A 53,669-nucleotide genomic window follows, 5' to 3' on the forward strand; every position below is an offset into this window, starting at 1 on the left:
CCGGCGGCTCGCGCCCTTCGGGGGCCCGCCCCCTCCAGCAGTCCGCCCCCCCGGCGCCCGGCGGCCCGGGCCCGTGTGTGCCGGGCCCCGCGAAAGGCCGGCATGATCCACCGGACAGGCGCCCTGGCGGCCCCGGCAGGACCCTCCCCGAAACGCCGGCGTCCGAGCCGTACGGCGCTCGAAAACCGCCCGTCAGCCCGCTTGCCGGTGGAACCGGAAGTGCAGCGCGCGGATGGCCTCTGCCAGCTCGGGCACCGGGCCCTCCACGGTCACGCCGGGCGCGACCGCCTGGACCGGCAGGCTCAGTACCGGCGGGGCGGGCACCCCCAACTCGGCCAGCCAACCGGCCAGTTGCTCCGACGAGGCGACGTACACGATGCGTCCCAGGCCGACCCAGGCGTGCGCGGCCGCGCACATCGGGCAGTGCTCGCCGGAGGTGTAGACGGTGGCGACCGCCCGCTCCTCGGGTGTCATATGGGCGGCGGACCAGCGTGCCAGCTCGAACTCGGGGTGGCGGGTGCGGTCGCCCGAGGCCACCCGGTTGTGATCCTCGGCGAGCACCGCGCCGTCCGCCCCCACCAGCACCGAACCGAACGGCTCGTCCCCGGCTTCGAGCGCCTCGGCCGCGAGCTCGACGCAGCGGCGCAGGTACGGCAGTTCGGCTTCCTTCACGACCATGGCGTACGGCCCTCCTCGCGGCGCGGTTCCTCCCCGGCGCTCCCTATGATCGCCGACGGACGGCCGGAAAGGCGTGCCGGCGGCCGAGCGCCACCGTGACGAACGCGCCCGCGATCAGCGGCAGCGACGTCCAGGGCAGGGCACCGGCGCCCAGGTGCTCCAGGGCCATGCCTCCGGTGAGCGAGCCCGCCGCGATGCCCGCGTTGTAGACCGTGGTCTGCAGGGACGTCGCGACATCGGCGTGCGCGGGACCCGAGGCGTCGACCAGCGCGGTCTGGATCAGCGTCGGCGCCCCGCCGAAGGCCACGCCCCACAGGGCCACGCAGGTGAGCAGTACGGCGGGACGGCCGGCGAAGCCGCCGAGGACGAGCATGACCACTGCGCAGAGGGCGAGCGCGCCCAGCAGGGTCGGCCGAGGCCGCCGGTCGACCAGGACGCCGGTCAGCCAGATCCCGGCGACCGTGGCCGCCCCGAACACCAGCAGGACCAGGCCGGTACGCCCGAACCCGGCATGCGCCGCGAACGGGGCGACGTACGTGTACATCACCTGATGGCCCAGCAGCAGGAGCAGCGTGACGGACAGGACGGCCGGGATCCCGGGCAGCAGGGCCACCCGGCCGAGCGGCAGCCGCGCACCCGGCGGCTCGCCCGGGAATCCCGGCACCCGCCACCGCACCCAGCCCACCAGCAGCACCGCGATCCCGGCCAGGGCGCCGAACGCCGTGCGCCAGCCGAGTGCCTCGGCGAGCGCGGTCCCGGCGGGCACACCCAGCGACAGCGCCAGCGTGATCCCGGCGAGCACGATCGCGATCGCCCGCCCACGCCGCTCGGCCGGCACCATCCGCGCCGCGTAACCGACGAGCATCGCCCACAGCGTGCCGCCCGTCAGCCCGGCAACGAGCCTCGCTGTGAAGGTCAGGCCGTACGTCGACGACAGCGCGACCACCGCGTTGCTGCCCGCGAAGCCCAGCAGGGTGCTCATGAGCACCGGCCGGCGCGGCAGTCCGCGCAGCAGGACGGTGAGCGGGATCGCGCCCGCGAACGAGGCCACCGCGTACCCCGTGACCAGGAAGCCGACCTGTGCCTCGGACACTCCCAACGCGGGTGCCATGCGGGGCAGCAGTCCCGCAGGCAGCAGTTCGGTCAGGACGGCGGTGAAGGCGGCCGCCGACAGGGCCAGCAGCCCGGACCACGGGAGCGACGTGGGCAGGGCTCGGCCCTTGGCCATGGATGCGGTGGACATGCGATCATGGTCGAACCTTCACATCAGTGTGAAGGCAAGGGTGGCCTCGGAGGCCCGAGGAAGCCGGCGGTGAGGAGGCGGGCATGAAGATCGGCGAGCTCTCCCGCCGCACCGGTGTCCCCACCAGGCTGCTGCGCTACTACGAGGAACAGGACCTGCTCCACCCGGATCGCACGGACAACGGCTACCGAGATTACGCCGAGTCGGCCGTCCAGGACGTCCAGCAGGTCCGTGGGCTCCTCGACTCGGGCCTGACCACGGAGATGATCCGCGCGATCCTGCCCTACCTCTCCGGCCCCGACGAGATCCTGCTGCCCGCCGAACACCTCACCCCGCAGACCGCGGCCCTGCTCCAGGCCCACATCGACCGCATCCAGGCCCGCATCGACTGTCTGGCCCGCAACCGCGACCGGTTGAGCGCTTATCTGACGGCGGTGCGGCCCGAACATGGCGCGGACGGCGCTGACCGGTAAAGCTGTTGCCCTGGGACCCGCCCGATGCTGGAGTGACCCCATGGATCATGCCTCGATACTCGCCCTGTACGACCGGGACATGCGCGAAGGCGCACAGCCGGACAGCCCCGACGCCCGGGTCGAGCGGATCGGGCGCGTCGTCCGCCAGGTCTCCTCGGCGCGCGGCTGGAACGGCGTCGTGTGGTCCGACCTGGATGCGGCGAGCGCCGACGCGGCGATCACCGAGCAGATCGCCCACTTCACCGGTCTCGGCCACGAGTTCGAGTGGAAGCTCTACGGGCACGACCTCCCCGTGGACCTCGGACAGCGCCTCAGGGACGCCGGGTTCACGGCCCAGCCCGAAGAGACCCTGATGATCGGCGAGGTCGCCGCTCTGACCCTGGACGCCGAGCCGCCGGAGGGCATCCGCGTGCTGCCGGTGACCGACACCAAGGGCGTCGACCTCGTCGCCGAGGTGCACGAGAAGGCCTTCGGTACCGACAGCTCCCGGATGCGCCACCAACTCCTCGCCCGCCTCGCGGCCGACCCGGACACCGTGGTCGCCGTGGTCGCGCTGGCCGGGGACACACCGGTGAGCGCGGCCCGCATGGAGCTGGTGCCCGGCACCCGGTTCGCCGGACTGTGGGGCGGCGGCACCGTCGAGGCCTGGCGCGGTCGCGGCATCTACCGTGCCCTGGTCGCCCACCGTGCCAGCGCCGCCGTGGAGCGCGGCTACCGGTACCTCCAGGTCGACGCGATGAGCGCCAGCCGCCCGATCCTGGAGCGCCTCGGGTTCGCGCCGCTGACCACTACGACGCCGTACGTGTACGTGCCGTAGCGAGATTCTGCGGTCCGTGGATGTCACATCCGGACCCGCCCGATCCGTCGCACGGTCATGACGACGAACGCGAGCAACACGGGCCGCACCAGCCAGAGCATCCTCCTCGCGGGCGCCAGCGGTGTCCTCGGTGGGCACATCTCCCGCGCTCTCACCGAGGCGGGGCACAAGGTCACCGGCCTGGGCCGTGGGCCGGACAACGGCGTCCGGGCCGACCTGTTGGACCGCGACGCCCTGCTCCGCGCGGTCGACGGCCGGCACTTCGACACGGTGATCCACGCCGCGACGGCGCTGCGCAAGCCGCCGATGCGCCACCGCGACATGCACGCCACCAACGCGCTGCGCATCGACGGAACCGCCCACCTGATCGAGGCCGCGCGGGCCACCGGCGCCGGGCGCCTGGTGGCGGAGTCCATGGTCTTCGGGTACGGCTACGGCGACCACGGTGACCGGGTGATCGTCGAGGAGGACGTCTTCGGGCCGCCCGGGCGCTCCCCGGAGCTGGAACGCCATATCGCGGCGATGCGGGTGAAGGAGCAACTCACCTTCGGCGCCGAGGGGTTGGCGGGCATCGCCCTTCGCTTCGGCCTGTTCTACGGGCCCGGCGGCACCGACGCCCTTGTGCCCATGCTGCGCAAGCGGCAGCTGCCCGTGCCCGCCGACCACGGCCGGGTCCTGCCCTGGATCGACCTCACCGACGCGGCCCGGGCGATGGTCGCCGCAGTCGAACGCGGGCGCCCCGGCCAGGCGTACAACATCGCCGACCGCGCTCCGCTGGGGTTCGGGGCCCATGTCCGGTGCGTGGCCGAGGAGTTCGGGCTGCCGAAGCCGATGACCGTGCCGTTGTGGCTGACGCGGCCCATGTCGTACGCGCACACGGTGATGTCGACCTCGCTGCGGGTGTCGACGGCGAAGGCGGAGCGGGAACTGGGCTGGACGCCGGCGCACCCGGCGGTTCGCGACGGACTCGCCGCGATGCAGGCGGCTGTGGGGCGCTCATGACGTCCAGGCACTCATGACGTCGGGCGCGCGAGATGGTCGGGACACGCGCAATGTCGGGGCGCGCATCAATTCGCCTGCGCGCCCCGCGTCCGTCTCACGTCCGCGTACGACGTCAGCGCCGCGCCTTCGTCCGGTCCAGGGCGGCCACGCCCAGTGCGGCCAGGCCGATTTGGATGAGCCACTCGATCCAGTCGACGCCGTCGGTGTCGGCCACGTCGAGGCCGGCCGCGAGCGCCGAACCGAGCAGCGCGGCCACGATGCCGACGAGGATCGTCCACAGGACTCCGATGCGCTGACGGCCCGGAATCACGAGACGCCCCAGCACACCAATGATGATGCCGATGACAATGGCACTGATGATGCCCGAGATCTCCATTTCGCCCCTCTTCTTCCTGTCCCCGCATGGACACGGGTTCCCCCTGGAGGGAGGGACAGTCCGTTCCGCTTCAGCCGGCGGTCCACCCGGTGGCGGCCACCACTTCGGCGGCGATGTCGATCACGGAGCGGCCGTCGGTCGCCACGCGCAGCACGTCCGTGGGTACGCGCTCGTCCAGGAGCCGTGCCTTGCGGGCGCTGTTGCGCACCTCGTGCTCCAACTCGGAGCCGAGTTCGCGCCCGCTCAGCCGCTGTCCGGCCGTCTCGTCGGTGGCGGTGAGCAGCACTCGTACGAGCCGTACGCCGTTGCCCATGGCCCGGCGGAACATGGGCGCGGTCTCGTCGAGCACGCTGCCGGTGTTCGTGTACACGAGCCGCCGGTACCCGAGTTCGGTGTAGTTCCCCCACACGGCGGCCAGGTTCCGCTCCGTGATGCCGGCCCGGTGCGCGTCGTCGGCCGGTGCCGGGTGGACGTATCCCATGAAGTCGCCGTCGACCACGGCGTGCGCGACCTGCGCGGCCCGCAGCCGAGCCGAGACCTCCCAGCCCACCGTCGTCTTGCCGACCCCGGCCCGCCCTCCGATGAGGAGTGCTTCCGGGTGATCCGTGCGATCCGTGTGATCCATCCGGGCAGCGTGCCCGGCTGCGGTCACCCTTGGCGACTGGATTTGTTCGGGGCCTTCGCCGGAGTCTCCTGGACCCACGAGGTCAGCCGGCCGTCCGGCTTCAGAGCGACGTGCAGCCCGTTGTTCTCGCCGTACGCGGCATGGCCGTTCGCGACGAGGGTGTCGATCCGTATGCCGTCCGCGAGGACCTCGGCCTCGTAGTGGTTGAGGGCGAGCCGGTAGACCTTCGCCGTCGACACGCCGTCCGCCAGCGTCGGCGTGGCCACCAGGACGCGCTTGACGACCGGCTCGGGCTTCGGCTCGGCCCGCTCGACCGAGGACGTGACCCTGCCGTTCGGCTGGAGGGTGACGTGCAGCCCGTTGTGCTGGGCGTGCGTGGGCATGCCCTGGGTGTAGAGGGTTCCGTACTTCGCGCCCTCGGCCCAGATCTCCGCCTCATAGCGGTTCTTGCCGGTCCGGTACACCTTCGCCCGGCTGGCCTTGTCCGCGAGCTGCACCGTCTTCACGTGGACGCGCTTGGTCTTGGCGGGGTGGCCCGCGGGGGTGACGGTCGCGGTGGCGGGTGCCTGCACGGCGAAGGCGCCTGCGGCCGAGACGCCCAGCACGGCGGTGACACCGGTGGCGACGAGGGCGGTGCGCAGGGTGCGGGGAGCACGCATCAGTGAGTCGTTCCTTCGGTGGGGGTTCGTTTCGACGCGTTCGACGCTACGGACCGTCCATCAAGGGACCCCATACGTCTTGTAACAGTCATTCATCGCATATTGCGCATAAATGGATCGAAACGGGCGGGTGGCTCTGATTGACATGCAGGTAATTACCTGCATAACTTTGAGTGTGCGATCAGAGAGCGACCCCGGAATGGACAAGGTCTTCAAGGCGCTGGCCGACGACACGCGCAGACGGCTACTGGACCGGCTGCACGAGCACACCGGGCAGACGCTGGGAGAGCTGTGCGCGCGTATCGACATGGCGCGTCAGTCGGTGACCCAGCATCTGGCCGTGCTGGAGGCCGCCAACCTGATCAGCACGGTGCGGCGGGGGCGGGAGAAGCTGCACTACCTCAATCCGGTCCCGCTGCACGAGATCCAGGAGCGGTGGATCGACAAGTTCGAGCAGCCGCGTCTGCGGGTGCTGGGGGCCGTGAAACGACGAGCCGAGGAAGCCATGACCGACAAGCCCACATTCGTGTACGTCACCTACATCGAGAGCACGCCCGAGAAGGTCTGGGACGCGCTCACCGACGCCGATCTGACCGCTGCCTACTGGGGCCACAGCAACGTCTCGGACTGGCGGCGGGGTTCCCGCTGGGAACACGTCCGTACGGACGGATCGGGCATCGCCGACGTGGTCGGCACCGTCGTGGAGAGCGAGCGCCCGAGCCGCCTGGTCACCACCTGGGTGGCGCCGGACGAGGAGGGGCAGGAGGACAAGTACTCCAGGGTCACCTTCGACATCCAGCAGCACGCCGAGATCGTCCGGCTCACCGTGACCCACGAGGACCTGCCGGACGAGAGTGCGCGCGCCGATGTGTCGACCGGCTGGCCGGCCGTGCTGTCCAACCTCAAGTCGCTCCTGGAGACCGGCCACGTCCTGCCTCAGGAGCCGTGGCTGATGCCGACCCGCTGAACGGGGCGGCGGTGAGAGGGGCGCGAGAAGGCCGGCCCGCGGGTGCGGACCGGCCGGGACGGTTCCTCTCGGGTGTGCCTGTACGGCGGCGTGCCGCTACGGCCTGGTTGTGCTCTTCGCGGCCGTGCCGGCGCACACCAGCCCCAGCATCAAGGCCAGCGCGCCGATGATGATGTTGTTCACGATGACGCCCGCGTCCGGGCTGTCGCCGACGATCCACGGGGCGATGATCATCCATGCGCCCATCGCACAGAAGGCCCAGCTGAGGCCGTACATGCGCTCCGGGGCCCGGGTGAACCCGAGGGCCAGCAGGCCGATCGCGATGCCCATGATCAGGTTGTGGGTCACGAGCACGGGCTGGCTGGTCGTGTAGTGGAGGATCCAGGGGGACACCGCGCAGTACAGACCGAGCAGGAACACCGGTCCGTCCACGAGCGCCACGTCGCGACCGCCGAGCATGCGGTCGTAGCGTTCCCGCATTTCGGAAACATCAGGGTGGGCGGTTATGTCACCTCTGGTGGGCTGCACGTTGGCCATGACTCGTCTCCTTTGACTCGCAGGCCTGACCGCGTCTGGTGCGGTATGCGGTTAACGCCTCCTAGGCAACATTCTGCGCTTATTTTTTCTTTATGTGTAGAGCTGTGCGAGATCATGGTGAGGGTGTCGATCCGGGGGCGGGCCGTTCGTGTAGGTGGTGAGAGAACGCGACGAGGGTCCAGGAGGCCGTCATGAAGTACTACCTGCTCAACGTGATGCAGCCCGTCGGGGACCCGCCCGGCCCGGAGGTCCTCGGCGAGATCGAGAAGAACCTCGACGCCCTCAACCGGGAGCTGCGGGAGGCGGACGCCTGGGTGTTCGCCGGGGGACTGCACGGCCCGGAGTCCTCCACCGTGCTGCGGCCCCGGGACGGCGACGTCCTGGTCACCGACGGGCCGTACGCCGAGGGCAAGGAGATGCTCGGCGGCATCAGCCTGATCAAGGCGCCCGACCTGGACGCGGCTCTGGAGTGGGGCCGCAGGCTGGCCCTTGCGACCACCCTGCCGATCGAGGTGCGGCCGTTCATGGGCGAAGCCGAGGACTGATGGCGGCCACGGACGTCGAGGACGTCTTCCGCGCGGAGTACGGCCGGGCGGTCGCCGTCCTCGTCCGCTTCCTCGGCGACATCGATCTCGCCGAGGAAGCGGTCCAGGACGCCTTCACCACGGCGCTGCGGAGCTGGCCGGAGACCGGTGTGCCGCCGAGCCCGGCCGGGTGGATCATCACCACTGCCCGCAACAGGGCGATCGACCGCCTGCGCCGCGAGTCCAAGCGCGACGAACGCCACGCCCAGGCGACCCTGCTGCACGCCCCCGGCCCACTGCCCGAGGAGGGCCCCGTGCGCGACGAACGGCTCCGGCTCATCTTCACGTGCTGCCACCCCGCCCTCGCCGTCCAGGCGCGGGTCGCCCTCACCCTGCGGCTCCTCGGCGGGCTCACCACCGCCCAGATCGCCCGCGCCTTCCTGGTCCCCGAGCCGACCATGGCGCAGCGGCTGGTGCGGGCCAAGGCGAAGATCCGCAACGCCGGGATCCCGTACCGGGTGCCGCGCGACGCCGACCTGCCGGACCGGCTGAACGGGGTCCTGGCCGTCGTCTACCTGATCTACAACGAGGGATACGGCGGCTCGCCCGACCTCTGCGCGGAAGCCGTGCGCCTGGGCCGAGTGCTGGCCGAGCTGATGCCGGACGAGCCCGAGGTCACGGGACTGCTGGCCCTGATGCTCCTCGTCGAGTCCCGCCGGCCCGCGCGTCAGGACGCCGACGGGGCGCTCGTGCCGCTGCCCGAGCAGGACCGGGACCGCTGGGACCGCGACCTCATCGGGGAGGGGCAGGCTCTAGTACGGCGCTGCCTGCGCCGGAACCGGCCGGGGCCGTACCAGATCCAGGCCGCCCTTCAGGCCGTGCACAGCGACGCGCCCTCTGCCGAGGCCACGGACTGGGGGCAGATCCTGCGGCTGTACGACCAGCTCATGGCCCTCGCCCCCAGCCCCGTGGTGGCCCTGAACCGGGCGGTCGCCGTCGCCGAGGTCGAGGGCCCGCGCCACGCCCTCGACCTCGTGGACGCCCTGGACCTCGACGGCTACCACGTCTTCCATGCCGTCCGCGCCGACCTCCTGCGCCGGCTCGGGCGGGACGCGGAGGCGCTGCGGGCCTACGAGGCGGCCGTCGCGCTCACCCGGAGCCCGGCGGAACGCGCCTTCCTGCAGCGGCGCATGCGGACCCTCACACGCTGAGCGCCTCCCGCACCGCCCCCTCGGCCTCCGCACCGCCCTCGCCGGACGACGTCACCCGCCCCGCCTCCAGGACGTAGTACCGCTGCGCCGCCCGCATCGCGAACCCGACATGCTGCTCGACCAGCAGCACCGACAGCCCGCCCCGGGCGGCCAGCGCGAGGATCGTCTCCTCGATCTCGGCGACCACCGACGGCTGGATGCCCTCCGTCGGCTCGTCGAGGAGCAGCAGCCGAGGCTCCGTCACCAGGGCGCGGGCGATGGCGAGTTGCTGCCGCTGGCCGCCGGAGAGCAGGCCCGCCCGGCGGTTGGACAGCGTCCGCAGCGCCGGGAACAGGTCCAGTGCCTCGGCGACCGACGCCTTGCCGCGCCGGCGCCCGTCCGCGACCAGTTGGAGGTTCTCGGCGGTCGTCAGATGCGGGAACGACTGCTGGCCCTGAGGGACGTACGCCATCCCGCGCGCGACCCGTTCGTGCGGCTTGCGGCGGGTGATGTCCTCGCCGTCCAGCCGGATGGTCCCGCTGCTCGGCGTGAGCAGTCCGACGGCGGCCCGCAGCAGCGTGCTCTTGCCCGCGCCGTTGTGCCCGAGGACCGCCGCGACGCCGTCCTTCGGCACCTCGACGGACACGCCGTGCAGGACGCTGCTGCGGTGGTAGCCGACGCGTACGTCGTCGATCTGGAGCATCATGCCTCCTGTACGGCCACGTCGGCGGTGACCTCGGCGGCCGTGTGCCCGAGGTACACCTCCTGCACCTTCGGGTCCGCCTGCACCTCGGCCACCGTGCCCTCGCTGAGCACCTTGCCGGCGTGCAGCACGCTGACGCTGCGGGCGAAGGACCGCATGAAGTCCATGTCGTGCTCGATGACGACCACGGTCCGCTCCTCGCTGATGTGTTGCAGCAGCTCACCGGTGGCCTGGCGCTCGTCGTGGCTCATGCCGGCCACCGGCTCGTCGAGCAGCAGCAGCCGTACGTCCTGCACCAGCAGCATGCCGATCTCCAGCCACTGCTTCTGACCGTGCGCGAGCGTCCCGGCGGGGGAGTCGGCGAGCTCGGTGAGCCCGACCGTCTCCAGCGCCCTGGCGACCGGCTCGGGGACGTCCTTCCGGCGCCGCAGCATGGTCCACATGCTCCGGCCCGCGCCCGCCGCGATGTCCAGGTTCTGAAGGACCGTCAACTCCTCGAAGACGGTGGCGGTCTGGAAGGTCCTGCCGATTCCCGACCGGGCGATCCTGTGCACGCTCCGCCCGAGCAGTTCCTCGCCGCCGAACCGCACCGAGCCCGTCGCCTTCGCCAGACCGGTGACCGCGTCGACGAGGGTCGTCTTGCCCGCGCCGTTGGGACCGATGAGGAATCGCAGATCGCCCGGGCTGACGTCGAGGTCCACTCCGTCGACTGCGGTGAACCCGTCGAAGGACACCCGCAGTTGGCGTATCTCAAGGCCGCTCATGCTGCTTCTCCTACGGGGATGACGGCCGCCTTCTTCTCCGTGGCCGCTCGGCGCCGCCGTACCATCCCCGCCAGCGAGGCGAGACCGCCGGGCAGGAAGGCGAGCGCGACGATGAACAGCAGGCCCTGGAAGTACGTCCAGGCCGCCGGGAACTCCTCCGACAGTGCCGTCTTCGCCCAGGCCACCGCGACCGCGCCGAGCACCGCCCCGACCAGGCTGGCCCGGCCGCCCACCGCCGCGCCGATCACGAACTCGATCGACGGCACGATGCCGATCAGCGCGGGCGAGATGATGCCGACCGCCGGCACGAACAGGGCGCCCGCGAGGCCCGCCATGCCGGCAGCGACGACGTACGCGACGAGCTTGACGTTGGCAGGGTCGTAGCCGAGGAAGCGCACCCGCTCCTCCGAGTCCCGTACCGCCACGAGGAGTTCGCCGTAGCGGCTCTGGATGAGCTGGCGGGCGACGGCGATGAGCAGCAGCAGGGCCGCGGCGATGACGAAGTACACCATCCGCTGGTTCACCGGGTCGTCGAGGGCGTAACCGAAGAAGCCCTGGATGTCGGTGAGTCCGTTGGTGCCGCCGGTCGTGGCCTGCTGGCCGATCAGCCAGATGGCGAACGCGGCGGCGAGCGCCTGGCTGAGGATCGCGAAGTACGCGCCCTTGACCCGGCGCCGGAAGATGAACGAGCCGAGCAGGGCGGCCACGGCCATCGGGAGCAGCACGGTCGCCGCGAGGGCGAAGAGCGGATTCGCGAACGGCTGCCACCACCAGGGGAGTTCGGTGGCGGTGCCGTACAGCTGCATGAAGTCGGGCAGGTTGCCGGGGCCGGCGTCGGCGATCTTCAGGTGCATCGCCATCGCGTAGCCGCCGAGGCCGAAGAACACACCCTGGCCGAGCGTCAGCAGACCGCCGCGGCCCCAGGCCAGGCAGATGCCGACCGCGACCATCGCGACACACAGGTACTTGGCGAGCAGGCCCAGCCGGAAGTCGGACAGGACCAGCGGCGCGAGGGCGAACAGCAGGACGGCCGACCCCGCGAATCCGGCCGCGGCCCGGGCCGACGGGCCCTTGAACGGGTTCATACGACTGAGCTGGTTCCTACGACTGAGCGGGTTCACACGAGACTCCTCGTACGCAGCGTGTACAGCCCCTGGGGCTTCCACTGGAGGAACGCGACGATGCCGACGAGCACCAGCACCTTGGCGACGCTGACGGTGGTGGAGTACTCCAGCACCGACTGCAGCACGCCCAGCACGAAGGCGACGATCACCGTGCCCTTGAGCTGTCCGATGCCGCCGACCACGATCACCAGGAAGGCGTCGATGATCACGTTGGTGCCCATCGTCGGCCCGATCGGACCGACCAGCGTCAGCGCGACCCCGGCCACACCCGCGAGCCCCGAGCCGATGAAGAAGGCCGTACGGTCCACGGTCGAGGTCGAGATACCGGACACCTCCGCGAGGTCCCGGTTCTGCACCACGGCCCGGATACGGCGGCCCAGCGGCGTCAGCCGCAGCGTCAGCGAGAGCGCGACGACCGCCGCGACCGCCAACCCGAGGATGAACAGGCGGCTGTTGGCCACGGTGAGCGGGTCGTCGCCGCCGATCAGCCTGATGTTCCCGGTGAGCACGTCGGGCGCGCGGGTCTGTACGTTCGGCGCGCCGAAGATGTCCCGGGCGAGCTGCTGGAGCATCAGCGAGACACCCCAGGTGACGAGAAGCGTGTCAAGGGGCCGCAGATACAGGCGTCGTATCAGCAGCCATTCGAGAAGTGCGCCGAGAGCACCCGAGACGAGAAAAGCGACGGGAAGAGCGACGAGCAGCGAAATTCCGGCGCTGGAAATCGACTTCTGCAGGACATACGTCGTGTAGGCGCCGGCCATGATGAACTCGCCGTGGGCCATGTTGATGACGTTCATCTGGCCGAAGGTGAGCGAGAGACCGAGCGCGATGAGCAGCAGAACGGCACCGATGCTGATGCCGGTGAAGGTCTGACCGAGGATCACGGTCATACGGCGGCTCCGGGGAGGCGGGGGAGCGGGGACCCGGCGGACTTGTGCCGGGCCCCCACAAGGCGATCGGTCGGGTCAGGACAGGCCGGAGGCCCAGGAGTAGCCCTTGAGGTACGGGTCCGGCTTGATGGGCTTGCCGGAGTCCCACACCTGCTCGATCAGACCGTCGGAGCCGACCTTGCCGATCCGGGCCGTCTTGTAGATGTGCTGCGAGGCACCGTCGATCGTGACCTTGCCCTCGGGCGCGTCGAAGGTGATGCCGTCCGAGGCGGCCTTCACCTTCTCCGGGTCGAAGGACTTCGCCTTCTCGACCATCTCCTTCCAGAGATAGACGGAGACGTACGCCGCCTCCATCGGGTCACTGGTCGGCTTGTCCTCGCCGTACTTGGCCTTGTACGCCTTCACGAACTTCTCGTTCGCCGCGCCCTCGGTGGTCTGGTAGTAGTTCCAGGCCGTCAGCTGGCCCTCCAGGTACTGCGTACCGATCGACTTGACCTCCTCCTCGGCGATCGACACCGAGACGACCGGCATGCTCTTCGCGGTCAGGCCCGCCGACTTGTACTCCTTGAAGAAGGCCACGTTCGAGTCGCCGTTGAGAGTGTTGAACACCGCGTCCGCCTTGGACGCCTTCACCTTGTTGGCGATCGTGCTGAACTCCGTGGACCCCAGCGGCGCGTAGTCCTCACCGAGGATCGTCATGCCGTTGGCCTTGGCGTACGCCCTGATCTCCTTGTTGGCGGTGCGCGGGAAGACGTAGTCGCTGCCGACCAGGTAGAGCTTCTTGAGGCCCTTGCTCTTGAGGTAGTCGAGGGCGGGCACGATCTGCTGGTTGGTGGTCGCGCCCGTGTAGAAGATGTACGGCGACTCCTCCAGGCCCTCGTACTGCACCGGGTAGAAGAGCAGCGACTTGTTCTTCTCGAACACCGGCTTGACGGCCTTGCGGCTCGCGGAGGTCCAGCAGCCGAAGGTGGCCGCGACCCCGTCCTCCTTGATGAGCTTGGTCGCCTTCTCGGCGAACGTGGGCCAGTCGGAGGCGCCGTCCTCGCTGATCGGCTTGATCTTCTTGCCGAGCACGCCGCCGGAGGCGTTGATCTCGTCGATCGCGAGCATCAGCGAGTTGCGTACGGTCACCTCGCTGATCGCCATGGTGCCGGACAGCGAGTTGAGCAGGCCGACCTTGACCGAGTCACCACTGACGTCGATCTTCGCGGCCTTGTCGGACGAGCCGGCCGCGTCGGTCTTCGCGCCGCACGCCGAGAGGGCGACGACGGCTGCGAGCGCGGCCGTGCCGGCCAGGAAGCGGCGCCGATGGAGCGGGGGAAGGCTGGACAATTGAACCTCCTTGTCCCCATGACGAGGACACCTGAAAAGGAAGGAATCAGCAGCCCTTCAGGGTCCCTGAAGTGCGGTCCACAGCCTCAAGTCGGCCTGTTTCCACAACGTTTCGGGTTACTTACCCGGCTGTATCTTCCGGCTCTCCGCAAGGAAATAAACGGGAAACAAAAAAACCCCGGGTTGAATTCCGCACCGGAATTCACACTTCGCCCGAGGCATTCTAGTTACTTCCTGCAGGAAGTATCTGGGTGTGGTGCAGGCATGTCAAGGGCGAGCGGCGTCGAGGTCGAGTTGGGTGAGCACGTCGAAGTCCACGCCGTCCGCCTCGGCGAGGTAGATGCGCTGCCTGACATGGCTGTCCCTCAGCCGCAGCAGCCCGCGCGGTCCTTCGTAGGACACCGACTCGGCCGACGCGCCGATGGCCGTCACGTCCAGCGTCCTGGCCCGGGCGATGAGGGCGGCGAGCAACAGCACGCCCTCGTAACACGATTCGCCGAGACTGCCGGGAGCCGGTGCCTCGATGCCGTACCGCCCGGCGTACTGGCCGTGGAAGTCGAGCGTGTCCTGGTTGGCGAGTGAGGCGAAGAACCCGGCCGTGCTGTACAGGCCTGCGGTCGCCGTGGGGCCGCTGGCCATCAGCATGTTCTCGTCCATGAGCGTGCTCAGGCGCAGGCAGCGCTGGTCGAGGCCGGCCGCGGCGAACGCCCGGTTGAAGCGGACGGCGTCGTTGCCGACCAGGAGCATCAGGACGCCGTCCGCCTCCGACTGCTCGATCCTGCGCAGCACGGCGTCGAAGTCATGGGTGCCGAGCGGCAGATACGCCTGCCCGCGGACCGCGCCCCCGGACTCGCGCGCATACGCGCACGCCGCCCGCGCCGTGCGCCGCGGCCAGACGTAGTCGTTGCCGACGACGAACCACCGGCGCACCTTGCGCTCGCCCGCCAGCAGCCGCATCGCCGGCCGCAGCTGGGCGTCGGGTGTCTCACTGGTCAGGTAGACGCCGGTGGTGTGCTCCCCGCCCTCGTACAGCGCGGTGTACACATACGGCACCCGGTGCGCGATGCGCGGCGCGAGTGTCTGGCGTACGGAGGAGATGTGCCAGCCGGTGACGCCCTGCACGACGCCCAGGTCCACCAACGCCTCGACCCGGTCGGCGATCTCGCCGGGCTCGGCGCCGCCGTCCACCGGCAGCAGCCGCAGCTCCTTGCCGAGCACACCGCCCGCGTGGTTGACCTCCTGCGCGGCGAGCTGCGCGCACAGCTCGCAGGTCGGCCCGAAGATGCCCGCGGCGCCCTGCATCGGGAACACGAGGGCGACGCTGAGCACGGAGTCGTCGACGGTGAACCAGTCGAGCGGATGGGGGTCGAGCCGGAACATGCGGTCATGATTCCGGGTCCGTACGGTGAACTCCAGTGCGTCTCGGGGGCTGGGCGGTGGGGAAGTGGTGGACATCGACGCTGCTCTGGTGGCACGTCGACGATCCGTCGGTGACTCGTGGACGATCCTTTGGCGAAGCCGCACTTGTACGATGACCGAACCCCGGGACCGAGGAGCAGGATGCCTACCCCACCTCCGCGTCAGCCCCAGGACCTGCTGCAGTTGTTGACGCGCGCAGAGCGCCTGGCCGCGCGCCGGCTGCAGAGCGTCCTCGACGAGGACGGCTGCTCGCTCGACGCCTGGCGGGTGCTCTCCCTGCTCTCCGACGGCGAGGGCCACTACATGACGGCGGTGGCCGAAGCGGCCTTCCTGCCCCCGGCGACCCTGACCAAGCTGGTCGACCACCTCGTCGACCAGAACCTCGTGTACCGCCGGGTCGACCCCCTCGACCGCCGCCGCATACGCGCCCACCTCACCCCACGCGGCGAGACGTACTGGCGGCGGATCAGCCGCGAGGTGCGGGCAGGCCTGCCGGTGCTCAGCGAGGGCGACGACCATCTGCTGCGTGGTCTGCTGGAGCGACTGGTCGGCACGCTGGAGCAGACGGCGGCCGAGACCGCCGGCTGATCCCGGCCGTACTGGGCGCATAGTGGCGAAACTGTGCCGGCCTTCACGAGAACCGCAGGTCAGCGGCGTGCTAAAGGGGACTCAGGTGGCGCAATGATTCAGAAACACCACTGACCGGAAACCGTCGGTATGGTCGCCGCATGCCACCTGAACGAACCCGCGAGCACACCGCGCCGCTCGCCGCCGCCCGCCGCCGTCGGCTGCGTGCGGACCGGGCGCGGCAGCTCGCGGACCTGCTGCGGCACCTGGTCCTGACCGGGGGATTTCCCGGGGGCGCGCTGCCCCACGAGGATGTCCTCGCCGCCGACTACCAGGTGTCACGCAACACCGTCCGGCACGCACTGGACCTGCTGCGCGCCGAGCAGCTCGTCGAGCGCATGCCCGGCGTCGGCACAGTCGTCGTCGCCGAGAAGTACTCGCACGGCCTCGACCGGCTGATGGGACTCGCGGAGACCCTGCGGGAACACGGCCGGGTCACCAACGAGGTACGCACCATGGGTCCCGTCGCCGCGCCCGCACCCGTGGCCGAGCGGCTGCGCCTGCCCACCGGCACCGACGTGCTCTACATCGAGCGCCTGCGCAGGCTGAACGGGCTGCCGCTCTCCCTCGACCTCACCTACCTTCCCCTGGACATCGGCGGCGAGCTGATCGGCGCCGACCTGGAGAACACTGACGTCTTCCGGCTGCTGGAGCAGATCACCGGGCAGCCGCTCGGGCACGCGGAGATCACCCTGGAGGCCGTCAACGCCGACGCGCACTCCGCCACCGTGCTCCAGGCACCGCGCGGCACCGCCGTACTGATGCTGGAGCGCCTCACCCACCTGTGCGACGGCAGGCCCGTGGACCTGGAGTTCATCCGGTTCCGCGGGGACCGGATCGCGATGAGCGGGCTGCTGCGCCGCTCCGTCTGACCACCCGCGCTCCGCTCGACACCCGCGATCCGCGCAGCGTTTCCTTCATCCCCCGCAGCGTTCTTTCACCCCTCGCAGTACCTCACTGGAGACAGCCATGCCCTTGGTGCCCCAGCGGGCCGACGTGCCCGTGACCGTCGACGAGTCGAAGTGCATCGACGGCTGCACGCTCTGTGTCGACATGTGTCCGCTGGACTCCCTGGCGATCAACCCCGACAGCGGCAAGGCGTACATGCACGTCGACGAGTGCTGGTACTGCGGCCCTTGCGCCGCCCGCTGCCCCACCGGGGCCGTCACGGTCAACATGCCCTACCTGCTGCGGTGAAAGGCCCACTCCCGATGAAACACAAACGCACGACCCCGGCCGTCCTGCTCGCGGCCGCCCTGGTCAGCACCCTCGTCACCGGCTGCGGCGGCGGCGCCTCGGCGGACGACTCCAAGCACGTCACCATCACCGTCGGTTATCAGTCGAAGACCATCAACACCGTCACCGCCGGCACCCTGCTGCGCTCCCTCGGCTACTTCGAGCGCGAACTCGCCGCGCAGGGCAAGCGGGACGGCATCTCCTACAAGGTCGACTGGCAGGACTACGCCACGGGCGCGCCCATCACGGCACAGATGACCGCGGGGAAGATCGACATCGGGTCGATGGGCGACTTCCCGCTGCTCCTCAACGCGGCCCGCGGCAAGCAGTTGAACCGCCCCACGCGGCTCGTATCGGTCACCGGCTACAACCTGCGCGGCGCCCTCAACACCGTGGTGACGGCGCCGGACTCGAAGCTCGGCTCGCTGAAGGACCTGAAGGGCAAGAAGGTGTCCACCAGCGTCGGCTCGGCGGCCGACGGGACCCTCGTCAGGGCGTTGCAGCGCGCCGGGGTCGACGCGGAGAAGGACATCCGCAAGCTCAACCAGCAGCCGGCGGTGGGTGCTTCGGCGCTTCAGGCGGGCAGCGCCGACGCCCTGTCGCAGTTCGTGGCCTGGCCCGGACTGCTCGTCTTCCAGAACAAGGCGAAGGCCCTGTACGACGGTGCCGAACTGAACCTGCCCACCTTCCACGGGGTGACGGTCCGCGAGGACTTCGCCGAGCAGCGCCCGAAGGTGCTCGACGCCTTCCTCGCCGCGCAGATCGAGGCGACGAACTACCTGAACGACCGCCCCGTGCAGGCCGCCGAGAAGGTCGCGAAGGCCACCGGGCTGCCCCCGGAGGTCGTCTACCTCTACAACGGCAGCGGCGGCATCGCCACCTTCGACCCCGCCGTCAAGCCGCAGCTCGTCTCCGCGCTGAAGAAGGACGTGTCGGTGCTGAAGTCGGCGAAACTCGTCGGCGACGTGGACGTCGACTCCTTCGTCGACGACAGCCCGATCAAGCGCGTGTACGGCAAGGAGTACGCCGAACGGCTCGCCTCCGCCCCCGCCGCCTCCCGCAGCGAGGTGTGGCTCAAGGGCGAGGACAGCACCCGCCCCTTCGACTCGCCGGCCGCGCTGCTCAAGTTCGTAGCCGCCGGGAACGATGACAAGGTGCGCGCCGCCTACGTACCGGACGCCACCACCGGCACCCGCTGGTACGCGGACAAGGCCGTCTGGGTCCAGGACGGCAAGGAGCTGAAGCCCTTCGTCACCGCGTCCGGCGCCGGCGCCTACACCCAGGCGCACCCCGGCTCCCGTACCGTCTCCTACGCCACCGCGCTGGAGCAGGCTTCATGACCGCGGTGACCGCCCCGCCGAAGAAGGCGTCCGCGGGGCACACACCGACCCCTCGACGCACCGGCCGTCTCCGGCCCGTCGTACGCGTCCTGTCCCTGGTCGCGGCGCTCGGGCTGTGGCAGCTGCTCACCACGCTGGACGTCCAACTGTGGCTGCGTTTCGACCAGTTCCCGTCCGTCACCGACGTGGCCCGGGAGTTCGGTGAGCGGCTCGGCACCGCCGCCTACTGGCAGGACGTGACCGACAGCCTGCGCAGGATCGTCGCCGGCTTTCTGCTCGCGGCGGTGCTCGGCGTCGCCGCGGGCGTGGCCGTCGGCCGCTCCCGCTGGGCCGCGGACCTGCTCGGTCCGGTGCTGGAGGTACTGCGGCCCATCCCGGCGATCGCGCTCGTGCCCGTGGCGATCCTGCTCTTCCCCAGCAACGAGCAGGGCATCGTCTTCATCACCTTCACCGCCGCCTTCTTCCCGGTGCTGGTCGCCACCCGGCACGCGGTGCGCGCGCTGGCGCCGGTGTGGGAGGAGGCGGTGCTCACCATGGGCGGCGGACGATGGCGGGTGCTCGCCTCCGTGGTGCTGCCCGGCGCGCTGCCGGGGATCTTCGGAGGTCTTTCGGTGGGGATCGGCGTCTCGTGGATCTGTGTGATCTCCGCGGAGATGATCTCCGGCGAGTACGGGGTCGGCTACCGCACCTGGCAGGACTACACCGTCATCGACTACCCGGGCGTGTTCACCGGCATCGTGAGCATCGGCCTCCTCGGCTGGCTGACCTCCACCGTGGTGGAACTCCTGGGACGCAGGCTGACGCACTGGCTGCCGAGGCGCGAAGGGAAGGCCACCTCATGAGTACGGAAACCAACACCGTCACCGCCCCGCGGACCGACCTCCCCGCCGCCGGGGCACGGCTCGGCGTCACTGGCGCCGAACTCGGCCGCCCGGGTGCGGTCGTGCTGCGCGGGGTGGACCTCGAAGCCGCCCCCGGCGAAATCCTGACCGTCGTCGGCCCGTCCGGGTGCGGGAAGTCGACCCTGCTGCGGACCCTGGCGGGGCTGCTGCCCGCGCTCGCCGGACAGGTCGCCCAGGACGGGCGGACCGTCACGGGACCCGGCGCCGACCGGGCGCTGGTCTTCCAGGAGGACGCCCTGCTGCCGTGGCGCACGGCGCGGGCCAACGTCGAACTGCCGCTGGCCATCAGGGGAGTGGGCCGCGCCGAGCGCGGGCAACGGGCCGAGCAGTGGCTGGTCCGCGTCGGACTGGCCGGTCTGGAACGGCAGTTGCCGCACCGCCTCTCCGGCGGACAGCGCCAGCGGGTCCAGCTCGCCCGGGCGCTCGCCGGGCAGCCGCGCGCCGTGCTCATGGACGAGCCGTTCGGCGCCCTGGACGCCCAGACCCGGGCCGGTATGCAGCAGTTGCTGGTGGAGGTGTTGCAGGGGACCGGCGCCACCGTCGTCTTCGTCACCCATGACGTGGACGAGGCCTTGTTCCTCGGCGACCGTGTCGCGCTGCTCGGCGCGGGCCGCCTCGCAGGGATCCGGACCGTGCCACGCCCCCGCGACCGCGGCGCCCGCGACGACCCCGCGACCGTGGCACTGCGCCACGACATCCTGGAGTCCCTCAGCCCTCGCACGTCCTGAGCGTTCCCGGCGCGCTGCGCACGTCTCCGCGTGTGTCGGCCCCGTACGTCCTGAGCGTCCCGGCCCTGCGCACGTTCCGCATGTGCCGGCCTCGTACGTCCTGGGCGTCCGGGTCCCGCACAGGTTCCGCGCGCTTTCGACCCCAGCACGTCCTGAGCGTCCCAGGCCTCCGCACGCTCCGCGTGTCCTCGGCCCCCAGCACGTCCCGAGCATCGTCGGCCCTCACGCGTCCCGGGCCCCGCACGTACTGCGCGCCCCCCGGCCCCGCACGTCCCGAAAGGCACCCCAGCCATGACCACCCCGACCCTGACGGAGATACCCGACCTCGACTCGGCCGAGGAGCTGAGCTGCGACGTCCTGGTCATCGGCGGCGGCACCGCCGGCACCATGGCCGCGCTGACCGCCGCCGGGCGCGGGGCCTCCGTGCTGCTGCTGGAGAAGGCCCATGTACGGCACTCCGGGGCGCTGGCCATGGGCATGGACGGCGTCAACAACGCCGTCATCCCCGGCCGCGCCGAACCCGACGACTACGTCGCCGAGATCACCCGCGCCAACGACGGCATCGTCGACCAGTCGACGGTCCGTCAGACGGCCACCCGGGGTTTCGAGATGGTGCAGCGCCTGGAGTCGTACGGGGTGAAGTTCGAGAAGGACGAGCACGGCGAGTACGCGGTGCGCCAAGTGCACCGTTCGGGTTCGTACGTGCTGCCCATGCCCGAGGGCAAGGACGTCAAGAAGGTGCTCTACCGGCAGCTGCGCAGGCGGGAGGTGCGCGAGAAGGTCCGTATCGAGAACCGGCTGATGCCCGTGCGGGTCCTGACCGCGGGCGGCAGGGCCGTCGGCGCCGCCGCCTTCAACACCCGCACCGGGGCCTTCGTGGTCGTACGGGCGGGCGCCGTGATCCTCGCGACCGGTGCCTGTGGCCGACTGGGGCTGCCGTCGAGCGGGTATCTGTACGGCACGTACGAGAACCCGACCAACGCGGGCGACGGCTACGCGATGGCGTACCACGCGGGCGCCGAGCTCACCGGCATCGAGTGCTTCCAGATCAATCCGCTCATCAAGGACTACAACGGCCCGGCCTGCGCCTATGTCGCCAACCCGTTCGGCGGCTACCAGGTCAACCGGCACGGTGAGCGGTTCGTCGACTCCGACTACTGGTCGGGGCAGATGATGGCGGAGTTCGCCGCCGAGGTCGCCTCCGACCGGGGCCCGGTCTACCTCAAGCTCAGCCATCTGCCCGAGGAGTCCATCTCGGCCCTGGAGTCGATCCTGCACTCCACGGAGCGCCCCACCCGCGGCACCTTCCACTCCGGACGCGGCCACGACTACCGCACCCACGACGTGGAGATGCACATCTCCGAGATCGGTCTGTGCGGCGGCCACTCCGCCTCGGGAGTGCGGGTCGACGACCATGCCCGCACCACCGTGCCCGGCCTGTACGCGGCGGGCGACCTGGCCTGCGTGCCCCACAACTACATGATCGGGGCGTTCGTCTTCGGCGACCTGGCGGGCGAGGACGCCGCCCAGTACACGGCGTACCAGGGCGAGTTGCCGCAGGACCAGCTCGCCGAGGCGCACGAGCTGATCTACCGGCCGCTGCGCAATCCCGACGGCCCGGCCCAGCCCCAGGTCGAGTACAAGCTGCGCCGCTTCGTCAACGACTACGTCGCCCCGCCCAAGAGCGGCGCCCGGCTCTCCCTGGCGCTGGAGCACTTCGAGCGGATGCGGGACGAGATCGCCGAGATGGGTGCGCGGACGGCGCACGAGCTGATGCGCTGCGCCGAGGTCTCCTTCATCCGCGACTGCGCGGAGATGGCGGCCCGGTCCTCCCTCGCCCGCACCGAGTCCCGCTGGGGCCTCTACCACGAACGCCTCGACCACCCCCAGCGCGACGACACGGACTGGCTGCACCACCTCGACCTGCGCAAGGGCGAGACCGGGGCCATGGAGTTCACGGCGCGCCCCGTCGAGCCCTACCTCGTGCCCGTCGACGAGTTCACCCCCACCGGCGGCCCCGCCCGCCACCTGGGCGAGGTGCATCCGCTGGAGACGGCCACGGCGGGGCGGCGCGAGGCACCGCCCGCAGTGCTCACCCCGGAGACGGGCGGCGCGGCCGACCCCGCCGGACCGACACAGGGAACCTCGGCATCGTCCCGGGAACGGCTCCTCGAACTCGTCGCGCTCACGGAGGAGGAACCCGATCTTCCGGCCCTGGAGCCCTATCTGAAGGACGCGGACGCCGCCGTACGTCTCGCCGCCGTCAAGGCGCTGACCGAGACGGTCCCGCCCGGAGCGGGCCCCGCACTGGCCGCCGCCCTGACCGACGGTGACGGCCATGTGAGTGCCGCGGCCGCCGCCTCGCTGCGCGAGCTGGCCGAAGTCCTCACGGCGGAACCGGAGTTGCGTGCCCCGCTGGTGGCCGCGCTGACGGCAGCGGATCCGACGGCCCGTGCGGCGGCACTGGACCTGCTGCGCGCCCTGCGCCTCGGGGACGCGGCCTTGTTCGCCGGTCTCCTGGCCGCTCCGGAAACCGAGGTGCGCCTGGCCGCCGTACGCGCCCTGGTCTCGGTGGACGCCGTCGAGGCCCTGTCCGAGGCGGCGGGCGACGCCGCGCGCGAGGTGCGGGTCGCCGTGGCGCGCGGGTTCGCCGCCGTGGCCGCGCACATCGACCGGGACGCCGGCACGCCGGCCGCCCTGCACCGGCTGATCGGCGATCCCGACGTCCTGGTCCGCGGGGCGGCGCTGGAAGCCCTGGGCGTCCTCGGTGTCCCCGGCGAACTCCTCGCCCCCGTCACGGCGGCGCTCACCGACCCGGCCTGGCAGGTCCGCGCGGGCGCCGCGACCGCACTGGGCGGGGCGGCACCGGACCAGGGTGTGCCCGCACTCGCCGGGGTGCTGGGCGACCCTAACGCCGACGTGCGCAAGGCGGCGGTACTCGCTCTGTTGCGCCACTCCGCACACGACGACGCCCGTACGGCGCTCGCCGCCGCGGTCGACGACCCCGACGCCGACGTCCGCGCGTACGCGGGACGGGCGGGGCGGTGATGTGATCGGGCGCCTTCCCAACTCCTGGACTCATCGGTCGGGTTGACTGACGTGCACTCCTCTTATTGGTACAGACCAAACTCTTGACTGGTACAGACCAAAGCGGTTGAGTGTGTCTCCACACCCCCCACCACGGCCGCCCCCACGCCGTGGCCGACCTGGTCGGCGCGTGCGCACAAGGCCCAGCTTCGCCCTGCCCTTGTCCGGGTGCGGCCGTGCTCCGCAAAGGAGTTGATCCTGTGTCGAGGCGCCGTATCGCAGCAGTCCTGACCTCACTCGCCCTGGGCAGCGCCGCGCTGGTGCTCCAGCCGGCCCAGAGCGCGTCGGCCGCCGGCTTCGTCGTCACCGAGTCGCAGTTCAACCAGATGTTCCCGAACCGGAACCCCTTCTACACGTACAGCGGCCTGACCGAAGCCCTCAGCGCCTACCCCGGCTTCGCCAACACGGGCAGCGACACGGTGAAGAAGCAGGAGGCCGCGGCCTTCCTCGCCAACGTCAACCACGAGACCGGCGGCCTGGTCCACATCGTCGAGCAGAACCAGGCCAACTACCCCCACTACTGCGACCGCAGCCAGCCGTACGGCTGCCCCGCGGGCCAGGACGCCTACTACGGGCGCGGCCCCATCCAGCTCAGCTGGAACTTCAACTACAAGGCCGCGGGCGACGCCCTCGGCATCGACCTGCTGAACAACCCCTGGCGGGTGCAGAACGAGGCGCCCGTCGCCTGGAAGACCGGCCTGTGGTACTGGAACACCCAGTCCGGCCCCGGCACGATGACCCCGCACAACGCCATGGTCAACCAGGCCGGCTTCGGCCAGACCATCCGCTCCATCAACGGCTCCCTCGAGTGCGACGGCAAGAACCCGGCCCAGGTGCAGAGCCGGGTGGACGCCTACAACCGGTTCACCTCGATCCTCGGCGTCTCCCCGGGCGGCAACCTCTACTGCTGACGACCCGCGTGCCCGAGGCGTGTGCGACACTCCGCCGATGACCTACCGGACGATCACCGCGGACGCCGCGGGCACCTGGAAACTTGGCGACCTGTCCGTGAGTCGCGTCGGCTTCGGCGCGATGCGGCTCACGGGTAGCGCCGCCTTCCACCACGGCACGCCGAGCGACCGGGAACGCTCGATCGCCGTACTGCGCAAGGCGGTTGAGCTCGGCGTCACCCACATCGACACGGCCGCCTTCTACTTCTCGGCCCTCCGTTCCGCGAACGAACTGATCAACACCGCGCTGGCGCCGTACCCCGACGACCTGGTCATCGCAGCAAAGGTCGGCCCCTACCGCGACTACCACGGCGAGTGGGGCACCTCGGCCCGCCCCGACCAACTGCGCGGCCACGTCGAGGAGAACCTGCGCCAACTCGGCCGCGACCACCTGGACGTCGTCTACCTGCGCCGCATGCAGCAGGACTCCATCGCCGAGCACTTCGGCGCCCTGGCCGAACTGCGCGAGGCAGGCCTCGTCCGCCACCTCGGCATCTCCTCCGTACAGCCACGGCACCTCGCCGAGGCGCAGGCCATCGCGCCCGTGGTGTCCGTGCAGAACCGGTACGCGCTCGACCGGCCCGACCCCCAGGGCGACGAACTCCTGCGCCTGTGCGGCGAGCAGGGCATCGCCTTCGTGCCGTTCTACGCCGTGGCCGGCGACGCGGGGGAGCAGGGCGCGACCGCCGCCCACGACGACGCGGTGCTCGCCGTGGCACGGGCGCACGGCGCGAGCCCCGCCCAGGTGCGCATCGCCTGGACCCTGCACCAGGGCCCGCACGTCCTCGCCATCCCGGGCACCGGCAACCCCGACCACCTGGCCGAGAACGTGGCCGCGGCCGCCCTCCGCCTCACGGAAGAGGAGCTGGCCCGGCTCAACACGGCGCGCGTACAAGCCGGTTGAGCCGGACCGCCGGACGGCTCAGCCCGCGTATCCGGTCACCGGGTAGTGGTCCGAGAGGTTGGTGTACGTGTAGTCGGTGCCCCAGCTCGTCACCGTCCAGGGCGCGCTCTGCTCCTTGACGACGTCGTTCTTCCAGACCGCGGGCCGGGCGTGACCCGCGCGGTGCAGGACGTAGTCCAGGTCCTCGCGCGGGTCGTCGGGGTAGCGGTCGCGGGCGATGGAGTTGTCCTCGGTGTCGAAGGAGTACGGGTGCCCGGTGCGCGCGTCGGCTCCCACCAGCCCCCCGTCGGCGAGCATCGAGGCGTACTCGGACGTGCGCGAGTCGACGTTCAGGTCACCGGCGACCAGCACCTGCTCGCTCGCCGGGATGTTCTTGCCGTCCAGGAACGCGTCGATCGCCGTGAACTGCCGGCTGCGCATCGAAGCCGCCTCACCGGCGCCGCAGCCCGGGTCGGTCGACTGGGCGTGCGTGCCGACGATGTGCACCTTGGTGCCGTTCACGTTCAACACCACATACGCGAAGCCCTTGTTGGACCACCAGTCCGCCCCGCACGCGTCCTTGTAGACCCACTGCTCCTGGCGGAGGATCGGCCACTTGCTGAGGATGGCGACCCCGCCGTCCTCGGGTGTGGTCGCCGAGTAGGCGCCGCCGGTCGCGTCCCAGCCGCTCTTCGTACGCCCGACCACCGGAGTCCGGTACGGGTACTCGCCCGCCACCGCGGCCGTGAGCGCGTCCGACGAGGAGTTGTCGAACGCCTCCTGCACCACCACGACGTCGTTCCCGCGGAAGAAGGACGCCTTGGCGATCTCCGCGGCCCGGTGGTCCTGGCCCCAGTTCGGGTACAGCGACTTGCTGAAGAGGAACACGTTGTACGACAGCACCCGCAGGGGCGGCGTCTGCTCGGCCGCCGTCGCGGTGGGGGCGGCGCCCGCGAGCCCGGTCGTGGCGAGCGCGAGGGCGAGCGCGGCTGCGCCCGGGGTGCGGCGCGAGGTCAAGAGCGTCACTGGATCTCCCTGAGGGTGGAGGGGGCTGAGTGGCGCCGCACATCAAACCACCGGCGATTACTCCCAGGTAACTCCCGTGCGTGGAAAGAATGTCGGACAGCGGTACGCCCGGCTCACACGACCCACACGCCGTCCCGCATGAGATGCCGGCCGGCCATCTCGTGCTCCCCGTTCCGCGCCTGCACCTCAAGCGGACGCACCCGGAAATAGACGTACGGCTTGCTGTCCGCCCGGGGATCCCAGCCAGTCTTCGCGAGGAACGCCTCGGCGGCGGCCGACGGCACCTCCTCGGTCCCGTACATCCGGACGTCGCCGTCGACGAGTACGACGTCCAGGGTGCCCCCGAGCGCCAGCCGGGTCCGCCCGCCGTCCCGCAGATTGCGGCCGGTCGGCGTGGTCGGCCGCGTCGCGAGCCACAGGGACCCGCCCTCCCAGACGAACCACAGCGGGACCAGGCACGGCAGGCCGTCGCCGTCGGCCGTGGCCACCCAGACGTCCATCTCCGTCTCCAGCCGGGTCAGGAGATCGCGCTTGCGCTGCTCGGGGCCGCGGGGCGGCTCGGTGATCTTCATGGCCGGGACGGTACCGGCGGAGCGGGAGGTGCGGATCGGGCCCGGGGACCGGCTCGGTTCGGGCCCGAGTCCTAGGACCAACCGGTCGGTCGGGGGCCATCACAATGGCGACTGGCGTCCGCCAGGTTTTACGTATAACCTCTCCCGTCAATCGCACCTCCCGGAAGGCCCCGATGAGACGTATCGCCCTGGTCACCCTCGTCGTCGACGACTACGACGAGGCGATCCGCTTCTACACCGAGGCCCTCGGCTTCCGGCTCGTCGAGGACGCCCCCCGCCCGGACGGCTCCCGCTGGGTCGTCGTCCAGCCCGGAGACCAGGGCACCGCCCTGCTGCTGGCCCGCGCCAAGGGTGACGAGCAGGGCGCCCGGGTCGGCGACCAGACCGGAGGGCGCGTCGGGTTCTTCCTGCACACCGACGACTTCGCCCGCGACCACGCCCGCATGCTCGCCGCGGGCGTGACCTTCCTGGAGGAACCCCGGCACGAGTCCTACGGCTCGGTCGCCGTCTTCCAGGACCTGTACGGCAACCGCTGGGACCTGCTCCAGCCCGCCGGCTGACGCTCCTCCCTCCTGCTTGAACCACCCGCTCGAACCGCCCCGCTCAAAGCTCGAACCATCCCGCTCAAAGAAAGACCTCGCCATGGTTGCTACGCGCGTAGAAGCAGACGTGATCCGCCGCCTCCCCAAGGCCGTCCTGCACGACCACCTCGACGGCGGCCTGCGCCCCGCCACCGTGGTCGAGCTCGCGGAGTCGGTCGGCCACACCCTGCCCACCACCGACCCCGACGAGCTGGCCGCCTGGTACTTCGAGGCCGCGAACTCCGGCGACCTGGTCCGCTACATAGCCACCTTCGAGCACACCCTCGCCGTGATGCAGACCCGCGAGGGCCTGCTGCGCACCGCCGAGGAGTACGTCCTCGACCTGGCCGCGGACGGGGTCGTCTACGGCGAGGTGCGCTACGCCCCCGAGCTGAACACAGCCGGCGGTCTGGCCCTCGCCGAGGTCGTCGAGACCGTGCAGGAGGGCCTCGCCGCCGGTATGGCGAAGGCCGCGGCGGCCGGCACTCCGGTGCGTGTCGGCACCCTGCTGTGCGGGATGCGGATGTTCGACCGGGTGCGCGAGGCCGCCGACCTCGCCGTGGCGTTCCGGGACGCTGGCGTGGTGGGCTTCGACATCGCCGGCGCCGAGGACGGCTTCCCGCCCGCCGACCACCTCGACGCCTTCGAGCACCTGCGCCGCGAGAACGTCCCGTTCACCATCCACGCCGGTGAGGCCCACGGGCTGCCCAGCATCCACCAGGCCCTCCAGGTCTGCGGCGCCCAGCGCATCGGCCACGGCGTGCGCATCACCGACGACATCCCCGACCTCGCGGCCGGCAAGCTCGGCCGCCTGGCCGGCTGGGTGCGCGACCGCCGTATCGCCCTGGAGATGTGCCCGACGTCCAACCTCCAGACCGGCGCCGCCACCTCGATCGCCGAGCACCCGATCACCGCGCTGAAGGACCTCGGCTTCCGCGTCACCCTCAACACCGACAACCGCCTGGTGTCCGGGACGACGATGACGCGCGAGATGTCCCTGCTGGTCGAGGAGGCGGGCTGGACGGTCGAGGACCTGCGCACGGTCACGGTGAACGCCGTGAAGAGCGCGTTCATCCCGTTCGACGAGCGCAAGGCCCTCATCGAGGACGTCGTCCTGCCGGGCTACGCGGCCGCGCTCTGAAGCAGCCCGCGGGCCCAGGGCCTGATACGCCGGACAGGCCCTAGGTGCCGGCGAGCAGACCGCGTACGTAGGCGGCCTGTCCGACATGCTGCAGGTCGTCGGACAGGACGCTGACCAGGCGTACACCCAGACTGACCGGCGGATCCCAGCGGTCGTCCACGATGCGCTCCAGATCCTTGGCGGCCACCTCGCGCAGGGCCCCGAGGGTCTGGGTGTGCACGGCGTCGTAGTAGCCGGTCAGGAGGTCACCGGAGTCGACGCGCACCTTGGCCACCTTCGCGGCGGTGTGGCCGTAGCCGGTGTCATGGCGTGGCAGGTCGAGCCCGAAGGTCTTCTGGAAGTCCTGGGTCAGCCACACCTGGTCGAGGTCGAAGGCGTCGGCGATGTGGTCGTCCTGGACCCGGGTGAGATGCCAGACGAGCCAGGCGATGGAGTTGGCGTCGGGGGAGGGGCGGGCGGTGAGCTCGTCGGGGTCGAGGCCCTCGACGGCGGCGTGGACTTCTTCCTGGATGCGGTTGTATCCGTCGATGAGGATGTCCTTGGCATGCATGGCTCCACCATCGCGCACCCGTCCGTCAGGCGCCTTCCGTTTCCAGCAGCGCCATCAGCGCCCGGGCCGCCGGGCTCGTGGCCTGCTCGGGCGGCAGCAGGGCGACGGTCTCGTAGACGGTCTCGCCGGTGCCCTTCACCGGCAGTGCGGTCAGTGACGGCCGCTTGTGCCGGAAGTGGCGCGGTACGACGGCGACGCCGAGGTTCTCGTCCACCAGGTCCAGCAGGCTGTGCACGTCGTTGACCTCCAGGGCGACACTCCGTCGCACGCCCGCCGCGGCGAACACGGCGTCGGTGGTGCGGCGCGGCCCCCAGTCCGGGTGGAAGTCGACGAAGACCTCCCCGCCCAGCTCCTCCGGAGTGACCGCGGCGCCGGCGGCCGCGAGGCGGTGGCTCGGATGGCACAGGAGGGTCATCGGCTCGCTGGTCAGCGGTACGGCCCGCAGTTGGTCGGTGTCCTCCTCGACCGTCCGTACGGCGAAGGCCAGGTCGAGGCGCCCGGCGGCGACCTCCTCCGCGAGCGCGCCCGCACCCGCCTGCCGCAGGCAGATCTCGACATCCGGATGCTGCCCCCGGAAGGCCGCGAGCAGCCCCGCCACGTGCACCCCGGCGATGCACTGCTCGGACCCGAGCGCCAGCATCCCGCGCAGCACGCCCTGCACCGCGGCCACCGCCTCATGGGCGGCCCGCACCTGCGCCAGGATCCGCTCCGCCTCGCACAGCAGGGCACGGCCGGCCGGGGTGAGCGTCACCCGACGGGTGGTGCGCACGAACAGCGGGGTCTGCAACTCCCGTTCCAGTGCCCGGATCGAGGCCGACAGGCCCGACTGGGACACCATCAGGCGCTCGGCCGCCCGGGTGAAGTGCTGGTCCTCGGCGACCGCCACGAAGTGCTGGAGATGGCGCAGTTCCATGATTGAGCAGCGTAGCCGCTGAATCCCATCTGATTTACCTGTTGGACCACTGCCCGCAGGTCACGCCAGAGTGGATGCACTGGAAGACCGGTTCCTCGGAGCCGTCCCTCGTGTGCCAACCCCTCTGGAGTCGCGTTGTACACCGCACACCCCGACCGCTACGCGGAGATGCCCTACCGGCGCACCGGACGCAGCGGCCTCAAGCTCCCGGCGCTGTCCCTCGGCCTGTGGCACAACTTCGGCCCGGCGGACCGTTCGGTCGAGCACCAGCGGGCCATCCTGCGCCGCGCCTTCGACCTCGGCGTCACCCACTTCGACCTGGCCAACAACTACGGTCCGCCGCCCGGTGCCGCCGAGTCGGCCTTCGGCGAGGCGCTGCAGTCGGACTTCGCGCCCTACCGGGACGAGCTGATCATCTCCACCAAGGCCGGCTATCTGATGTGGCCCGGCCCGTACGGCGAGTGGGGCTCGCGCAAGTACCTGCTGTCCTCGCTCGACCAGAGCCTGAAGCGGATGGGCCTGGACTACGTCGACATCTTCTACTCGCACCGCCCCGACCCGGACACTCCGCTGGAGGAGACGATGGGCGCCCTGCACTCGGCGGTGCAGCAGGGCAAGGCGCTGTACGTCGGCGTCTCCAACTACTCGGCGGAGCAGACCCGCGAGGCCGCCCGCATCCTCGGTGAACTGGGCACCCCGCTGCTCATCCACCAGCCTGCCTACTCGATGCTGAACCGCCGCCCCGAGGAGGAGGGCCTCCTCGACGCCCTGGACGAACTGCAGGTCGGCTCGATCGTCTTCTCCCCGCTGGCGCAGGGCCAGCTGACCTCCCGCTACCTCGACGGCATCCCGAAGGACTCGCGGGCCGCGGGCGGCAGCCCGTTCCTGAACGCCGACGCGATCACCGAGGACCTGCTGGGCAAGCTGCGCGCCCTCGACGACATCGCCAAGTCCCGCGGCCAGTCGCTGGCCCAGCTGGCCCTGGCCTGGGTCCTGCGCGGCGGCCGGGTGACCTCGGCGCTGGTCGGCGCGAGCAGCGCGCAGCAGATCGAGGACAGTGTCGCGGCGACCGGCAACCTGGACTTCGACGCCGAGGAACTGGACCGGATCGAGGCGGTGCTCAAGGGCTGAGCCGTTCGGTCCGTTAGGTCCTCTTGCTCAAGGACTGAGTCGTTCCGTCAGACGGATGGTGACGGACTCGCCCTCCTGCTTCCCGATGGCCTTGCGTACGTCGGCCTTGACGGGGAGCTTGTGGGTGCCGTCCCCGAGAGCCATGAACGAACTCTGGAACGGATGTCCGTCCACGTACCCGCGGATCTTGACCAGTCCGCGGGTACCGAAGAAGTCGACGGACCTCGGCCAGACGACATAGGTCCATCCGCCCTTGCTCGGGCTCTTGCGCAGGACCGCGGTGAATTCCGCGTCCAGTAGTTGTCCGCTGGTGGTCATGGTGTGCTCCGTTCGCGGGGGCGCGGCGGTCTGACGGCTTTCACCGGTCAAGACCGCTGTACGGCACGGAACTCATCGCCCGCGCCCCGGCGGGCACCCGGCCCAGGAAACCCAGGACGGCCATGATCCGCCCGTCACCGCTGGTCGGAGCCGGGTTCCGATCGCGGCGCGCCGGTACGGCGACGACGCCCGCACTGTTCGGGAAGCTCGATCGGCCCAGGGGGAGCACCACTCCGGAACCAGGTTTGACGTGTACCCGCCGTATTTCGGCCAACACCGAGTGTGAATATGCCAGGAGACTGGCCGGAAAGTCGTGGTGACAGTGTTTCAGTAGTGAACATACTCACTACGAGGGTGCCTCACATGGGGCGACGGCCCCCTCACACACCGCTCACGAGCCGCATGGAAAGCGAGGCCCGCCGACGGGCGAACACGCACCACGGGGGAGGCTACGTGCACGACGAGTTCCTTTGCCATGTCACCGCATACGGAGTCTGCGGAGGCCGGCGCATCGGCGTACCGCTGGGAACGTACCGGGCACCCACCCTGGCCCTGGCCCTGTGGTGGTTACGCGACCGGGCATCCTGGATCGCCGAGCGATTAGACCCGCAGCCCGACGCCGAGCACTTCCCGCCCAACGCGCTCGTCCCGGTCGCCGACACCGTGCTCGACGTACCGACCGTGCTGCGCGTCTGGTGCGGTGACGTAGGCGGGCAGGAATTGGTCGCCGACGAGTTGGCCGCCGGGCGGCTGGTGCGGATCGCCGTGAGCGACGACACCACCGAGTACGAACTGCTCGCCGAGTCGGTGGACGCCCTGCGGATGCAGCGGACCCTCCCTACGCTGGTCATGCCCGTCGCCTGAGCCCCGTCGCGGGCGCGTCCCCGCCCGGAGGACGAGCGGCACGCAGAGGGCCGGATCGATAGAATCCTGGCATGGCGGAGCGGCCGGTCGCACCGACGGCGCCCGTACCGGTCCTGGAGACCGAGTCGGGCTCGACCGCGATGACCCCGGGCCGCGAAACCCACGTCGGACGCGACCCGCTCAGCGACATCGTCATCGACGACTCCCTCGTCTCCTGGCCGCCCCGGCCGCACGAACCCGTCGTGATGCGGAAGTAGGCACGCGCCCATGACTTCCCCCGCCTTCCGGCCCACCCACGTCGTTCCCCGCAACGGCATGCCCGCCTGGGAGGCCCCGGACCCCGCCCAGCCCACCGTGCCCCTCGACGCGTTCCTCCCGATCCGGCTCGTCGAACGGCGCGGCGACTGGGGGCACATCCTGTGCGCCAACGGCTGGTCGGCCTGGGTCGACGGCCGCTTCCTGGTCGCCGTACCCCAGGACCCGCCCACCGCCGACGACAGCCCGCTCACCAGCGCCGCCGATCCGCGCCCGCTGCTCGGCCGGGCCGAGCAGGCCCTGGCCGACTACCGGTCCGCGGTCGAGGAACTGGCGGCCGGCGCACTGGACGGCGAGACCTTCCGCACCCGCACCTCGGAGCTGCGGATCGGCGTGGTCGTCGACGGGGAGTCCATGTGGCTGTACGACGCCGAGCACGCGCGGTGGGAGTACGCGGACGGCACACGGCTGAGCACCTACGCCGCCGACGACAAACCCCGCGCCACCGGGAACACCGGCCGCGGCCCTACCCAGGTCGTGACCCCCGATGGCCCGTGACACGAGCCTCTTCTCCGGCCGACCCTCCGAGCTGATCGGCCGGGATGTGGCGGGCTACCGCATCGAGCAGGAGATCGGCCGTGGCGGCATGGCCGTGGTGTACCGCGCGCGAGACCTGCGCCTGGACCGCACCGTCGCGCTGAAGCTCCTCGCCCCCGAGCTCGCCCGCAACGACACCTTCCGCCGCCGCTTCACCCACGAGTCCCGCACGGCCGCCGCCATCGACCACCCGCACATCGTGCCGGTCTACGAGGCGGACGAGACGGACGGCATCCTGTACATCGCCATGCGCTACGTCTCCGGCAGCGACCTGCGCCATCTCCTCGACCGCCAGGGCCCGTTGCCGATCCCGACGGCGCTGCGCATCGCCGCCCAGGTCGCCTCCGCTCTCGACGCGGCGCACGAGAACGGGCTGGTCCACCGGGACGTGAAACCGGGCAACATCCTCGTCGCGCGCGGCACCGACAGCGACCACCCCGAGCACGTCTACCTCACCGACTTCGGCCTGACGAAGAAGTCGCTGTCCCTGACCGGCTTCACGACCGTCGGCCAGTTCGTCGGCACGCTCGACTACGTGGCCCCCGAGCAGATCTCGGGCAAGCCGGTCGACGCACGCTGCGACGTCTACGGGTTCGCCTGCGTGGTCTACGAGTGCCTGGCGGGCCACCCGCCCTTCCAGCGGGACGAGGACATGGCCCTGCTGTGGGCCCACCAGTACGACGAGCCGCCACCCCTGACCGAGGCGCGCCCCGACCTCGCTCCGTCCGTCGACGCCGTGGTCGCCATGGCGCTGGCCAAGAGCCCCGACGACCGCCACGACTCCTGCCTCGCTTTCGTCGCGGACCTGCGCTCCGCCGTGGCCGGCGGTACGGCGACCGGACGGGCGTCGACGGAGAGGGACCTCGGGGCCACAGGGACCCCGAAGGCGTCCGCCGAGGCCGCCCCGCCGAAACCGCCGCCGCGCTGGGCCGAGCCGGTGTTCCGGCGGTGAGGGCCGGCTAGCTCATCGGTTCGTGCGTGGACCGGTCTCGCCGTGGTGTCGCACCTATTGAGTCAGTGGGCGGCCGGGGATCCGCGGAAACCGTCGCCGTACGGGGTCGAGCGGGTTTGGCGGTGGTGAAGGCCGGCCTGCTCATCGGTCTGCGCGCGCCTCGACCTCGCCCCTCTCCGCACCTTGTTGCGTCAGTGGGCGGCCAGAGCCGCTCGGAAGCCGCCGCCGTGTTGGGCCGAGCCGGTTTGTTGGGCGGTGAGGCTGGCCTGCTGTTAGGTCTGCGCGCGCCGCGGCCTCGCCTGTTGCGTCAGTAGGCGGCCAGAGCCGCGCGGAAGCCGCCGCCGTGTTGGGCTCGAGCCGGTTTGTTGGGCGGTGAGGCTGGCCTGCTGATAGGTCTGCGCGCGCCGCGACATCGCCCCCGGCCGCGCCTGTTGCGTCAGTAGGCCGCCGGGCCCCCGGCGAAACCGCTGCGGCGCTGGGCCCAGCCGGTGTTCCGGCGGTTGGCCGGCGCGGGCCCGCTCATCCCTCCGCGCGTGCCCCGGCCTCGCCCCGGTGCCGCACCCGTCGTGCCAGCAGGCCGCCGAGGAACCCGGCGACGAGCCCCCACGCCAGCGCCAGGCCGACGGCGGTCCACACCTCGGGGCGTAGGAACAGCTCGCCGCCCAGATCCCCGCCCAGGTCGCCGATGCCCAGGACCGACAGGCCGTAGTGTGCCGAGACGCGGCAGACGAGACAGATCATCAGCACTGTGAGCGCGAGCGCGGTCGCCAGGTGCACGGCGTGTTCCCAGGCGCGCATCCGGGGCGGCGACCGCCGCGCCATCACGAACGCGGCGGCCAGCAGCACAAGCGAGTCGACGACGAGCAGCCACCACACCCTGCCGTCGTGCTCGGCGAGCGTGCCCAGATTCAGCTCGGCGACGTCCTCGCCCCGCAACACCTCGTCGAGCACCTGCGGCATCGGCAGCCCGAACGGCCCGTCCACCCGGCCGTTCCAGGTCGCACCGAGCCCGATCGTCAGGGCGAGCCACACCAGGTTCGGCATGCCGAGCAGAATCACCGCGAAGGTATCGGCCGGGTGCCCTCTGGTCGCCGCGACGACCAGACCGATGACGACACCCAGCCCGGCCCACGCCAACAGCAGCACCACCATGGCGGACGCGGCCGGCCGTACCGACTCCTGGAAGCGCAACAGCCGGCCCGGCAGCGGAGCCCCGCGCGCCACCAGCAGGGCCAGCACCAGCACGCCCACCAGCCACAGCAGACCGAAGAACAGCGTGGCGGGGACGTCCGTGGTGAAGCCGACCTCGGGGGAGATGCCGAACAGGTCGCCGAGGCCGCCGAGCGCGTCCTCCCCGAGGTCGCCGAGGGAGAGGGAGAAGGTCTGGCGGGCGGCGAAGGACAGCCCCAGGAGCGCGGCCAGCCACAGTACGGCGATCCTGGCGGCCCACCCGGCCAGCTCCAGGGTGCCGGCGACCGTCCGGTGTCGCAGCGGCTGCAGGAAACCGGCGGCCAGGACCAGGGCGCCGGTGAGGGTCACCGACAGCGGGATCACGGTCAGCCCGGCGTTGGACTCGGCCAGCCCTCCGGCGCTGCCCGAGAGCTCGACCGTGCCGCCGACCGCCGTGACCACGGTGGCCACCACGACCCGCGGGAAGGCGCCCTCCGGGAGGTCGGCGGCCCCGGCCGCCCACAGGCCCAGCGCGGCGACCACCCCCATCGCCACCAGCCCGGCGAGCACCACGCCGATGGCCTGCACCCAGCCGTGAGGGGCCACAGCCGGACGAGAAGGGGGCAGCACGCTCACCCTGCCCACGCTAAGGAGCACACCTGGGGCGCGCCTGTCGGGCGGTGGGTCCGTGCCGCGTCGGCTTGCGAGCGGTGCGGGATGAGCGCACAGAATAGAAGTAGTACAGAAACCCGCCAAAGGGACGAAAGTCGCGAAGAAGTACTCACTGTCGTAGGGATCCGGCGCACCGACTGTCGACTGTCGCAGGAACCCAGCGTCGGGAAGAAGGCGTCGTGAGCGTCGAACCTCCGTCGTCCGGCCGCCCCGTAGGACCGCCCTCGGGCCCCCTCTCGGGCCCCTCCGAGCCGCCCTCGGGCCCGCCCTCGCAGCCCCCGCCCGACACCGGCGGGGGAGCTCCCGGCCCCGAACCCCACCACCCCTGGTGGAGGTCCGTCCCGCGCATCGCGGCGCTCACGGCGGTCGTGGTGGCCGCGGTGATCGTCGCCGTCGTCATGTCGCGCGGCGGTGGTGGCGGCGGCACCGCCGCGAGCGGCGAGGTCTTCCTCCAGGCCGCGGCCAAGACGGGCCCCGACCCGTTCACCGAGTCCACGGCGACGGACAGCGCCGCCCCGCCGGTCAGCCCGTCCCCGGCAACCGACTCGGCGCCGTCGAACGCCGTGCGCGGTGTGGACGGCAGCGCACCCGGCCTGTACGCCGGCAGCCGCAACGTCGGCGCCTGCGACGTGGAGAAGCAGATCTCGTACTTCCGGCAAGCCCCGGAAAAGAACCGGGCGTTCGCGTCCGTCGTCGGCGTCGACACGGCCGACGTCCCCTCCTACCTCCGCTCGCTCACCCCCGTGCAGATGCGCATGGACACCCGCGTCACCAACCACGGCTACCGCGACGGTGCCGTCAGCGGCTACCAGGCCGTTCTCCAGTCCGGCACGGCGGTCCTGGTCGACGACCGCGGGCTACCCCGGGCACGCTGCGCCTGCGGCAACCCGCTGACCTCGCCGGTCGCCCAGCAGGGCACGCCCAAGCGGACGGGTGACTCCTGGTCGTCGTACCGCTCCTCCAACGTCGTGGTGGTCTCGCCCTCGACGACCATCGTCAATAACTTCGTCATCTTTGACTACGACCGCAAGGAGTGGATCGCCCGCCCGCGCGGCGACGAGGGCGACAGGGACAAGAAGACCCAGCCGCCGGCGCGGCCCTCGCCCTCGGTGAGCGTGTCGACGCCGACGTCGCCCACCTCCCCAACAACCTCGCCGTCGCCGAGTCCCGAGACGACGACGAAGGAGCCGACGACGAAGAAGCCGACGACGACGGAGCCGACAACGACGGAACCGACAACGACGGAGCCGACGACCACGGAGCCGACGACCACGGAGCCGACGACCACGGAGCCCACGACCACGGAGCCCACGACCACGGAACCGACAACGACAGAGCCGGGGTCGCCCGAGACGGCGACCTCCGAGCCGTCGCCGGATGCCGCCACGACCACGACATCGGAGCCGACATCACAAACGGAGCCACAATCGGCTTCGCAGCCGCCGCCCGTCACGAGTGAGCCGCCGCCGGACGAGGGCGAGCCGCCGCCGGACGAGGGTGAGCCGCCGCCGGACGAGGGTGAGCCGCAGTAGCCGTCGCTGTGACGTACGGCGCCACCTGCGTAGTGACTGCGAGGCCCCGCTCTGGGTACGAGGACTGGTGCAGTAGTGTCCGGCCAGTTCCGGCTTTCCGAGAGAGATACGCATGATCGAGCACGTGGACGGGGCAGTGATTCCGACTGGTTTCGACGTGCCCGTGGAACCGCTTCGGCGGGCGGCGCACTTCAGCGGTGAACCGGGATGCATCGCCGAGGCGCGGTCCTTCGCCGCACTGTTCCTCGGCCGGCTCAGGACCGAGTGGTGCGCCATGATCGCCGAATCCGCCGAGGACAAGGTGCTCCTTGTCGTCAGCGAGCTGGTCACCAACGCCGACCGGCACAGCAACGGCCCGTACATCCTGGACCTGGAGGGCACGGACGACGCGGTGACGGTCTGCGTGTACGACAGCAGCTCCGCCCTGCCGCGCCGGTTCCCCAAGGACCCGGAGCGGATCGGCCGGCACGGTCTGGAGATAGTGCACGCGCTGGCGGCTGAGATCGCCGTCGAACGGGTGCCGGTCGGCAAGCGGGTGCGTGCGGTGCTGCGGCTGAGCGACGAGTGACGCGCTGGCCGGACTCCAGCGGCCGGCCGCGATTTCCCCCAGGGCAGAATGCTGATCCCCTTCCTCCGGCGTTCAACGCTTCTAGGCTGGGGAGGTGAGCGAACAAGCGCCGAACGAAGCCCGCGTCATTCCCCTGCGCCCGCCGGCCGTCCGCCGACCTGCCGTCGGCCCGTCGGCCACGCGCCCGGGAACGACCCGCCCCGCGTCCGAACGCCCTGCCACCGCGGCACCCGTGCCCGCCGCCCGGCCCTCCGCCGTGCCCCACTCACCGGCGCCCTCCGGGCCCGCGCCCAAGGAGCCCCTGTGGCGCGACCTGATCGGTGACGTCCTGCGCCGTGAGCGGCTCGCCCAGGAGCGCACACTGAAGGACGTGGCCGACGATGCCCGGATCTCCATGCCATACCTCTCGGAGGTGGAACGCGGCCGCAAGGAGGCCTCCTCGGAGGTCCTCGCGGCCGCAGCCCACGCCCTGGGCCTCGGCCTCGGCGACCTGCTGTCGCTGGCCCAGGGCGAGTTGGTCCGGCTCACCAGCCACCGAGTCCCGGGCGGCAGCCGCGGCAGGACCGGTTCGTCGTACGACGGACTGTGCCTGGCGGCTTGAGGCGGACGCCGGCACCTCAGATCCCGACGAGGCCTTGCTGCGGCGTGAGGCCGCACAGGCTCCACGCACTCTGACAAAGCCCTGCGGTGCGGTGTGGGGCTGTGCCGGTGTCTCAGGTCTCCGCGAGGCATCGGAGTGTGGGGTCGTGCCGGTGCCTCAGGTTTCGGCGAGGCGTCGCGGAGTGAGGGGCAGTGCCGGCCCCTCAACCTCCCCCACGCGGCGTCGTGGCGTGGGGTCGTGCCGACGCACCAGACTCCCGCGTGGCGTCGCGGTGTGAGGCTGTGCCGGCGTCTCAGATCTCCGCGAGACGCCGCCGTGCGGTGCCGTGCCGGCGCCCAAGGCTTAGGCACGGCGCCGCGGCGCAGCCAGCCCCCGTCCGTTCCTCACACCCGCGCGAGGCGTCGGCTCACCACCTCGTCGGCCAGGCCGTACGCCACTGCCTCCTCGGCGGTGAACACCTTGTCGCGGTCCATGTCCGCGCGCAGTGTCGCGATGTCGTGGTGTGTGTGCCGGGCCAACACCTCCTCGACCTGCGAGCGGATGCGGATCATCTCCTTGGCCTGGAGGGCGAGATCGGACACCATGCCCCGGCTGCCGCCGGAGGCGGGCTGACCGAGCAGCACGCGCGCGTGCTCCAGCACGAACCGCCGCCCCGGGTCCCCACCGGCCAGCAGCACGGCGGCCGTCGACGCCGCCTGGCCCACGCAGAACGTGGAGATCGGGGCCTGCACGTACGTCATGGTGTCGTAGATCGCCATGAGCGAAGTGAACGAGCCGCCGGGGGAGTTGATGTAGATCGCGATCTCGTTCTCCGGCCCCGAGGACTCCAGATGCAGGAGCTGCGCGATGACGACGTTGGCGACGCCGTCGTCGATCTCCGTGCCGAGGAAGATGATCCGCTCCGACAGCAGCCGGCTGAACACGTCGTAGGACCGCTCGCCCTGCGGGGTGCGCTCGACGACGTTCGGAATCGTGTAGGTCCCCATGTCACAGCCCCATCCGTCGTCGGGCGGCGGCCGGGCGGACGTCCGTGAGGGACTCCACCACCTGGTCCACCATGCCGTACTCCTTGGCCTCCCCGGCCGTGAACCAGCGGTCGCGGTCGCCGTCCCGGGAGATGGTCTCCGGGGTCTGACCGGTGTGTTCGGCGGTGATCCGCTCGATGGTCTTCTTGGTGAACTCCAGGTTCTCCGCCTGGATCTCGATGTCCGCGGTGGTGCCGCCGATACCGGCCGACGGCTGGTGCATCATGATCCGCGCGTTCGGCAGCGCGTACCGCTTGCCCGCGCTGCCGACGCTGAGCAGGAACTGGCCCATGCTGGCCGCGAATCCCATGGCGAGCGTGGAGACGTCGTTCGGGATCAGCCGCATCGTGTCGTAGATGGCCAGGCCCGCGTGCACCGAGCCGCCGGGGCTGTTGATGTACAGGCTGATGTCGGTGCGCGGGTCCTCGGCGGACAGGATCAGCAGCTGGGTGCAGACCCGGTTCGCGGAGACCTCGTCGACCTGCGTGCCGAGCAGGACGATCCGCTGGGCGAGCAGTTGGGCGGCCAGATGGTCGTCGAAGCGGGTGGGCGGGGTGTCGCCCTCCTCGGCCCTAGGGGCGAGCGTGCTGAGTGGAGTCATCGGTTCTCCTCGTGATGGCGGGGATGCCGTCGACTCCACTGTCGGCCTCGGAGGAGGCCCGGACGAGGATTCTCTGCCCGCGGCAGATTCGCTGCGGGCAGAGCGGCTCGCTCAGAGCCTGTGACCAGGCGCTCAGCCCTTCTCGCGCAGTTGCCGGAAGAAGGCGCGCACGTCGTCCACGAGCAGGTCCGGCTCCTCCATCGCGGCGAAGTGCCCGCCCCGGTCGAGCTCGGTCCAGCGGACGATGTTCTCCGTGCGCTCCGCCTTGTGGCGCAGCGGGATCTGCGGGTCGCCGGGGAAGGAAGCCACCGCCGTCGGTGCGATCGAGGGCTCGTGCGGGGCGGCTACCCGGTCACCGGTGGCGTGGGCACGCTCGTAGTAGACGCGGGCCGACGAACCCGCGGTGCCCGTAAGCCAGTACAGCGTCACGTTCGTGAGCATCAGGTCCCGGTCGACGGCCTCCTCGGGCAGCTGCTCGGAGTCCGTCCACTCCTGGAACTTCTCGACGATCCAGGCGAGTTGGCCGACCGGCGAGTCCGTGAGCGCGTACGACAGCGTCTGCGGCCGGGTGGACTGCAGGTGGAAGTAGCCCGTCCCGTCCCGGAACCACTCCGTCCACCGGCGCCACGAGGTGAGCGTCCGCTCCCGCTCCTCGGGGCTCAGCGCCTCCAGTTCCGCAGGGGTCGGCTCGGTGGCCGCCTGTGCGCCGGGCAGCAGGTTGAGGTGGATGCCGATGACCCGGTCGGGATGGGCGCGGCCCAGCTCACGCGAGATGGCCGCACCCCAGTCGCCACCCTGGGCGCCGAACCGCTCGTAGCCGAGGCGCGTCATCAGCTCGACCCAGGCGTCGGCGATCCGGCGTGCCTCCCAGCCGGTCTCCCGGGTGGGCCCGGAGAACCCGAAGCCGGGAATGCTCGGCAGGACCACGTGGAAGGCGTCGGCGGGGTCCCCGCCGTACGCGGCCGGATCCGTCAACGGGCCGACGACGTCCAGGAACTCGACGATCGAACCCGGCCAGCCGTGCGTGATGATCAGCGGGGTGGCGTCGGGCTCGGGGGAGCGGATGTGCGCGAAATGCACATGTGCGCCGTCGATCTCGGTCGTGAACTGCGGCCACTCGTTCAGCCGCGCCTCCGCCGCCCGCCAGTCGTACGCATGCCGCCAGTGGCGCACCAGGTCGTGCAGGTAGCCGGACGGCACGCCGTACGCCCATCCCACGCCGGGCAGCTCGTCGGGCCACCGGGTCCGGTCGAGGCGGTCGTGCAGGTCGTCGAGGTCGCTCTGTGGGATGTCGATGCGGAAGGGGTGGATGCCGTGGTCGGCGGGCGAAGACGTCATGGCCGGGATGCTAGTTCCGAACGGTGTAACGACCATCTGAATTTGGTCGGCCATGCGACCGATGAGTTTCGGGGCGAGGATCGGTCGACACGGATGACAGTGGTTCCACCCTCCCGGAGGTACTCATGGCAAGCGACGGTTTCACCACCTGTCTCTGGTACGACGGCCAGGCCGAAGAGGCCGCCCACTTCTACGTCTCGATCTTCAAGAACTCCAGCATCGGTGAGATCGCGCGCTACCCCGAGGGGGCGCTCCAGCCCGCCGGCAGTGTGATGACCGTCGAGTTCACGGCGAACGGCCACAAGTTCCTCGGCCTCAACGGCGGCCCCATGTTCAAGTTCACCGAGGCGACCTCGTTCATGATCTTCTGCGAGAACCAGGAGGAGATCGACTACTACTGGGCCAAGCTCACCGAGAACGGCGGCGAACCCGGCCCCTGCGGCTGGCTCAAGGACAGGTTCGGCGTGTCCTGGCAGGTCATCCCGGACCGGCTCCAGGCCATGATCACCGACCCGGACCCGGCGAAGGCCGCCCGCGCGACCGCGGCGTTCATGGCGATGGGCAAGTTCGACATCGCCGCCCTGGAGAGAGCCTACGCCGGCGAGTGAGCCCCGCCCTATGCGTTATGGGTTCTCGCGGATCACCCGTGTGATCTCCCGGGCGATCCGCTGGATCCCGGGGGAGCGGACCGGGCACGGCTTCGGTGTCGAGGTCGTGGGCGCCAGACAGAAGTGCAGATAGTCGTCGTCGCGGTGCAGAGCGGTGCGGTCGCGGTCCGGCTGGGTGCAGTACTCGGCGTGCGCGCGCTCGTACGCCGTGCACGGCAGGTACTGGACCCAGGAGTAGCGGGCCCCCGCCGCACTCAGCGCCTTGCCCGCGTCGGCGAGCAGGTCGCCCGAGGCGCCGGCCCGCTGCTCGTACAGGGCGTTGACGCGGCGGACCCGGTCGGGAGTGATCGGGTCCGGGCCCTGCAGCACCCAGACGATGCGCGCGTCCGAGGCCGCGGAGATCTGGTCGGTGAGCCGCTTCATGTCGGCCTGGTACCGCTTGAAGTACGTCTGAGGGGAGGCGTCGTGGGTGATCCCGTCCATGCACCACGTGTAGCCCCACGCGTTGCCCCAGAACTGCAGCACGACGAAGTCCGGCCGCAGTCTGCGCACCAGGGCGGCCGCCTTGTCCGCGTCCGGGACGAGAGACCGCTCGCCCGTGCCCTCCAGGTAGTCGCACAGGGTCGTTCCCGAGTACGGGGCGCTGGTGTACGTCGCCCGCAGGTCCCGGCGCAGCTCCCGCCCCACCACCTCCTGGGCCTCCATCGCGAGCGAGTCGCCCAGATACAGCACGGTCGGTGCCTTCACAGGGGCGCTCGGGGCGGTCCCGGGAGCGCTCGGCGGGGCAGGCGCCCGCTGCTGTGTGGTGGTCGGCGCCTCCGGCACCTTCGCGGGCGCCGATGCCTCGGGCCCGGACGCCGGATCCCCGCACGCGCCCAGCAGCACGGCGGCCAGCAGCACCCCCACGAACCACGGCTTCCGCATACGGCAACTCCCGCCCCGGGCACCGAAATCGGCTCCCAAGGCAAGCACAGCCGGGTCTCAGGGGGAAGACCCGCGTCGGCCACGGAGCGACCGTGGCCGACGCGAGCCCAACGGTCGCTCAGACGCGGTCCGCCGCGATCAGCAGGTACTGGAAGCTGCCGTTGCGGTACGCGTTGAGGAAGGTGTCCTCGATGCCCGTCACCAGGTGATCGGCCTCGCGGCGCAGCTCCCAGTAGGGGATGGTCGCCTCCGTGAGGTCCTGCACATGGACCGGGACGAGGCGGTTGCGGGCCATGGCGCGGAAGTACGCCGAGCGCGGGTGGATGTCGCAGATGTAGTGGGCGTTGATGAGGGACACCTCGCGCGAGGCGCGTCCGTAGGTGTCGTTGTAGCAGCCGGTGATGGTCACGTAGCGGCCGCCGCGGCGCAGAAGCCGGGAGTGCTCGGCGAACAGCAGGTCGAGCTCGACGTACATGGTGGACTCGTTGTTCCACGAGGCCGCGAACGCCCCGGACGGCAGCCCGGTGTCGAGCATGTTGCGGCAGTGGTAGCGCACCCGGTCGTCGATGCCCCGCTTGCGGGCCTGCTCGTTGGCGAACTCGGCCTGCTTCGCGGAGAGGGTGACCCCGTCGGCCTCGCAGCCGTGGCGCAGATGCGCCACGACACTGCCGCCGCCGCGTCCGCAGCCGGCGTCGAAGACCCGGTCGTCGGGCGTCAACGGGCCTAGCCGCTCGGCGAGCAGCTCCGCCTGGGCGTGCTCCAGCCGGTGCAGTTCGGCGGTGATCCGCTCCCGGCGCTTGACGGGATCGCGTTCATCGAGCACGGAGCGGTCGGCGTCGCCGATGCCGTAGTGATGGTGGTACAGGTCGTCGATCTTTCCGAGTTCGAGGTTGACCGGGTTCTCCTCGGCGTTCCAGTAGTCCGCGACGCGGGTCTGGTACGTGGACTGGGACGGCACCGGGACGCGCGTGGTGCCGGCTTCGGGGGCGATGGTCAACGGTGACTCCTCGTGCTGGTCCATGTGACGGTCTGTCATTCAGTCGCGCTCTACCAGTAGTTGGGCAGGTGGTAGCGGTGGGTGTTGGTGGCGTGCCACTCGTGGTTGCCGGCCACCCAGTCGGACAGCCCCCGCGCGTAGCGCTCCACGAGGGGTGAGGTGGCCGACAGCAGGGCGGACTCCTCCTCGAAGGCCTCCATGATCCGGTTGTGGATCTCGACGGCCTTCAGATAGGCGGCCTTCAGCCCGCACCGTTCGTTCTTGGCGATGACCTGCGGCAGGTTGAGGTGCGTGGGGTCGCTGGCCAGTTCCTTGGTGAAGGAGTACAGGTCGTTGACGATCGTGGTCGCGTTGCAGGCGAGCGCCGTGATCCGCTGGATCTCGGGCCGGGCGTAGACGGCCTCGGGCAGCTCGTAGCCGTCCACGGCGTCCACGATCGACAGACAGGGACGGAAGTTGTTGAACTGCCGCATCACCAGGTACTCCCAGACCCGCGGTACGAACCGGGTCTCCGCCCACGCAGCCTCGGCCAGATAGCCCAGGTGCAGCCGGGCGATGTCGTGCACGAAGCGGTCGGTCTGGCTGGGCGTGGCGAAGCCGGCGTAGTCCGCGAGGGCGAAGTGGTACGACCGCAGCGGACCGTCGGCCCGCACGCCCTCGCGCCACTCCTCCTCCAGCTCGGGAATCCCGTGGTACGGGTCGATCGCAGACTGGGCCATGATCAGCCGACCCCCGAGGCCCCGTCGCGCACCGCCCCGGCCCTCGTCCTCCTCGCAGTAGCAGGAGTCGACGACGTTCTCGGCGAGCAGCAGCTCACCCGCGACCGTCAGCCGTTCCAGATCGGCCGCCTCCGGGTGCTGGAGCACCACCGCCCGGCCGAACTGGAATCCCGAGAAGTCCCCCTTCCACGCCTCGGGGAACAGATCGAGATGCCGGGCCCAGGCCTCCAGCCGGCGGTCGACCTCCGCGGCCTTCTCGGGGTCGGCGGGCGCGACCTGCCGGTACCGCAGCCCCGGGATCGCCCCACCACGCCGGGCGCGCAGACTGCTCGCCAGATTCGGCGGGCCCGGCAGCGAGGTGGAGGACGACGTGCTCATGGCGTGCTCCACACGGTCACTCGGCCGTCCGGCCGATCTGGGCGTTCTCGAGGATCCCGACCGCGTCGGGGACGAGGATCGCCATCGAGTAGTAGGCGGTGACGAGATAGCGGATGATCGAGTTGGCGTCGATGCCCATGAACCGCACGTTCAGGCCGGGCTGGTGCTCCTCCGGGATCCCGGTCTGGTACAGCCCGATCGCCCCCTGGTCACCCTCGCCGGTGCGCAGCGCGATGATGCTGCTGGTGTGCTGCGGGCTGACCGGGATCTTGTTGCAGGGAAAGATCGGGACACCCCGCCAGGCGGGGATCTCGTGCCCCTCGACGCTCGCCGTACCGGGCACCAGGCCGCGCCGGTTGCACTGCCGGAAGAACGCCGCGATCGCCTTCGGATGGGCGAGGAACAGCTTGGTCTTACGGCGCATCGACAGCAGTTCGTCCATGTCGTCCGGGGTCGGCGGCCCGGTGAAGGTGCTGATGCGCTGCCCGTAGTCGACGTTGTGCAGCAGCCCGAACTCCCGGTTGTTGACCAGCTCCCACTCCTGGCGTTCCCGGATCTCCTCGATCGTCAGCCGCAGTTGCTGCTCGGTCTGGTTCATCGGGTTGTTGTAGAGATCGGCGACCCTGGTGTGGACGCGCAGCACGGTCTGGGTGAGCGACAGCTCGTACTCGCGCGGGGCGAGGTCGTAGTCGACGTAGCCGCCGTCGATGGTCGGCTCCCCGACATGGCCCGCCTGCACCGGTACGTCGGCCTCGCCCTTGCGGTTCATGGGCAGGCTCTGCTGCGCGGCGTAGGCCTCCAGGTGCGCCGCGAGGGACGGCACCCGGTCGGTGAACTCCTGGACGACGCTCCAGGGCAGCGTGAGCAGCACGCCGGCCGTCTCCGCCCGCACCGACCTCAGCCACAGCGGGTCGGGCTGGCCGATGGCCTCGTCGCCGATCTGGTCGCCGTCGGTGACGACCCCGAGGATCTCCTCCTCGCCGTACTTGCCTTCCGCGAAGCGGGTGAAGCGGCCGTGCACGACCAGGTAGGTCTCCGTGACGGGCTGGCCGGCCTCGACGAGCACCTGCCCGGCCCGCACCTCCCGGACCCGGAACCGGGTGGCGATCTCCCTCAGGACGTCGATGTCGGCGTAGCCGCGCAGGACCGGCAGTTCGGTGAGGGTCTCGGGGATGACCTTGATGTCGTAGGCGCCGTTCTGGTCGAACTGCACCCGGCCGCGTCCCACGCGCAGTTGCAGACGCCGGTTGACCCGGTAGGTGCCGCCCTTGACGTCCACCCAGGGCAGCATCCGCAGCAGCCAACGCGAGCTGATGGCCTGCATCTGGGGTTCGGACTTGGTGGTGGTGGCGAGCTGCCGGGCCGCCTGGGTACTGAGACTGGTGAGCGAGCCGTCGGAATTCGGTGCGGGATCGGGTGCGTCGATGGCGGGACCGGTGGCGCTGTCCGGTGTGGACAATTTCCCTCCAGGGAGGTGAGCGGGCTGGCCGAGCGCGGGCACCAGCCAAACAGCCGTGGGGGCTTCGTGATCAGGGCGCGAAAGGGGCGGTTTCAGGCGCCGGAGGTGCAAACCTGCCGTATGAGGCAGAAGACGCAACGCGGGTGATCCCGCTCCCCTCCCGTGCCTCCGCGCGCCCGCGTGGCCACGCTCAGGACAGGTCGTTCACCAGCACCGCCGCCCCGTCGAACCGTCCCGCCTTGAGATCCCGCAGCGCCTCGTCGGCCCGCGACAGCGGATAGGGGTGCGTGGTGGCGTGTACGGCGTGTTCGGCGGCGAGCGCCAGGAACTCACGGCCGTCCTCGCGGGTGTTGGAGGTGACGCTGCGCAGCTGCTTCTCGTAGAAGAGCTCGCTTTCGTAGCGCAGCGCCGGGACGTCGCTGAGGTGGATGCCCGCGATCGCCAGCGTCCCGCCCCGGTCGAGGGCCCGCAGCGCCACCGGGACCAGATCGCCGACCGGCGCGAACAGGATCGCGCTGTCCAACGGCTCGGGCGGCATCTCCGCGGGGTCGCGCGCGGAGGCGGCCCCCAGGTCCAGCGCGAGCCCCCGCGCCGCCGCGCCCCGCGTCAGCACGTGCACGGTGGCCCCCTCGGCGATCGCCACCTGCGCGCACAGATGGGCGCTGCCTCCGAAGCCGTACAGCCCGAGTCGCCCGCCCGCGGGGAGCGCCGCCCGCCGCAGCGCGCGGTAGCCGATGATCCCGGCGCACAGCAGCGGAGCGAGCGTCACGTCGTCGAGATCGCCGGGCAACCGGTAGGCGAACGCGGCCGGTACGGTCGTGTACGGCGCGTAACCGCCGTCCGCGTCCCAGCCCGTGTACCGCGAGGCCGGGCACAGGTTCTCGGCACCGCGTGCGCAGTGGACGCAGGTGCCGTCGGTGCGCCGCAGCCAGGCCACCCCCACCCGCTCCCCGACGTCGAAGCCGCGCACCGCCGCCCCGAACCCGGCCACCTCGCCGACGACCTCGTGCCCGGGCGTGACACCGGGCCGGTGCACCGGCAGATCCCCCTCGGTGACATGCAGATCCGTACGGCACACCCCGCACGCCCGCACCCGCACCAGCAGCTCGTCGTCGTCCGGCACCGGCACCGGCTTCTCGACCAGTCGGAGGGACCCCGCCTCGACCGGCCCCGGCTCGACCACCGACCACGCGCGCATCGTCCCGTCCGCCATACCCAGCCCCGTCCTTCGACCGGCAGCCGTCTGCCCCCAGTCTGGAACGGAAGTGGGCATTCGGCGCGCGGCCGGACTGCCGGGTGACTAGCGTGAGAATCGGGACAACTCACCGATCCGCGAGAGGGCCGCAGTCATGGCCGTGAAACCTGAAGGAACCCCCATTTGGGCCGACGCGATGTTCACCGACATCGAGGGAGCCAAGAACTTCTACGGCGACGTCCTCGGCTGGACGTTCGGTGAGGAGTCGACCGAGTACGGCAACTACACGCAGGCCTACGCGAACGGCAAGGCGGCCGCCGCGGTGGTCCCGCCGATGCCGGGCCAGGAGGGCATGTCGCAGTGGTGCCTCTACTTCGCCTCGCCCGACGCCACCGCCACCGCCGCCAAGATCCGTGACAACGGCGGTGAGATCGTGATGGAGCCGATGGCGGTCGGGGACTTCGGCAGCATGTGCCTGGCCCGCGACCCCGGCGGCGTCGTCTTCGGCGTATGGCAGCCCGGGAGCCACGAGGGCTTCGAGACGGCCATGGAAGACCAGGGTGCGTTCTGCTGGGCGGAGATCTTCACCCGCGCACCGGAGAAGTCCGACACCTTCTTCCCCGCCGTCTTCGGCTACGGGCAGCAGCAGATGGAGGACGACGCGGTCGACTTCCGTCTCTACACCCTCGGCAAGGACACCATGGCCCTGGGCCGGATGAAGATGACCGAGGAGTTCCCGCCCGAGGTCCCGCCGTACATCAACGTCTACTTCAACGTCCCCGACTGCGACGACGCCGTCGCCAAGGCCACCAAGCTCGGCGGCGTCCTGCGGTTCGGCCCGATGAGCAGCCCGTTCGGCCGGTTCGCGGCGCTGAGCGACCCGCAGGGCGCGAACTTCTCGGTGATCGACACCGGCACGACCGAGGGCGAGATGCCGAGGCTCGGCGACGTCCCCTGACGGACTCCGCGACCGGGCACCCGGCCCGCCCATGGCATGATCGGCCCATGCGTGAACGAGTAGTGGCCGCGTGCGACGGGGCTTCGAAGGGAAACCCCGGGCCGGCGGGCTGGGCCTGGGTCGTCGCCGACGAGAAGGAGACCCCGGTCCGCTGGGAGGCGGGCCCGCTCGGCAAGGCCACCAACAACGTCGCGGAACTCACCGCGCTGGAACGCCTGCTGGCGTCGACCGACCCGGACGTGGCCCTGGAGATCCGGATGGACTCCCAGTACGCCATGAAGGCCGTCACCACCTGGCTGCCGAACTGGAAGCGCAACGGCTGGAAGACGGCCGCCGGCAAGCCGGTCGCCAACCAGGACCTGGTCGTGCGCATCGACGAACTGCTCGCCGGCCGCACGGTCGAGTTCCGCTACGTCCCAGCCCACCAGGTCGACGGCGACCCGCTGAACGACTTCGCCGACCGCGCCGCCAGCCAGGCGGCCGGCGTGCAGGAGCCCGCGGGCAGCGGCCTCGGCTCACCGGAGCCGCCGCCCTCCCCGGACACCCCGTCGACCAAGGCCCCGCGCCGCAAGGCCGCGGCGCCCCGCAAGAACGGCAGCTCCTCGCGCACCATCAAGGCCAAGTTCCCCGGCCGCTGCCTGTGCGGTCTCGGCTATGCGGCGGGGGAGCCCATCTCCAAGAACGCCCAGGGCTGGGGCCACCCGGAGTGCCGTACCGCCGAAGCCTGACCGAGCCGGGCCGGACGGCGTCTCAGGCCGCGTCGAAGGTGTAGTGCGCGGTGTGGTCCAGCAGATCGGCGGGACGCACGTCGTTCCACGGCTTCATCGTGTCGCCCAGATCGACCACGTTCGGCGTCCCGGCCGCCGGCACATAGCCGGAGCCGGGGTGCCGCCGCTGCCAGTCCGCCCACAGCTTGTCGATGTAGGCGTGGTGCAGCCAGAACACCGGGTCGTTGGGCGACACACCGGTGGCCATCTGCCCCCCGACCCACACATGGACCCGGTTGTGCAGGTTCACGCCCCGCCAGCCCTCCAGGTGGTTGCGGAAGCCGTCCGACGCGCTGTTCCACGGCGCCATGTCGTACGTCGCCATGGCGAGCACCGACTCCACCTCGGCCCGCGTCGGCAGCTCGCGCACGGCGGCGCCGAGCGAGCGGCGCAGAAACGTACGGCCGTCGACGCGCACGTTGATCGGCCAGTTGCCGGTCGACGCGGCGAACGGCCCGTCCGTCACCCGCCCGTCGAGGCTGCGCCCGGTGCCGCCCAGGAAGTCGGGCGCCCACAGCGAGGACCGTATGGAGCGGTCGGTGCTCCAGTCCCAGTACGGCAGCGCGACCGAGGCGTCCACCTCCTGCAGCGCGCGCTCGAAATCGAGCAGGAATCTTCGGTGCCAGGGCAGGAAGGACGGTGAACGGTGGCCGGTGCGCTCCCCGTTGTCGGTGTCGCCGACGATGAAGGCGTTGTGCGTCGTGACGAACTCGTCGTAACGGCCGCTGCGCTTCAACTCCAGGACGGCGGCGACGAACCGCCGCTTCTCGTCGGCGGTCAACTGGGCCTGGTTCTTGCGGACGGTCATGGTCGCGGATGCTCCAAAGTGCGTGTACGGAAGGTCAGTTGGCGGGGAAGGGGAGAAGGGCGGCACCCCGCAGCTCGTCGACGGCGGCTCGGGCGGCGGCGCGCGGGGTGGCCACCGGGTCGTAGTGACTGACGACGCTGATCCAGCTGCCGTCGGCGTTGCGCATCACATGCAGCTCCACCTCGTCGACGAACACGGCGTATCCGGCGCCGTGATGATGGTGAGCGCCGCCCGAGACCGGCCGGCCCTGTATTCGGCGGCCCTTGTAGACCTCGTCGAAGGGCGTCGGGGAATGGTGGTCGTCGTGTCCGGTGGTGGACGCGCTGGGGGCGGCGATCGACTGGACACCGGCCACGGTGGCGAGGGCGGCCGCGGCGGTGAGCGCGCGGCGACGGCTGAGTTCCGGCATACGGACCTCCTGGTTTCGTTCGATGGACGACTCCGCATGCCTATCGGGCGGGACGAGAGAGGGAGAAATCGGCCAGGAGTGGTTGGCTCCGATCCGGACAAGTGCCCACATGTCGTGCAAGGTTGAACGAAGATGATCTTGCCGTGCACGAGGCCCGTGCATCACCGGAACGGGCAATTCCTTCCCCCGGAGGCTGCGTTCCCGGTACTCCTTCGCGGGAGACCGTGGTGCCAGTGGTGTGTCTCACCTGCTGAAACTGGCGTGATCCAGAACGTCGCGGTGCGGGGCGCCCGTCCTGCTACCCTGCGGAGCCAAAATGACCGATATGGGTAACTTCTAGGGGTGTGTGTGAAGGTCGCCTGCGTCGGCGGCGGGCCCGCCGGCCTGTATCTCTCGATCCTGCTGAAGCTGCGGGACCCGTCCCACGACATCACCGTCCACGAACGCGACCCGGAGGGCGCCACCTACGGCTGGGGCGTCACGTACTGGCGCGACCTGCTCGACAAGCTCCACGCGCACGACCCCGAGTCGGCCCGCGCCATCGACGAGAGCTCGGTCCGCTGGCGCGAGGGAGTCGCCCACGTACGGGACCTGAGAGCCTGTTCACCGGCACTGACGACCCGCCGGCCCGGCGACGAAGGGCGCGGCATCGGCCGCCACCGGCTGCTGGAGATCCTCGCCGCCCGCGCCCGCTCACTGGGCGTCCGGCTGGAGTTCGAGCACCGGATCACGCCGGAGAACCTGCCCACCGCCGACCTGGTCGTGGCGGGCGACGGCATCCACAGCGCCCTGCGCACCCGGCACGCCGACCACTTCGGCACCGAGCTCAGAACCGGCCGCAACCCCTACGTCTGGCTCGGCACCAGCAAGGTCTTCGACGCCTTCACCTTCGCCTTCGTCGAGACCGAGCACGGCTGGATCTGGTGTTACGGCTACGGCTACGGCCCCGAGTCCGGCACCTGCGTCGTCGAATGCGCCCCCGAGACCTGGACCGGACTCAGCCTCGACACCGCCAACGAGGCGGACGGAACGGCCCTGTTGGAGAAGCTCTTCGCCGACATCCTCGACGGCCACCCCCTCATCGGCCGCTCCGGCGCCGAGGGCGGCGCGCAGTGGCAGACCTTCCGCACCCTCACCAACCGCACCTGGCACCGCGACAACCTCGTCCTGCTGGGCGACGCCGCCCACACCACCCACTACTCCATCGGCGCCGGCACCACCCTCGCCCTGGAGGACGCCATCGCCCTCACCGGCGCCCTGCACGAGCACCCCGGCCTCCCGCAGGCACTCGCCCGCTATGAACGGGAGCGCAAACAGGCCCTGTTGGCCATCCAGAGCGCGGCCCGCTACAGCGCCAGGTGGTACGAGAACCTGCCCCGCTACATCGGCCTGCCCCCGCACCAGATGTTCGCCCTGCTCGGCCAGCGCCACTCGCCCCTGCTGCCCCACATGCCGCCCCGGCTGTACTACCGGATCGACAGAGCGGCCCAGCAAGTGGGGGCGCTGCGGCGCCTCAAGCGCCGGCTCGGACCGATGGTCGCGCGCACCGTGCAGGCCAGGGCATCCCGGAAGTAGCCGAGCCTCAGGCGAACAACCGGTCGAGGAAGGCGTTGCCGAACACGCCGTGGGGATCCAACCGGTCCAGCACCCCCGAGGCCTCGCGCCAGCTGTCCTCGCCGAGGCTGCCGGGCACGGCCGAGTCCAGCACCTCGTCGTCGCTCCAGGCGGCCTCGTCGGTGTAGGCCCAGCCCTTCGACCACTCGACCCGGGCCCCGGCGTACCCGCCGTCGAACGTGTCGAACACGAACTGCTCGATCTCACGCAGGAACGCCTCCGCGTACGGAGTCCCGGGCAGCGTCAGGATGTTGAGCCACACGGCCGTGTCCCACTCGGGCCGGTCCTCGGGCAGCCGAAGCGCCGACAGCAGCGGCGTCCGCGCACCCTCCAGACCGACGTCCGCCGGATCGTCGAGACCGGTCACCCGGATCTCCACCGAGCCGTTGACCGGGAACCGCCCCCGTGCGGCGTACGCCGAGAGCCGCTCCCGGTAGAAGGACGTGAACTCGGCCACCACACGCTGCACTTGGGCCCGGCTCGTCAGTACCCCGCAACCGTTGGTGGCGATCCTCAAGGTCGTCGGCCGCAGATACAGCAGCGTGTTCTTGGACGGCCCCCAGATGTCCGCCGACAGCGTCGCCACGAGCCCGAGCGCGGCCACGTCGTACTGCGCGTTGCCCAGCACCGGCGCCAGATACCAGGCCCCGTCCGACACCATGCGCCCGACCAGATCCGCCACCGGGCGCGGCACGCTGTCGGAGAACGGGTAGTTGTACGGCTTCCGCACTTGCCGTGAGGTCAGCGGTCGTTCGGGGGCGACGCTCCACACCTTCAGCCAGGGCAACTCGGTGAAGGCGAACCAGATCGCCTCGATGCGCCCGGCCCGGTCCAGGAAGCTCTCAAGGGTGCGTCCCTCGGTGCCGGGCGCGGCGAAGAGTTCGCCGGCCGGGATGTCCGTACGGCTCACACAGCGCAGGTTGGTGTTCGCGCCCACACGCAGCACGACCTCGGTGACCAGGGAGCGGCCGAGATGGGTGAGCAGGGCCGCGCAGTCCGCCTCGTCACGGTCGTAGGTGCGCAGCACGTACGCGCCACTGGCCTCGTCCCAGACGACCGCCGTCAGCGACAGCACCAGATTGCTCAGCGAGCCGTAGGTGTGCCCGGGCAGCCGCTGTTCGCCTAGCGCCGGTACGGCGGTGCCGTGCGCGTCGATGGCGAGCGCGCCGCCCAGGGTGAGGTTGCCGGGTGCGGGCGCGGCGGTGACGCCGAGGCCGTGCTCCTCCAGGTAGGTGAGCAGGGCCTCCGTGGTGAGTCCGGCGCCGGCGCGTACGGAATCCGGCGACTCCAGGGACAGGCCGGTGAGGTGAGGGGCGGTGTCGACGAGCAGGACCGGTGTGTCCGACGGCG

At 70.8% G+C, this 53,669-nt stretch carries 59 protein-coding genes (1 of these 59 only partly in view); 29 read left to right on the forward strand and 30 right to left on the reverse strand.

Annotation, left to right across the window (positions count from 1 at the left end; all coding sequences use genetic code 11):
• Nucleotides 1-192 precede the first annotated feature (192 nt).
• Nucleotides 193-678: a nucleoside deaminase gene (locus tag ACIA8X_RS26100; RefSeq protein ID WP_393443468.1), complete on the reverse strand. Its 486-nt coding sequence runs from the start codon at nucleotides 676-678 to the stop codon at nucleotides 193-195.
• A 43-nt stretch (nucleotides 679-721) separates the two neighbouring features.
• Complete coding sequence (locus ACIA8X_RS26105) at nucleotides 722-1,921, reverse strand: MFS transporter (RefSeq protein WP_393443466.1); 1,200 nt, start codon at nucleotides 1,919-1,921, stop codon at nucleotides 722-724.
• Between the two features lie 83 nt (nucleotides 1,922-2,004).
• Here ACIA8X_RS26105 and ACIA8X_RS26110 point away from each other — a divergent pair, with 83 nt between their 5' ends.
• From ACIA8X_RS26110 to ACIA8X_RS26120, 3 genes are read left to right on the forward strand one after another with little or no spacing between them, the layout of a single operon-like run.
• A complete protein-coding gene (locus tag ACIA8X_RS26110; RefSeq protein WP_393443464.1) occupies nucleotides 2,005-2,394 on the forward strand; it encodes a MerR family transcriptional regulator in 390 nt (129 codons plus the stop codon).
• Nucleotides 2,395-2,434: 40 nt separating this feature from the next.
• Nucleotides 2,435-3,211 (forward strand): GNAT family N-acetyltransferase, encoded by a 777-nt coding sequence (locus ACIA8X_RS26115; RefSeq protein WP_393443462.1) that lies wholly within the window; start codon nucleotides 2,435-2,437, stop codon nucleotides 3,209-3,211.
• A 57-nt stretch (nucleotides 3,212-3,268) separates the two neighbouring features.
• Nucleotides 3,269-4,213 carry an NAD-dependent epimerase/dehydratase family protein gene (locus tag ACIA8X_RS26120; protein ID WP_399459216.1) on the forward strand — a complete coding sequence of 315 codons (945 nt, stop codon included), beginning with the start codon at nucleotides 3,269-3,271 and terminating at the stop codon, nucleotides 4,211-4,213.
• A gap of 112 nt (nucleotides 4,214-4,325) precedes the next feature.
• Here ACIA8X_RS26120 and ACIA8X_RS26125 read toward each other — a convergent pair whose 3' ends face one another.
• The 3 genes from ACIA8X_RS26125 to ACIA8X_RS26135 all read right to left on the reverse strand — a co-directional run bounded on the left by ACIA8X_RS26125 (nucleotide 4,326) and on the right by ACIA8X_RS26135 (nucleotide 5,873).
• On the reverse strand, nucleotides 4,326-4,589 hold the full coding sequence (locus tag ACIA8X_RS26125; protein WP_393443458.1) for a GlsB/YeaQ/YmgE family stress response membrane protein: 264 nt from the start codon (nucleotides 4,587-4,589) through the stop codon (nucleotides 4,326-4,328).
• Nucleotides 4,590-4,659: 70 nt separating this feature from the next.
• Complete coding sequence (locus ACIA8X_RS26130) at nucleotides 4,660-5,214, reverse strand: hypothetical protein (RefSeq protein ID WP_393443456.1); 555 nt, start codon at nucleotides 5,212-5,214, stop codon at nucleotides 4,660-4,662.
• A gap of 23 nt (nucleotides 5,215-5,237) precedes the next feature.
• A complete protein-coding gene (locus ACIA8X_RS26135) occupies nucleotides 5,238-5,873 on the reverse strand; it encodes a hypothetical protein (protein ID WP_393443454.1) in 636 nt (211 codons plus the stop codon).
• A gap of 199 nt (nucleotides 5,874-6,072) precedes the next feature.
• Between ACIA8X_RS26135 and ACIA8X_RS26140 the strand changes: the two genes are divergently transcribed.
• Complete coding sequence (locus ACIA8X_RS26140; protein WP_393444354.1) at nucleotides 6,073-6,840, forward strand: ArsR/SmtB family transcription factor; 768 nt, start codon at nucleotides 6,073-6,075, stop codon at nucleotides 6,838-6,840.
• Nucleotides 6,841-6,936: 96 nt separating this feature from the next.
• On the opposite strand, the gene ACIA8X_RS26145 is transcribed toward ACIA8X_RS26140, so the two are convergent.
• Nucleotides 6,937-7,377, reverse strand: a complete 441-nt coding sequence (locus ACIA8X_RS26145; RefSeq protein ID WP_399459217.1) for an SPW repeat protein — start codon at nucleotides 7,375-7,377, stop codon at nucleotides 6,937-6,939.
• Nucleotides 7,378-7,568: 191 nt separating this feature from the next.
• On the opposite strand from ACIA8X_RS26145, the gene ACIA8X_RS26150 reads away from it, so the two are divergent.
• Together ACIA8X_RS26150 and ACIA8X_RS26155 are read left to right on the forward strand one after the other, a co-directional pair.
• Entirely contained in the window at nucleotides 7,569-7,922 is a 354-nt protein-coding gene (locus ACIA8X_RS26150) for a YciI family protein (protein WP_393443450.1), read from the forward strand.
• Nucleotides 7,922-9,112 (forward strand): RNA polymerase sigma factor, encoded by a 1,191-nt coding sequence (locus tag ACIA8X_RS26155; protein WP_399459218.1) that lies wholly within the window; start codon nucleotides 7,922-7,924, stop codon nucleotides 9,110-9,112. Before ACIA8X_RS26150 ends, ACIA8X_RS26155 begins: the two co-directional genes overlap by 1 nt.
• On the opposite strand, the gene urtE is transcribed toward ACIA8X_RS26155, so the two are convergent.
• The 6 genes from urtE to ACIA8X_RS26185 form a co-directional block, all read right to left on the reverse strand.
• Complete coding sequence (gene urtE, locus ACIA8X_RS26160; protein ID WP_393443446.1) at nucleotides 9,102-9,794, reverse strand: urea ABC transporter ATP-binding subunit UrtE; 693 nt, start codon at nucleotides 9,792-9,794, stop codon at nucleotides 9,102-9,104. The two genes, ACIA8X_RS26155 and urtE, sit on opposite strands and share 11 nt — an antisense overlap.
• Entirely contained in the window at nucleotides 9,794-10,558 is a 765-nt protein-coding gene (urtD, locus tag ACIA8X_RS26165) for an urea ABC transporter ATP-binding protein UrtD (RefSeq protein ID WP_393443444.1), read from the reverse strand. Before urtD ends, urtE begins: the two co-directional genes overlap by 1 nt.
• Nucleotides 10,555-11,643, reverse strand: a complete 1,089-nt coding sequence (gene urtC / locus ACIA8X_RS26170; protein WP_393443442.1) for an urea ABC transporter permease subunit UrtC — start codon at nucleotides 11,641-11,643, stop codon at nucleotides 10,555-10,557. Before urtC ends, urtD begins: the two co-directional genes overlap by 4 nt.
• A gap of 32 nt (nucleotides 11,644-11,675) precedes the next feature.
• The gene (gene urtB, locus ACIA8X_RS26175; RefSeq protein ID WP_393443440.1) at nucleotides 11,676-12,572 is read right to left on the reverse strand and encodes an urea ABC transporter permease subunit UrtB; all 897 of its coding nucleotides are present in this window, start codon (nucleotides 12,570-12,572) and stop codon (nucleotides 11,676-11,678) included.
• Nucleotides 12,573-12,647: 75 nt separating this feature from the next.
• Nucleotides 12,648-13,904, reverse strand: coding sequence for an urea ABC transporter substrate-binding protein (urtA, locus tag ACIA8X_RS26180; protein ID WP_393443438.1), 1,257 nt, complete (start codon nucleotides 13,902-13,904; stop codon nucleotides 12,648-12,650).
• A 267-nt stretch (nucleotides 13,905-14,171) separates the two neighbouring features.
• Complete coding sequence (locus ACIA8X_RS26185; protein ID WP_393443436.1) at nucleotides 14,172-15,284, reverse strand: substrate-binding domain-containing protein; 1,113 nt, start codon at nucleotides 15,282-15,284, stop codon at nucleotides 14,172-14,174.
• Between the two features lie 180 nt (nucleotides 15,285-15,464).
• Here ACIA8X_RS26185 and ACIA8X_RS26190 point away from each other — a divergent pair, with 180 nt between their 5' ends.
• From ACIA8X_RS26190 to ACIA8X_RS26230, 9 genes are all read left to right on the forward strand, one after another.
• Nucleotides 15,465-15,911 carry a MarR family winged helix-turn-helix transcriptional regulator gene (locus ACIA8X_RS26190; protein ID WP_393443434.1) on the forward strand — a complete coding sequence of 149 codons (447 nt, stop codon included), beginning with the start codon at nucleotides 15,465-15,467 and terminating at the stop codon, nucleotides 15,909-15,911.
• A gap of 140 nt (nucleotides 15,912-16,051) precedes the next feature.
• Complete coding sequence (locus ACIA8X_RS26195; protein ID WP_393443432.1) at nucleotides 16,052-16,822, forward strand: GntR family transcriptional regulator; 771 nt, start codon at nucleotides 16,052-16,054, stop codon at nucleotides 16,820-16,822.
• A gap of 97 nt (nucleotides 16,823-16,919) precedes the next feature.
• Nucleotides 16,920-17,147, forward strand: coding sequence for a ferredoxin family protein (locus ACIA8X_RS26200; RefSeq protein ID WP_031480193.1), 228 nt, complete (start codon nucleotides 16,920-16,922; stop codon nucleotides 17,145-17,147).
• Nucleotides 17,148-17,161: 14 nt separating this feature from the next.
• Nucleotides 17,162-18,526, forward strand: coding sequence for an ABC transporter substrate-binding protein (locus ACIA8X_RS26205; protein ID WP_399459219.1), 1,365 nt, complete (start codon nucleotides 17,162-17,164; stop codon nucleotides 18,524-18,526).
• Nucleotides 18,523-19,368: an ABC transporter permease gene (locus ACIA8X_RS26210; RefSeq protein ID WP_399459220.1), complete on the forward strand. Its 846-nt coding sequence runs from the start codon at nucleotides 18,523-18,525 to the stop codon at nucleotides 19,366-19,368. Before ACIA8X_RS26205 ends, ACIA8X_RS26210 begins: the two co-directional genes overlap by 4 nt.
• On the forward strand, nucleotides 19,365-20,156 hold the full coding sequence (locus ACIA8X_RS26215) for an ABC transporter ATP-binding protein (protein ID WP_399459221.1): 792 nt from the start codon (nucleotides 19,365-19,367) through the stop codon (nucleotides 20,154-20,156). Before ACIA8X_RS26210 ends, ACIA8X_RS26215 begins: the two co-directional genes overlap by 4 nt.
• A gap of 291 nt (nucleotides 20,157-20,447) precedes the next feature.
• The gene (locus ACIA8X_RS26220; protein ID WP_399459222.1) at nucleotides 20,448-23,204 is read left to right on the forward strand and encodes a fumarate reductase/succinate dehydrogenase flavoprotein subunit; all 2,757 of its coding nucleotides are present in this window, start codon (nucleotides 20,448-20,450) and stop codon (nucleotides 23,202-23,204) included.
• Nucleotides 23,205-23,443: 239 nt separating this feature from the next.
• Nucleotides 23,444-24,154 carry a chitinase gene (locus ACIA8X_RS26225; protein WP_399459223.1) on the forward strand — a complete coding sequence of 237 codons (711 nt, stop codon included), beginning with the start codon at nucleotides 23,444-23,446 and terminating at the stop codon, nucleotides 24,152-24,154.
• A gap of 37 nt (nucleotides 24,155-24,191) precedes the next feature.
• Nucleotides 24,192-25,097: an aldo/keto reductase gene (locus ACIA8X_RS26230; RefSeq protein WP_399459224.1), complete on the forward strand. Its 906-nt coding sequence runs from the start codon at nucleotides 24,192-24,194 to the stop codon at nucleotides 25,095-25,097.
• 18 nt (nucleotides 25,098-25,115) lie between these two features.
• Here the strand turns inward: ACIA8X_RS26230 and sph are convergent, their stop codons facing one another.
• Nucleotides 25,116-26,102, reverse strand: coding sequence for a sphingomyelin phosphodiesterase (sph, locus tag ACIA8X_RS26235; protein WP_399459225.1), 987 nt, complete (start codon nucleotides 26,100-26,102; stop codon nucleotides 25,116-25,118).
• Between the two features lie 113 nt (nucleotides 26,103-26,215).
• On the reverse strand, nucleotides 26,216-26,674 hold the full coding sequence (locus tag ACIA8X_RS26240) for a pyridoxamine 5'-phosphate oxidase family protein (RefSeq protein WP_399459226.1): 459 nt from the start codon (nucleotides 26,672-26,674) through the stop codon (nucleotides 26,216-26,218).
• Between the two features lie 173 nt (nucleotides 26,675-26,847).
• Here ACIA8X_RS26240 and ACIA8X_RS26245 point away from each other — a divergent pair, with 173 nt between their 5' ends.
• A complete protein-coding gene (locus tag ACIA8X_RS26245) occupies nucleotides 26,848-27,234 on the forward strand; it encodes a VOC family protein (RefSeq protein WP_393443413.1) in 387 nt (128 codons plus the stop codon).
• Nucleotides 27,235-27,316: 82 nt separating this feature from the next.
• Nucleotides 27,317-28,396 carry an adenosine deaminase gene (locus tag ACIA8X_RS26250; RefSeq protein ID WP_393443411.1) on the forward strand — a complete coding sequence of 360 codons (1,080 nt, stop codon included), beginning with the start codon at nucleotides 27,317-27,319 and terminating at the stop codon, nucleotides 28,394-28,396.
• A gap of 40 nt (nucleotides 28,397-28,436) precedes the next feature.
• On the opposite strand, the gene ACIA8X_RS26255 is transcribed toward ACIA8X_RS26250, so the two are convergent.
• Together ACIA8X_RS26255 and ACIA8X_RS26260 are read right to left on the reverse strand one after the other, a co-directional pair.
• Complete coding sequence (locus tag ACIA8X_RS26255) at nucleotides 28,437-28,946, reverse strand: DUF664 domain-containing protein (protein WP_393443409.1); 510 nt, start codon at nucleotides 28,944-28,946, stop codon at nucleotides 28,437-28,439.
• Nucleotides 28,947-28,971: 25 nt separating this feature from the next.
• Nucleotides 28,972-29,859: a LysR substrate-binding domain-containing protein gene (locus tag ACIA8X_RS26260; protein WP_393443407.1), complete on the reverse strand. Its 888-nt coding sequence runs from the start codon at nucleotides 29,857-29,859 to the stop codon at nucleotides 28,972-28,974.
• Nucleotides 29,860-29,994: 135 nt separating this feature from the next.
• On the opposite strand from ACIA8X_RS26260, the gene mgrA reads away from it, so the two are divergent.
• On the forward strand, nucleotides 29,995-30,990 hold the full coding sequence (gene mgrA, locus ACIA8X_RS26265) for an L-glyceraldehyde 3-phosphate reductase (RefSeq protein WP_393443405.1): 996 nt from the start codon (nucleotides 29,995-29,997) through the stop codon (nucleotides 30,988-30,990).
• Nucleotides 30,991-31,017: 27 nt separating this feature from the next.
• Here the strand turns inward: mgrA and ACIA8X_RS26270 are convergent, their stop codons facing one another.
• Nucleotides 31,018-31,308, reverse strand: a complete 291-nt coding sequence (locus ACIA8X_RS26270) for a DUF1905 domain-containing protein (RefSeq protein ID WP_393443403.1) — start codon at nucleotides 31,306-31,308, stop codon at nucleotides 31,018-31,020.
• Between the two features lie 40 nt (nucleotides 31,309-31,348).
• Nucleotides 31,349-31,540, reverse strand: a complete 192-nt coding sequence (locus ACIA8X_RS26275; protein WP_393443401.1) for a hypothetical protein — start codon at nucleotides 31,538-31,540, stop codon at nucleotides 31,349-31,351.
• Nucleotides 31,541-31,761: 221 nt separating this feature from the next.
• Here ACIA8X_RS26275 and ACIA8X_RS26280 point away from each other — a divergent pair, with 221 nt between their 5' ends.
• The 4 genes from ACIA8X_RS26280 to ACIA8X_RS26295 all read left to right on the forward strand — a co-directional run bounded on the left by ACIA8X_RS26280 (nucleotide 31,762) and on the right by ACIA8X_RS26295 (nucleotide 33,976).
• A complete protein-coding gene (locus ACIA8X_RS26280) occupies nucleotides 31,762-32,172 on the forward strand; it encodes a hypothetical protein (protein WP_393443399.1) in 411 nt (136 codons plus the stop codon).
• 71 nt (nucleotides 32,173-32,243) lie between these two features.
• On the forward strand, nucleotides 32,244-32,429 hold the full coding sequence (locus ACIA8X_RS26285) for a hypothetical protein (protein ID WP_393444392.1): 186 nt from the start codon (nucleotides 32,244-32,246) through the stop codon (nucleotides 32,427-32,429).
• Nucleotides 32,430-32,439: 10 nt separating this feature from the next.
• Entirely contained in the window at nucleotides 32,440-32,985 is a 546-nt protein-coding gene (locus ACIA8X_RS26290; RefSeq protein WP_393443397.1) for a hypothetical protein, read from the forward strand.
• On the forward strand, nucleotides 32,975-33,976 hold the full coding sequence (locus tag ACIA8X_RS26295) for a serine/threonine-protein kinase (protein WP_393443395.1): 1,002 nt from the start codon (nucleotides 32,975-32,977) through the stop codon (nucleotides 33,974-33,976). Before ACIA8X_RS26290 ends, ACIA8X_RS26295 begins: the two co-directional genes overlap by 11 nt.
• Before the next feature lie 519 nt (nucleotides 33,977-34,495).
• On the opposite strand, the gene ACIA8X_RS26300 is transcribed toward ACIA8X_RS26295, so the two are convergent.
• The gene (locus tag ACIA8X_RS26300) at nucleotides 34,496-35,782 is read right to left on the reverse strand and encodes a streptophobe family protein (RefSeq protein ID WP_399459227.1); all 1,287 of its coding nucleotides are present in this window, start codon (nucleotides 35,780-35,782) and stop codon (nucleotides 34,496-34,498) included.
• Nucleotides 35,783-35,997: 215 nt separating this feature from the next.
• Here ACIA8X_RS26300 and ACIA8X_RS26305 point away from each other — a divergent pair, with 215 nt between their 5' ends.
• From ACIA8X_RS26305 to ACIA8X_RS26315, 3 genes are all read left to right on the forward strand, one after another.
• Nucleotides 35,998-37,350 (forward strand): DUF6777 domain-containing protein, encoded by a 1,353-nt coding sequence (locus tag ACIA8X_RS26305; RefSeq protein ID WP_393443391.1) that lies wholly within the window; start codon nucleotides 35,998-36,000, stop codon nucleotides 37,348-37,350.
• A 112-nt stretch (nucleotides 37,351-37,462) separates the two neighbouring features.
• Nucleotides 37,463-37,918, forward strand: a complete 456-nt coding sequence (locus ACIA8X_RS26310; protein WP_393443389.1) for an ATP-binding protein — start codon at nucleotides 37,463-37,465, stop codon at nucleotides 37,916-37,918.
• A gap of 94 nt (nucleotides 37,919-38,012) precedes the next feature.
• Nucleotides 38,013-38,519: a helix-turn-helix domain-containing protein gene (locus ACIA8X_RS26315; protein WP_393443387.1), complete on the forward strand. Its 507-nt coding sequence runs from the start codon at nucleotides 38,013-38,015 to the stop codon at nucleotides 38,517-38,519.
• Nucleotides 38,520-38,902: 383 nt separating this feature from the next.
• On the opposite strand, the gene ACIA8X_RS26320 is transcribed toward ACIA8X_RS26315, so the two are convergent.
• The 3 genes from ACIA8X_RS26320 to ACIA8X_RS26330 form a co-directional block, all read right to left on the reverse strand.
• A complete protein-coding gene (locus ACIA8X_RS26320; protein ID WP_393443385.1) occupies nucleotides 38,903-39,505 on the reverse strand; it encodes a ClpP family protease in 603 nt (200 codons plus the stop codon).
• Between the two features lies 1 nt (nucleotide 39,506).
• Nucleotides 39,507-40,145, reverse strand: coding sequence for an ATP-dependent Clp protease proteolytic subunit (locus ACIA8X_RS26325; RefSeq protein WP_393443383.1), 639 nt, complete (start codon nucleotides 40,143-40,145; stop codon nucleotides 39,507-39,509).
• A 132-nt stretch (nucleotides 40,146-40,277) separates the two neighbouring features.
• Nucleotides 40,278-41,483: an epoxide hydrolase family protein gene (locus ACIA8X_RS26330; RefSeq protein ID WP_393443381.1), complete on the reverse strand. Its 1,206-nt coding sequence runs from the start codon at nucleotides 41,481-41,483 to the stop codon at nucleotides 40,278-40,280.
• A gap of 125 nt (nucleotides 41,484-41,608) precedes the next feature.
• Between ACIA8X_RS26330 and ACIA8X_RS26335 the strand changes: the two genes are divergently transcribed.
• Nucleotides 41,609-42,091, forward strand: a complete 483-nt coding sequence (locus ACIA8X_RS26335) for a VOC family protein (RefSeq protein ID WP_393443379.1) — start codon at nucleotides 41,609-41,611, stop codon at nucleotides 42,089-42,091.
• 15 nt (nucleotides 42,092-42,106) lie between these two features.
• Here the strand turns inward: ACIA8X_RS26335 and ACIA8X_RS26340 are convergent, their stop codons facing one another.
• The 5 genes from ACIA8X_RS26340 to ACIA8X_RS26360 form a co-directional block, all read right to left on the reverse strand.
• Nucleotides 42,107-43,015, reverse strand: coding sequence for an SGNH/GDSL hydrolase family protein (locus ACIA8X_RS26340; RefSeq protein ID WP_393443377.1), 909 nt, complete (start codon nucleotides 43,013-43,015; stop codon nucleotides 42,107-42,109).
• A 118-nt stretch (nucleotides 43,016-43,133) separates the two neighbouring features.
• A complete protein-coding gene (locus ACIA8X_RS26345) occupies nucleotides 43,134-44,012 on the reverse strand; it encodes a geranyl diphosphate 2-C-methyltransferase (protein WP_393444352.1) in 879 nt (292 codons plus the stop codon).
• Nucleotides 44,013-44,062: 50 nt separating this feature from the next.
• Nucleotides 44,063-45,109, reverse strand: coding sequence for a family 2 encapsulin nanocompartment cargo protein terpene cyclase (locus ACIA8X_RS26350; protein ID WP_393443375.1), 1,047 nt, complete (start codon nucleotides 45,107-45,109; stop codon nucleotides 44,063-44,065).
• Nucleotides 45,110-45,125: 16 nt separating this feature from the next.
• Nucleotides 45,126-46,568 carry a family 2B encapsulin nanocompartment shell protein gene (locus ACIA8X_RS26355; protein ID WP_393443373.1) on the reverse strand — a complete coding sequence of 481 codons (1,443 nt, stop codon included), beginning with the start codon at nucleotides 46,566-46,568 and terminating at the stop codon, nucleotides 45,126-45,128.
• A gap of 190 nt (nucleotides 46,569-46,758) precedes the next feature.
• On the reverse strand, nucleotides 46,759-47,766 hold the full coding sequence (locus ACIA8X_RS26360) for a zinc-binding alcohol dehydrogenase family protein (RefSeq protein ID WP_393444349.1): 1,008 nt from the start codon (nucleotides 47,764-47,766) through the stop codon (nucleotides 46,759-46,761).
• 151 nt (nucleotides 47,767-47,917) lie between these two features.
• Here ACIA8X_RS26360 and ACIA8X_RS26365 point away from each other — a divergent pair, with 151 nt between their 5' ends.
• Together ACIA8X_RS26365 and ACIA8X_RS26370 are read left to right on the forward strand one after the other, a co-directional pair.
• Entirely contained in the window at nucleotides 47,918-48,721 is an 804-nt protein-coding gene (locus ACIA8X_RS26365) for a VOC family protein (RefSeq protein WP_393443371.1), read from the forward strand.
• A gap of 47 nt (nucleotides 48,722-48,768) precedes the next feature.
• Nucleotides 48,769-49,449 (forward strand): ribonuclease H, encoded by a 681-nt coding sequence (locus ACIA8X_RS26370; RefSeq protein WP_393443369.1) that lies wholly within the window; start codon nucleotides 48,769-48,771, stop codon nucleotides 49,447-49,449.
• 22 nt (nucleotides 49,450-49,471) lie between these two features.
• Here the strand turns inward: ACIA8X_RS26370 and ACIA8X_RS26375 are convergent, their stop codons facing one another.
• Complete coding sequence (locus tag ACIA8X_RS26375; protein ID WP_093906105.1) at nucleotides 49,472-50,296, reverse strand: tyrosinase family protein; 825 nt, start codon at nucleotides 50,294-50,296, stop codon at nucleotides 49,472-49,474.
• A 34-nt stretch (nucleotides 50,297-50,330) separates the two neighbouring features.
• Nucleotides 50,331-50,705: a tyrosinase cofactor gene (locus tag ACIA8X_RS26380; RefSeq protein WP_393443367.1), complete on the reverse strand. Its 375-nt coding sequence runs from the start codon at nucleotides 50,703-50,705 to the stop codon at nucleotides 50,331-50,333.
• A gap of 342 nt (nucleotides 50,706-51,047) precedes the next feature.
• Between ACIA8X_RS26380 and ACIA8X_RS26385 the strand changes: the two genes are divergently transcribed.
• Complete coding sequence (locus tag ACIA8X_RS26385; protein ID WP_399459229.1) at nucleotides 51,048-52,280, forward strand: FAD-dependent monooxygenase; 1,233 nt, start codon at nucleotides 51,048-51,050, stop codon at nucleotides 52,278-52,280.
• 7 nt (nucleotides 52,281-52,287) lie between these two features.
• Here the strand turns inward: ACIA8X_RS26385 and ACIA8X_RS26390 are convergent, their stop codons facing one another.
• Nucleotides 52,288-53,669 carry the 3' portion of a cholesterol oxidase substrate-binding domain-containing protein gene (locus ACIA8X_RS26390; RefSeq protein WP_393443363.1) on the reverse strand. It continues 310 nt past the right edge of the window, so 1,382 of the gene's 1,692 nt are visible here — the last part of the coding sequence; the start codon falls outside the window, past its right edge — the gene reads right to left on this strand; its stop codon occupies nucleotides 52,288-52,290.

It is taken from the genome of Streptomyces sp. NPDC051738, from assembly GCF_044453205.1.
Taxonomy (GTDB): domain Bacteria; phylum Actinomycetota; class Actinomycetes; order Streptomycetales; family Streptomycetaceae; genus Streptomyces.

Excerpts from the sequence above, each read along its gene's own strand:
- ACIA8X_RS26100 (WP_393443468.1), bottom strand. The coding sequence starts at position 678 with ATGGTCGTGAAGGAAGCCGAACTGCCGTACCTGCGCCGCTGCGTCGAG.
- ACIA8X_RS26105 (WP_393443466.1), bottom strand. The coding sequence starts at position 1,921 with ATGTCCACCGCATCCATGGCCAAGGGCCGAGCCCTGCCCACGTCGCTC.
- ACIA8X_RS26110 (WP_393443464.1), top strand. The coding sequence starts at position 2,005 with ATGAAGATCGGCGAGCTCTCCCGCCGCACCGGTGTCCCCACCAGGCTG.
- ACIA8X_RS26115 (WP_393443462.1), top strand. The coding sequence starts at position 2,435 with ATGGATCATGCCTCGATACTCGCCCTGTACGACCGGGACATGCGCGAA.
- ACIA8X_RS26120 (WP_399459216.1), top strand. The coding sequence starts at position 3,269 with ATGACGACGAACGCGAGCAACACGGGCCGCACCAGCCAGAGCATCCTC.
- ACIA8X_RS26125 (WP_393443458.1), bottom strand. The coding sequence starts at position 4,589 with ATGGAGATCTCGGGCATCATCAGTGCCATTGTCATCGGCATCATCATT.
- ACIA8X_RS26130 (WP_393443456.1), bottom strand. The coding sequence starts at position 5,214 with ATGGATCACACGGATCGCACGGATCACCCGGAAGCACTCCTCATCGGA.
- ACIA8X_RS26135 (WP_393443454.1), bottom strand. The coding sequence starts at position 5,873 with ATGCGTGCTCCCCGCACCCTGCGCACCGCCCTCGTCGCCACCGGTGTC.
- ACIA8X_RS26140 (WP_393444354.1), top strand. The coding sequence starts at position 6,073 with ATGGACAAGGTCTTCAAGGCGCTGGCCGACGACACGCGCAGACGGCTA.
- ACIA8X_RS26145 (WP_399459217.1), bottom strand. The coding sequence starts at position 7,377 with ATGGCCAACGTGCAGCCCACCAGAGGTGACATAACCGCCCACCCTGAT.
- ACIA8X_RS26150 (WP_393443450.1), top strand. The coding sequence starts at position 7,569 with ATGAAGTACTACCTGCTCAACGTGATGCAGCCCGTCGGGGACCCGCCC.
- ACIA8X_RS26155 (WP_399459218.1), top strand. The coding sequence starts at position 7,922 with ATGGCGGCCACGGACGTCGAGGACGTCTTCCGCGCGGAGTACGGCCGG.
- urtE (WP_393443446.1), bottom strand. The coding sequence starts at position 9,794 with ATGCTCCAGATCGACGACGTACGCGTCGGCTACCACCGCAGCAGCGTC.
- urtD (WP_393443444.1), bottom strand. The coding sequence starts at position 10,558 with ATGAGCGGCCTTGAGATACGCCAACTGCGGGTGTCCTTCGACGGGTTC.
- urtC (WP_393443442.1), bottom strand. The coding sequence starts at position 11,643 with ATGAACCCGTTCAAGGGCCCGTCGGCCCGGGCCGCGGCCGGATTCGCG.
- urtB (WP_393443440.1), bottom strand. The coding sequence starts at position 12,572 with ATGACCGTGATCCTCGGTCAGACCTTCACCGGCATCAGCATCGGTGCC.
- ACIA8X_RS26185 (WP_393443436.1), bottom strand. The coding sequence starts at position 15,284 with ATGTTCCGGCTCGACCCCCATCCGCTCGACTGGTTCACCGTCGACGAC.
- ACIA8X_RS26190 (WP_393443434.1), top strand. The coding sequence starts at position 15,465 with ATGCCTACCCCACCTCCGCGTCAGCCCCAGGACCTGCTGCAGTTGTTG.
- ACIA8X_RS26195 (WP_393443432.1), top strand. The coding sequence starts at position 16,052 with ATGCCACCTGAACGAACCCGCGAGCACACCGCGCCGCTCGCCGCCGCC.
- ACIA8X_RS26200 (WP_031480193.1), top strand. The coding sequence starts at position 16,920 with ATGCCCTTGGTGCCCCAGCGGGCCGACGTGCCCGTGACCGTCGACGAG.
- ACIA8X_RS26205 (WP_399459219.1), top strand. The coding sequence starts at position 17,162 with ATGAAACACAAACGCACGACCCCGGCCGTCCTGCTCGCGGCCGCCCTG.
- ACIA8X_RS26210 (WP_399459220.1), top strand. The coding sequence starts at position 18,523 with ATGACCGCGGTGACCGCCCCGCCGAAGAAGGCGTCCGCGGGGCACACA.
- ACIA8X_RS26215 (WP_399459221.1), top strand. The coding sequence starts at position 19,365 with ATGAGTACGGAAACCAACACCGTCACCGCCCCGCGGACCGACCTCCCC.
- ACIA8X_RS26220 (WP_399459222.1), top strand. The coding sequence starts at position 20,448 with ATGACCACCCCGACCCTGACGGAGATACCCGACCTCGACTCGGCCGAG.
- ACIA8X_RS26230 (WP_399459224.1), top strand. The coding sequence starts at position 24,192 with ATGACCTACCGGACGATCACCGCGGACGCCGCGGGCACCTGGAAACTT.
- ACIA8X_RS26240 (WP_399459226.1), bottom strand. The coding sequence starts at position 26,674 with ATGAAGATCACCGAGCCGCCCCGCGGCCCCGAGCAGCGCAAGCGCGAT.
- ACIA8X_RS26245 (WP_393443413.1), top strand. The coding sequence starts at position 26,848 with ATGAGACGTATCGCCCTGGTCACCCTCGTCGTCGACGACTACGACGAG.
- ACIA8X_RS26250 (WP_393443411.1), top strand. The coding sequence starts at position 27,317 with ATGGTTGCTACGCGCGTAGAAGCAGACGTGATCCGCCGCCTCCCCAAG.
- ACIA8X_RS26255 (WP_393443409.1), bottom strand. The coding sequence starts at position 28,946 with ATGCATGCCAAGGACATCCTCATCGACGGATACAACCGCATCCAGGAA.
- ACIA8X_RS26260 (WP_393443407.1), bottom strand. The coding sequence starts at position 29,859 with ATGGAACTGCGCCATCTCCAGCACTTCGTGGCGGTCGCCGAGGACCAG.
- ACIA8X_RS26270 (WP_393443403.1), bottom strand. The coding sequence starts at position 31,308 with ATGACCACCAGCGGACAACTACTGGACGCGGAATTCACCGCGGTCCTG.
- ACIA8X_RS26285 (WP_393444392.1), top strand. The coding sequence starts at position 32,244 with ATGGCGGAGCGGCCGGTCGCACCGACGGCGCCCGTACCGGTCCTGGAG.
- ACIA8X_RS26290 (WP_393443397.1), top strand. The coding sequence starts at position 32,440 with ATGACTTCCCCCGCCTTCCGGCCCACCCACGTCGTTCCCCGCAACGGC.
- ACIA8X_RS26295 (WP_393443395.1), top strand. The coding sequence starts at position 32,975 with ATGGCCCGTGACACGAGCCTCTTCTCCGGCCGACCCTCCGAGCTGATC.
- ACIA8X_RS26310 (WP_393443389.1), top strand. The coding sequence starts at position 37,463 with ATGATCGAGCACGTGGACGGGGCAGTGATTCCGACTGGTTTCGACGTG.
- ACIA8X_RS26320 (WP_393443385.1), bottom strand. The coding sequence starts at position 39,505 with ATGGGGACCTACACGATTCCGAACGTCGTCGAGCGCACCCCGCAGGGC.
- ACIA8X_RS26325 (WP_393443383.1), bottom strand. The coding sequence starts at position 40,145 with ATGACTCCACTCAGCACGCTCGCCCCTAGGGCCGAGGAGGGCGACACC.
- ACIA8X_RS26330 (WP_393443381.1), bottom strand. The coding sequence starts at position 41,483 with ATGACGTCTTCGCCCGCCGACCACGGCATCCACCCCTTCCGCATCGAC.
- ACIA8X_RS26335 (WP_393443379.1), top strand. The coding sequence starts at position 41,609 with ATGGCAAGCGACGGTTTCACCACCTGTCTCTGGTACGACGGCCAGGCC.
- ACIA8X_RS26340 (WP_393443377.1), bottom strand. The coding sequence starts at position 43,015 with ATGCGGAAGCCGTGGTTCGTGGGGGTGCTGCTGGCCGCCGTGCTGCTG.
- ACIA8X_RS26350 (WP_393443375.1), bottom strand. The coding sequence starts at position 45,109 with ATGAGCACGTCGTCCTCCACCTCGCTGCCGGGCCCGCCGAATCTGGCG.
- ACIA8X_RS26360 (WP_393444349.1), bottom strand. The coding sequence starts at position 47,766 with ATGCGCGCGTGGTCGGTGGTCGAGCCGGGGCCGGTCGAGGCGGGGTCC.
- ACIA8X_RS26365 (WP_393443371.1), top strand. The coding sequence starts at position 47,918 with ATGGCCGTGAAACCTGAAGGAACCCCCATTTGGGCCGACGCGATGTTC.
- ACIA8X_RS26370 (WP_393443369.1), top strand. The coding sequence starts at position 48,769 with ATGCGTGAACGAGTAGTGGCCGCGTGCGACGGGGCTTCGAAGGGAAAC.
- ACIA8X_RS26375 (WP_093906105.1), bottom strand. The coding sequence starts at position 50,296 with ATGACCGTCCGCAAGAACCAGGCCCAGTTGACCGCCGACGAGAAGCGG.
- ACIA8X_RS26380 (WP_393443367.1), bottom strand. The coding sequence starts at position 50,705 with ATGCCGGAACTCAGCCGTCGCCGCGCGCTCACCGCCGCGGCCGCCCTC.